Source organism: Variovorax sp. YR566 (genome assembly GCF_051992195.1).
In the GTDB taxonomy this organism is placed as follows: Bacteria; Pseudomonadota; Gammaproteobacteria; order Burkholderiales; family Burkholderiaceae_C; genus Variovorax.
The window spans coordinates 6,588,978-6,643,503 of record NZ_CP197092.1 but is presented as its reverse complement, the minus strand read 5'-3'; the positions used below and the strand labels follow the sequence as shown (position 1 = coordinate 6,643,503).

Below are 54,526 nucleotides of genomic sequence, written 5' to 3'. Positions count from 1 at the left end.
CGAGGGCTTCAACCACAACCTGCCGCTGCCGCGCGGCACGGACTTCGCGGCCTGGCGCGCGGCGCTGAAGACCGCGCTCGAGCGCATCGCGGCGGTGAAGGCCGGCGCGCTCGTGGTCTCGCTCGGCGTCGATACCTTCGAGGGCGATCCGATCTCGGGCTTCAAGCTCAAGAGCGACGACTACCTGCGCATGGGCGAAGACCTGGCGCGCGCGGGACTGCCGACGGTGTTCGTGTTCGAGGGCGGCTATGCGGTGGCCGAAGTGGGGGTGAATGCGGTGAACGTGCTCGAAGGTTTCGGGCAGGCGTAGCCAGCACGTGCCGCGCTGACGCGCAGGCGACTCGGATGCCGCGAATGGCCCTGTTTTCCCCGGGAAATCAGGGGAGCCCCGATTGCCTTCCCCAACGGGGCGGGGCCCAATCGGCGCTTTCAAAGTCAGGATCCAGTCAGCCATGCTCCGCCGCACCACATTTCTCCGCGCCGCCGCCGCGCTTGCCGCTTGCGGCCTCGTTTCCCCGATGGCGGCGTTCGCGCAGGGCTTTCCCGCCAAGCCCATCAAGCTGGTGATCGCCTTCCCGGCCGGCGGCCCGACCGACATCACCATGCGCCAGCTTGCGGAGAACGCGAGCAAGATCCTCGGCCAGCCGGTGATCATCGACAACAAGCCCGGCGCGGGCGGCACGCTGCCCGCGCAGGCGCTGCAGACCTCGCAGCCCGACGGCTACACCATCGCGCAGATCCCGCTCGGCGTGTTCCGCCTGGGCTACACCACCAAGATCAACTGGGACCCGCTGAAGGACATCACGTACGTCATCAACGTCACGGGCTACGCCTTCGGCATCGTCGTGCCGGCCAACAGCCCCTTCAAGACCTGGGCCGACTTCGTTGCCTACGCCAAGGCCAACCCCGGCAAGCTCACCTACGGCTCCACCGGCACGCTGACCAGCCCGCACCTGACGACCGAGATCGTCGCGCAGAAGGCTGGCATCGAGCTGCAGCACGTGCCCTACAAGGGCAGCGCCGACCTGATGCTCGCGGTGGTCAGCGGCCAGCTGATGGCCGCCGCCGACAGCACCGGCTTCGCGCCGCAGGTCGAGGCCGGCAAGCTGCGCGTGCTGAACACCTGGGGCGAGAAGCGCCTGGCCAAGTTCCCCGACGCGCCCACGCTGAAGGAGCTGGGCTACGACGTGGTGCAGAACTCGCCCTTCGGCATCGGCGCGCCCAAGGGCACGCCGCCCGAGGTGGTGAAGAAGCTGCACGACGCGTTCAAGCAGGCGATGGAAGAGCCGAGCTACGTGACCGCGCTCGGGCGCTACGACATGCTGCCGAACTACATGAGCTCGGCGACGTACACCAAGTTTGCGCAGGAGACGGTGGTGCGGGAGAAGGTGATCATCGACAAGCTGGGGTTGGCGAAGGAAGTCAAGACGAACTGAGCACGAACAGCTCGTCCACCAGCCGCGCCGCCAACTCCGGCTTCACCGGGTCCGCTCCAAACACAAGGCGAAACACGATCGGCGCAATCAGGTGATCGATCACCTGCTGCGGCTCCGGCGCGCGCTCTCCGCGGGCGCGTGCCTGCTCGACCAGCGTCAGCGCCTCCTTGCGGCGGTTGCGCAGGCAGTCGGTGTCCGAATCCCCGTTGGCCAGCGCGGCCGCGGCTTTCAGCAGCGAGGTGTTGCACGGCTTGGCCAGGTGCTCGATGAGTTCGCGCGCCCAGGCTTCGAGGTCGGCCCGTAGCGCGCCGGTGTCTGGCAGCGGGCGGTTCGGGTCCAGCCGGTGGGTGGCCGTCTCCGCCAATAACCCCTGCAGATCGCCCCAGCGGCGGTAGATGCTGGAGGCGCTGACGCCCGCGCGCTCGGCCACTGCCGGCACCGTCACACGCTCCCGCCCTTGTTCGGCCACGAGTTCTTCGAGGGCGGTGCGCACCAGCGCCTGCACCTGCGCGCTGCGGCCACCGGGACGTTTGTGGGGAAGGGCGATGTCGTTCATGGCTGGACTTTAACGCAAAGATATTTGCTTTAGTTGATTCCCAGGTCTAGAATCACAAAAGCAAAAAAAGTTGCGTTAAGGATTCGCCATGCCATCCACCTGCCCCGACCTTGCGGTCAGCACCTCCGACCTCGCCGCCCGCGCCAAGCCCTGGCGCCTGCCGGCACGCGCGGCTTTTCCGTTGCTGGCCGCCGTGCTGTTCGCCTTCTTCTTCGCGGCGGCTGCACCGTCGCCGCTGTTCGTGGTGTTCCAGCACGCCTGGCACTTCTCGTCATCGCTGCTCACGGTGGCTTTTGCGATCTATGCGATTGCGTTGCTGATCTCGCTGCTGGTGGCGGGTTCGCTGTCTGACCACATCGGCCGGCGGCCCGTGGTGCTGGCGGCGCTGGTGCTGCAGGCGGTGGCAATGGGGCTCTTCCTGCTGGCGCACGGCATCGGCGGGCTGATCGTCGCTCGTGTGGTGCAGGGCGTGGCCACGGGCATCGCTAGCGGCGCGCTGAGCGCGGCGGTGGTCGAGGCTGCGCCGGCTTCGCGCAAGCGGCTGGGGGCGCTGATCACGAGCGTGTCTCCGCTGGCCGGCCTGGCGTTGGGCGCGTTGCTGACGGGTGTGGCGGTGAAGTTCTCGGTTCAGCCGGTGATGCTGGTTTTCGGCGTGCTGGCCGCGGTGTTCGCGCTGGGTGCGGCGGTGGTGCTGTGGATGCCCGAAACCGTCACGCCGCGCGCCGGTGCGCTGGCCTCGCTGGTGCCGCGCGTGTCGATTCCTGTGCGCGCACGGGCCGAGTTCGTGCGCGGGCTGCCGGTGTTCGTCGTGGTGTGGGCGCTCGGCGGGTTGTATCTGTCGCTCGCGCCGTCGTTGATGCTGCATGTTTTCGGCATCGACAACGGCGTGGTCAACGGACTCACGGTGGCGGTGCTCTCCGGTATGGGCGCGATCGCGCCTACGTTGCTCGGCCGCTTCGCTGCACCTCGTCCAGCCATCCTCGGCATGGCCAGCATCGCGGTCGGGCTGGGGCTGCTGCTCGCTTCGCTTGCCACTCGTTCGCTCGCGCTGTTCTTCGTTGGCACCGCGGTGGCCGGCATCGGCTTCGGCGGCGCGTTCTCGGCGCTGGTGCAAACGCTGGCGCCACTGGCGCAATCGCACGAGCGCGGCGAACTGTTCGCGGCGATCTTCGTCGTGAGCTATCTCGCGTTCAGCCTGCCCGCGATGCTGGCGGGCTTCCTGGTGGCGCCGCTGGGGTTGCTGAACACGACGGAAGGCTATGCGGCGGTGCTGCTGTTGATCGCTGCATTCGGCGTCTGGAACCAGTGGTCGGTGTTGCGCCGTGGCGCGCATTGACGCGCATGGGCGCGCAGCGCACACATGTCAAGTGCGGTACCCCTTCGTCAATCAAGCGTTAACCCTATGTAATTCATTCGTCTTCTAGCGAAGAAACACTCGGATGCAGTCCTGTGGCGCCAAAGCCCGGACTTCTTAACTGTCGCGCCCGATACGGAGCGACGAATTCCCCATCCTGGAGTGATACGAATGAAAAAATCCTTGCTTGTTCTGGCCGCCCTTGCGGCTTGTGGTGCCGCGTCGGCGCAATCGACCGTAACGCTGTTCGGCGTGGTCGACGCCGCCTACCGCAACGTATCGAACAAGAGCGAGTCGACGAACCCCTTCGGCCCCTTCTACAGCGTGAAGGCCAGCCGCACCGAACTGGCCAATTCGGGCCTGAACTCCAGCCGCCTCGGCTTCCGCGGCGTGGAAGATCTGGGCGGCGGCCTGTCGGCCAGCTTCTGGCTCGAGTCCCCGATCACCAACGACGACGGCGCCACTGGCCTCAGCAACTTCAGCCGCCGCTCGACGGTGAGCCTTGCCGGCAGCTTCGGCGAGATCCGCCTCGGCCGTGACAAGACCGCCACCGTGCTGAACGAAGAGCAGTTCGATCCGTTCGCCGACACCGGCATCGGCGGCTCGCTGATCATCGACGCCAACGAAACCAGCGTGTCGGGCACCGGCTACGGCAGCAACAGCACGTACAAGCGCGCCGGCAACATGGTGCAGTACTTCCTGCCGCGCAACCTGGGTGGCTTCTACGGCAACGTGGGCTACAGCCTGCATGAACTCACCCGCACTTCGCCGGACTCCGTGGCCGGCGCCGACAAGACCAACACCGGCCGCCACATTGGCGGGCGCGTCGGCTATGCAGCCGGCCCGCTCGACGTGGCCGCCAGCTATGCGCAGAACGACACGAGCTTCACGACCGGCACTGGCGCCGCGGCCGTGGCACGCCCGGGCAAGATCAAGACCTTCAACCTCGGCGCAACCTACGACTTCGGCGTGGCCAAGCTGTTCGGCGAGTACTCGCGTTCGAAGGACCAGCGCGACCCGCTGAATGTCTTCACCCGTGTGCCGGACGTGGACCTGACCGGCTACCTGATCGGCGTGACCGTGCCGATCGGCCCGGGCCAGATCCGTGCTTCGTACTCGCAGGTCAAGTACGACTTCAACCGCGTGCCGGTTCTCGGCGTCGTGAACGCCCCCGATCCGAAGTCCAACAAGCTCGCGCTGGGCTACGTGCACAACCTGTCGAAGCGCACCGCGCTCTACGGCACGATCGCGCGCGTCAGCAACAAGAACGGCGCGGGCAACACGGTCGGCGCCGGCCCGTCGTATGTCGTCGCGTTCAACCGGGCCGCGCTGCAGCCCAAGTCGTCGATGGGCTACGAGTTCGGCATTCGCCACGCGTTCTGAGCCGGGTAGTCAGTCCTCTCGAGTTTTCTCCAAGGGTCTTCAGACCGATCCTTTTAGCCCGCCTCGTGCGGGCTTTTTTTATTTCCTTGTTGCATTCGTGCCGACAGCACGGCGCGCGCCGCCTCGGCAAAACCCGCGCCGCGCTCGCCCTGCGTCACATAGCGCGGCAGGTGCTCCAGCTGCGGTACGAAGCGCGCGACGTTCGCCACGCCGATGCTGTGCGCGAAGGTGCGAAACATCAGCTGGTCGTTGGTGGAGTCGCCCACGTAGGCCCAGCGGTCCATTTCGTCGTCGAGCGTGCGGCCCCACAGTTCGCGCACGATCCAGCGCGCGCCTTCGAGCTTGTCGTTGTCGCCGTACCAGCCGTTGACGTGGATGCTGCTCACGGTTGCGTGCATGCCCTCGCCGCGCATCAGCGCCACCACCTGCGCGATGGTGGCGTCGCCGAGTTGCACGAACTCGCTGTGGTCGATGGCGATGTCGGTCTCGCGCCCCGGCGAATCGGTGGCGCGCCCGACGCCCGGAAATTCGCGCTCGATGCGCGCCAGCACGGTCTGCATGCGCGCGAAGTTGGCGGCGCGGGTGGTCGCATCCTGCTGGTAGCGTTTCCAGACCCGGCCGCCGGCCGCGGGCAGCAGCGCCACTGCGCCGTTCTCCGCCACGATGGCATCGACGGGCCAGGCATTGACGAAGGGCAGGCTCCAGCCCACCGGCCGGCCGGTGATCGCCACCACCGACAGCCCCGCGGCCTTGAGATCGCCCAGCGCCTGCAGCGCATCGGGCGTGATCGCGCCGTCGTGGGTCAGCGTGTCGTCGATGTCGGTGAAGACGCCGACGAGCGCGCTGCGTGCCGTCGCCTCCCAGCGGGTCAGCGGCAACAGGTGGTGGGGCGAGGCGGGCAGCGAGGGCATGGCGAGGAATGTTGGGGGGAGTCGGTGATCGTACTTGTGCCTTCTTCGTGTAGCATCCCGCCCCCGCCGCGCCATCGAGGCCGGCGCGGCGCCCTTCATGCCTCACATCCTCGTCGACCACCTCCGCAAGACCTACCGAATCTCCGAGCGCGACCCTGGCGTGATGGGCGCGCTGCGCGGGCTCGTGCAGCGCCGCCATCGCACGGTGGAGGCGCTGTCGGGCGTCTCGTTCTCGCTCGAGCGCGGCGAGTTGCTCGGCTTCATCGGGCCGAACGGCGCGGGCAAGTCGACCACGATCAAGATCCTCTCGGGCATCCTGCGGCCCGACGGCGGGCGCGTGGAAATCGACGGGCGCGACCCGTTTGCAGACCGCGAGCGCCACGTGGCGCGCATCGGAGTGGTCTTCGGCCAGCGCACGCAGTTGTGGTGGGACCTGCCCGTGGGCGACGGCTTCGACCTGCTGCGCGACATCTACCGCGTGGACCCGGTGCGTTATCGCCGCACGCGCGACGAGCTGGTCGCGCTGCTGCATCTGGAGCGTGTGCTCGACCAGCCGGTGCGCCAGCTCTCGCTGGGCCAGCGCATGCGCGCAGAAATTGCTGCGGCGCTGTTGCACGAACCCGACATTCTTTTTCTCGACGAGCCGACCATCGGTCTCGACGCGCCGTCGAAACTCGCCGTGCGCGACTTCGTGCGCCGCGCCAACCGCGAGCGCGGTACCACCGTGCTGCTGACCACGCACGACATGCATGACATCGAGGCGCTGGCCCGGCGCGTGATCGTCATCGGCCATGGCCGCGTGCTGGCCGACAGCCCGGTGGAGGCGCTGCGCGCGCAGGTGATGGCCGAGCGCCGGCTGGTGGTCGACTTTGCGCAGGACGCCGAGCTGCCCGTGGAAGTGGCCGGCGCACGCGTGCATTCGCGCGACGGACAGACACTGGTGCTCGACTTCGACCCGGCGCAGACCGCCGCGCCCGCGCTGATCGCGCGCATCGCCGCTGCGCATGCGGTGGAAGACATCCGCCTCGAAGGGCTGGCGATCGAAGCCGTTATCGCGCGCTTCTATGCCATGCATGGAGCGGCCGAGGCATGACGGCGACCAGCCCGCGCGATCTTGCGAGGCCCTACTTCGCGGCCTTCGCGTCGCGCTTCCTGCAGATGCTGCAGTACCGCACCGCCGCGCTCGCCGGCTTCGCCACGCAGTGCTGGTGGGGCGGCATCAAGGTGATGGTGTTCGCGGCCTTCTACGGCCACGCGGCCACCACGGGTGCGAGCAACTCGATGTCGCTCGCGCAGGCCATCACATACACGTGGCTCGCGCAGGGGCTGCTCGTGCTGCTGCCCTGGCTGGGCGATCCGGAAGTGGGGCAGGCGGTGCGGACCGGCGCCGTCGCCTACGACCGGCTGCGGCCCGTCGATGCCTATGCGCTGTGGTTCGCGCGCAGCGCCGGCTGGATCGCCGCGCGCGTGCTGCCGCGTGTGGCGCTGATGGCTGCGTTCGCGATGGTCGTGCTGCCGCTGGCCGGCCTCGGCGAGTGGGCATGGCAACTGCCGGCGGGCGTGGCGGCGGGGCTCGCATTCATGCTGTCGGCCGTGCTCGCACTGCTGCTTTCGACGTCGATGGTGATGCTTCTGAATGTGGCCGCCACCGCCGCGCTCAACGAACGCGGCATCAGCGCGGTGGCCACGCCGGTGGTCATCGTGCTCTCGGGCAACCTGTTGCCGCTAGCGATGCTGCCCGATGGCTGGCAGACCGCGCTGCTGATCCAGCCGCTGGCCGGTTTGATGGACATTCCGGCTCGCCTGTACTTCGGGCAGCTGCAGGGGTGGCAGGCCGTCGGCGGCTTGGGGCTGCAGGCTTTCTGGATCGCGGTGCTCGTGGCCTTCGGCCATTTCGCCATGGGCCGCACCATGCGCGGCCTGCAGGTGCAGGGCGGGTGAACGCGATGGGATCGCTTCCGCTTTTCTTCCGCTTGGTCGGCGCGTCCCTCGGCGGACAGGCGCGCTATCCGGCCTCGGCGCTGATGCTGACCGTCGGCCAGTTCCTCGGTTCCGGCATCGAGGTGATCGCCGTCTGGGCGCTGTTCCATCGCTTCGGCGACGTGCAGGGCTGGCACATCGGCGAGGTGGCGCTGTTCTACGGGCTGGTGAACTGCATGTTCGCGCTGGCCGATGCGCTGGGCCGCGGCTTCGACGTGCTCGGCACGGAGTTCCTGCGCACAGGCGCCTTCGACCGCCTGCTGTTGCGCCCGCGTTCGCTCGCGCTGCAACTGATGGGCAATGACTTCCGCATCAGCCGCGCAGGGCGCTTGCTGCAGGGTGTGGCGGTGATCGTGTTCGCCACGCATCAGGCGGCCATCGCATGGACTCCGGCCACGGTGGCGATCGCCCTGTTCGCCGTTGCCGGCGGCGTCGCGCTGTTCCTCGGCATCCTGGTGCTGCAGGGCACGCTGTCGTTCTGGACCGTCGAGAGCCTGGAGATCGCCAATGTGCTGACTTATGGCGGCGTGCAGGCGGCGCAGTATCCGTTGGCGCTGTATGCGCAGTGGTTCCGCCGCGTGCTGACCTTCATCGTGCCGCTGGCCTGCGTGGCTTATTACCCGGTGCTGGCAATTCTGGGCAAGGCCGATCCGCTGGGGTCGCCCGGGTGGGTGGGCATGGTGTCGCCGCTCGCGGGATTCGTGTTTCTCGCGGCGGCGTTCGGGGCTTGGCGCTTCGGGTTGCGCCACTACGCTTCGACCGGCAGCTAGCGCGCCATCAACCGGCGCTCTGCAGCGCCAACCCCGCATGCTCCCGCAGCGGATGAAAGTGGATCTTCGGAAATCGCTCCTGCGCCAGCCGCACGTCGTACGGCGAGGTGCACAGGAAGGCCAGCGTATCGGCCGCGTCCTTGGCCATGCGCACCGGGTATGCGTTGACGAACTCGCGCAGCTCGGCCGGCGTGTCAGCCGTGATCCAGCGCGCACCGGTGTACTGGCAACCTTCGAGCCGCACGTCGGCGTCGTACTCGGCCTTCAGGCGGTGCTGCACCACTTCGAACTGCAGTTGGCCGACCGCGCCCAGCAGCATCGGGCCGCCGACCTCGGGGCGGAACACCTGGATCGCACCTTCCTCGCCGAGCTGTGCCAGGCCCTGCTGCAGCTGCTTGGTGCGCAGCGGGTTCTTCAGGATCACGGTCATGAACAGCTCGGGCGCGAAGAACGGCAGCCCGGTGAACTGCAGGCTCGCGCCGTCGGTGATGGTGTCGCCCAGCTGCACGCCGCCGTGGGTGGTAAAGCCCACGATGTCGCCCGCGTAGGCCTCTTCCACCGCCTCGCGGCGCTGGCTCATGAAGGTCACCACGCTGGTGGGGCGCAGTTCCTTCGAGGTGCGCTGCACCTTGAGCTTCATGCCCGGCGTGTACTTGCCCGAGGCCATGCGCACGAAGGCGATGCGGTCGCGGTGGTTTGCGTCCATGTTGGCCTGCACCTTGAAGACCACGCCCGCGAAGTCCTTGTCCTCGGGCTGGATCTCCTTCACCACCGGCTGGCGGTTGACCATGGTGGTGCTGGTGCGCGACTGCGGCGATGGCGCAAGGTCGACCAGCGCGTCGAGCACTTCCATCACGCCGAAGTTGTTCACGCCGGAGCCGAAGAACACGGGTGTCTGCTTGCCGGCCAGGAAGGCTTCGCGGTCCCAGGTGGGCGATGCGCCGGTGGCCAGCTCCATGCTGTCCATGGCGGTCTCGAAGTCGGCGCCGAAGCGCTTGGTGAGCGTGTCGCGCTCGCTCAGCGGGATGGTCTCGAAGTCCTGCGGCAGACGTTCGCTGCCCGACTCGAACACCGTCATCGCCTGCGTGCGCAGGTTCATGATCCCGCGGAAGGTCTTGCCCTGGCCTACGGGCCAGGTCATGGGCACGCAGGGCATGCCGAGCTCGCGCTCCACCTCGTCGAGGATGTCCAGCGGCTCGCGCACTTCGCGGTCCATCTTGTTGACGAAAGTGATGATGGGCGTGTCGCGCTGGCGGCAGACTTCGATCAGCCGCCGCGTCTGCGCTTCCACGCCGTTGGCCGCGTCGATCACCATCAGCGCCGAGTCGACGGCGGTGAGCACGCGGTAGGTGTCTTCCGAGAAGTCCTTGTGGCCGGGCGTGTCGAGCAGGTTGATGACGTGGTCGCGATACAGCATCTGCATGACCGACGAGGCCACCGAGATGCCGCGCTGCTTTTCGATTTCCATCCAGTCGGAGGTGGCATGGCGCGAGGCCTTGCGCGCCTTCACCGAGCCGGCGATCTGGATCGCGCCGGAGAAAAGCAGCAGCTTTTCGGTCAGCGTGGTCTTGCCGGCGTCAGGGTGGGAAATGATCGCGAAGGTGCGGCGGCGGCGGGTTTCGGCAACAAAAGACAAGGTGGGCAATCTGCGGGGGAATGCCGCGATTTTAGAAGGGCGGCGGTTTGCGCCCCGTCCGGCCCTGGCAAAGCACCCCCGCAGACGCCTGCTTCTTTCAGGCTCCGAGCGCTTCGTTCATCCCATACGCCCGCATCTGCGCCTCGAACCGCGCCACGTCGTGGCTCAGCACCACGAGGTCGTGCGTCACGCCCTGCCAGTCCTTCACGTGCTTGCTCAGCAGCGCCTCGGGGCGAAAGCCCAGGGCCTGGAAGACGGCGATGGCGCTGCGCTGGTCGACGGTCATGCGGGCGACGAGCTTTTCCGCTCCGCGCTCGATGGCCAGCGAGCAGGCCTCGCGCGCGAGCCGCTGGCCCAGGCCGCTGCCGCGCTGCTCGGGCGCGGCCAGCACGCGCAGCTCGGCGACGTGACTGGACCACGAGTGCGGATCGCGGATCACCGCCGCGCAGCCAAGTACCGCGGCTTCGCGCACCGCGAGCACGCTGTCGATGTCGCCGCGCTCGATGGCACGCACCCAGGCGTTCATCACCTTGGGCTGGGTGATGTCGCGCGGCAAAAAGAGCAGGTCGTGCGCGGGCAGTGCCTGCGCGAAGGCCAGCACGGCCGCAGCGTCGTCCGCGGTCATCAGGCGCAGGACGATGTTGCCTTCGCTGCTCGTCACGGTGCGCGGATAGGTCCGCGAAAAGGAATCGGAAACGGCGGTGATGGTCATGTCGATCGCACTCCAAGCCATTCGTCGAGTTTGGGCCACAGCCTGCGCACTGCGTTGGGGCCGGCGGCAAGGCTGACGTGGCCGCCCTTGAGCACCACTTCTTCCTTGTCGGCCGAGCCGATGCCGGCAATCAGCGGCTGCCCCGCTTCATACGGAACGATGTGGTCGTGCTGCGCGAGCGCGTGCAGCACCGGCACCTTGATGTTCTTCAGCAGCACCTTGCGCCCGCCGAGCGTCAGTTCGCCCTTGTGCAGCTTGTTGCCCCACATGAGTTCCTTAACGGTCTGGCGGAAATACTCGCCGGCCAGCGGCAGCATCTCGGTGCCCCAGCGATCGAACATGCGGTACGACTTGACGAACTCGTCGTTGTCCATGTTGTCCCACAGCTGCACCACGCCAGCGCTGCGGCCCGCCGGGCGCAGCATGTCGAAGGAGGCGAACAGCATCTCGGGCGGCACGTTGCCCACGGTGTCGACCAGCCGGTCGACGTCGAAGTAGCGCTTGTCCGACCACGCATGGAACATCTTCATGTGGCTGAAGTCGATCGGCGTGGTGAAGAGCGCAAGGTTCTTCATCGGCCCGCCGGGGTGCAGCGCCGCATAGAGCGTGGAGAGCACGCCGCCCATGCAGTAACCGATGAGTGTGACGTCTTCCTCGCCCGAGCGTTCCTGCACGCGCCGCAGCGAATCGGGGATGAAGTCGAGCACGTAGTCTTCGATGCGCAGGCGCTTCTCGTCGGGGCGCGGCGCGTTCCAGTCCATCATGTAGACGTCGTAGCCCTGCAGCAGCAGGTGCTCGACCATGCTCTGGCCCGGAGCGAGGTCGAGGATGTAGCCGCGGTTGGTGGTTGCCATGACGATCAGCACCGGCACGCGGTAGATCTCGTCGACCATCGGGCGGTAGTGGTACAGGCTCAGCGTGCCGCGCCGGTGGATCTCGTCCTTCGGCGTCTGGCCGACGGTGGGCGTGGCCGAGGTGAGGAAGTCCAGGCCCTTGATGTTGCGCTGGATCGCGCGCTCGATCTCAGCGCCGATGTCGGGCAGGGCGAAGGCATCGAGGGCGGTGGTCATGCCGGGCGCTTTCCTGCTGGCTTGCGCGTGCTGCGGGCCGGCTTCGCTGTTGCGGCCGGCGGCGGGCTCGGCGGCTGGCGCGTGCGGCGCGGCTTCGGTGCAGCAGCTTGCGCGGTTGGCGCGGGGCCGGAGCCGCCTTCCACCGCACGGGCGATGCGCGCAAGGTGGTCGTCGATGCGCTGCAGTTGCTCGCCCAGCACCTGGAGGTCGGCGCGCGTGGGCAGGTTCAGCAGCGTCAGGTAGCGCGCCATCAGGTCGCCCAGCGCCTTCTGCGCGGTGAGCGAGGCGTTCATGCCGCCGTGCATGCCCTGGCGGAAAGGGTCGGAGGCCATGGCCTCGTTGGCGAATTCGTTGGTGCTCTTTTCCCACTGGGCGGTGAGCTCGCGCCACATCGCCATCGGGTCGAGCGGGGAGAACTGGTTCATGGCAGGTGCTCCCTTGTCTGTCGTTGTTGTCTCAGGTGCTCGGGTGCCGCGCCGTGTGCGCCGTGTGCGCGGCAATGGCGTCGACGATCTGCGGCCACATCGGAATGGGCAGCGCGTGGCCCATGCGCGGAATGCGCAGCAGCTGCGCGCCCGGGATGGCATCGGCCACGTCGACCCCGCAGGCCACCGGCACCAGCGGGTCGGCGTCGCCGTGGATCACCAGCGTTGGCACGCGCACGTCGCGCAGTGCGGGCTTGCGGTTGCCCGAGGCCAGGATGGCCGCGAGCTGCCGCGCCACGCCGGCCGGGTTGAGGCCGCGCAGGAACACGAGCTGGGCCTTTTCGGCGTCGCGCGCCTCGTCGAGCGGAAAGTCAGACGGGCCGCGCAGCACGCGCCACACCCTGGCGTAGTGCGGCAGGTAGGCCTCGAAGGTCGTCGGCGAAGGCGTGAACAGCACGGCCATCGCCTCGGGCGTGGGCGGCGGCAGGCCCGGAGCGCCGGTGGTCGACATGATGCTGGTGAACGACAGCATGCGGTGCGGGTGGTGGATGCACAGCTCCTGCCCGATGGCGCCGCCCATCGAGGCGCCCACGATGTGGGCACGCGCGATGCCCAGCGCGTCGAGCAGCCCGACGCAGTCGGCGGCCATGTCGCGCAGGTTGTAGGGCGTTCGCAGCGGCTGGCCCGCCATCGCCTGCGCCATCAGCGCCTGGATGTCGGGCACGCCGAGGTGCGAGAGATGCGTCGAATGGCCGATGTCGCGGTTGTCGAAGCGGATCACGCGGTGCCCGCCGGCTTCGGCGAGCCGGGCGCAGAACGCGTCGTCCCACGCCACCATCTGCGCGCCGAGGCCCATGACCAGCAGCAGCGGCGGTGCACCGGCGTCGCCGAAGCTGTCCCAGGCGAGCTCGATGCCGTTGGCGCGCGTGCGCTGCTCGACGCGGGGCGGGACTGCGGTCATGGGTGAACCCCCGGCTTATTCTTGTTACTTGCGCTGCAGCAGCTTGGTCACTTCGTCCACGTTGGCCTGGATGCGCTGGCGCACCACGTCGAAGGCGTCAGCCTGCGACTTGGCGGCGAGGTTGGCCAGCTCCTTGATGTCGTCGATGGCGCGCTGGAAAGACTGGCGGCCGAGTTCGTCGAGCTTGGCCAGGTTTTCCTTCGGGTCCTTGCCCGGCATTGCCTTGGCGGCGGTCTGCCATTCGGCAATCGCGCTCTTGATCATCTCGGTCTGCCGCTGCACGACGGTCTGCAGGCCCTGGTAGGACTTCTCGTTGGCCTGCATCAGCGCCGCCAGGTCCTTGCGGCCGCTCTCCAGCAGCTTGCCGGCACCGCCGGTCAGGTTGAGGTTCTGCAGCTTGTCGGCCATGCCCTTCAGCGGATTGAGCATGTCCGCGGCGGTCGGCATCGCCGTCTTCGCGCTGGCGGTGCTGCTGCTGGCGGTGGTCTTCTTGGCGGCGGCTTTCTTGGCAGTGGCCATGGTGCGGAATCTCCTGTGACGGTGAACGGTTGGATGGCAGGGACCAGCCTGGCGGCAAAAGTCCCTCGCCACGATACGCCGCACAGATGCACCGGAGGTTGCCGCAGCGACAAAAATGCCTGCGGGATTTCCCTTGGGTGCCGGGCTTCTTCTTACATCGGCGGCGCGAAGCCGTTGCGGCCGGCCGTGACGCGCAATGCCGTGGGCGTGCCGTTCTTCTCCTGCGCATTGACCAGCACGTGGGCGCCGGGCACCAGCAGCGCGTCGGTGCCGGGGCGGAAGGTGACCACGGGCACATCGGGCGGCACGATGACGGTCTTCTCGCCACCCTTGTAGGTCAGCCGCAGCTGCTGGCCGCCGCGCACCGACTTCGGCGCCGCGGCCAGGTCGGCGACCGTGGCGTTGGTCATGGTGCTCTGGGGCAGCAGGTCCCATGGGCGGTGGCCTTCGCCCGTTCCGCGCGCAGCCTCGGGGAACACCACCACTTCGAGCGCCTTCTGCGTACCGTCGGCCTGCGGCATGGCGGCGGTGCCGATGAAGCTGCCGCGCTTGATGTCGGACAGCTTGATGCGGTAGACCTCGGACACGGCCATCTCGGCCGGGCGTGCGAGCGAGACGACCTCGCCGCCGCGGTCCTGCACGACGAGGGTGTTGGCATCGACGCGCACGATGGTGCCGCGGATGCGTACGGTGTCGGAGCTTTGCGCCGATGCGGTGACCGGCAGCACGGCGGCGGTCAGGCAAAGGGCGGTGGCGGTGGTGGCGAGCAGGGCTTTGGACGCGTTGGACAGGGAAATCGGCATGGTGGCTTTCGGGGGCGATGGGAGTCCGGCCAATGTACGTCGCGGCGGCGAATCGTGCAGACCGCCGACTTAGGCCTGAATGAGCAAGAAAAAAGGCCGCACACCGCGCGATGCGGTGTGCGGCCTTTTTTACGAAGAGCCTGGAGCGTCAGTCGATCAGGCCGATTTCAAGCGCGCCGGCCGTGGCCGGGTTGCGCGAGCCGACCATCGCGAAGAGCTTGCTGCTCTGGCTTGCGAAGTGGAACGCGGTGCCGCCGAACGTTGCCGCGCGCATGTTGAGCGGGCCGATCGTGCCCATCGAACCCAGCGTCGCACTGAGCGTGGCCGTGGTGCCGTCGGGTAGCACCTGCGCGCGGGCGTAGTTGACGGCGTCGATGGACGTGCCGCCCCAGCTGCCGTTGGTGGCGCCACCGCGTGCGGCGATGGTGGGCCATGTCGCGCGCTCCGGCAGGCCGATGCGGAACTGCGAGATCGTGGGCGTCGAGGAGCTGACGCCGGCCCCGAGGTAGACGTTCTCGCCGCCGATACGTGCGATCCCGAAGTTGCCGTTGTCGGAGGGATTGGTCACGCTCACGATGTGCCAGGTGTCGACGGTCGGACCGGCCGACACGGTGTAGGTCCGCAGGGAGGCTGCAGGGCAGTTGTCGATGCGGTAGATCCCGTTGTCATTGCACAGGTAGAGCGTGGCGCCTCCGTTGGCGATCTGGATCTGCGTGATCGACGAATCGCCGGTGGTGGCCGTCAGGTTGATGCCCAGACGGTTGTAGACGCCGTCGAGAGCTGCCTGCGTCTTCACCAGCGCACGCGATGCTACGAACGGCCGCACGCCGTAGCTCACCGGCGTGACCTGCGCGACAGCGAACGGGAAAGATCCGACCACCGTGTCCGTCGCAAGGCGGAAGCGCGCCGTGTTCGCCGGGCTCGTGATGCGGCTGCTGTCGAAGATGAAGCTGCCGGCTTCTGCCGCGTCTTCGGCGAAGCTGCCGGAGGCGATGGCGCCGGTCTCGTCGGTCATCTCGTAGCGCTTGCTGTCGAGGTTAAGCGCCAGCGTCTGCCGCGTGCCGTTGGTGGCGTAGACCTTGTAGCGGCCATTGCGTGCGTCGGGCGCGGTGCCGGTGTCGATCAGGTTGATCTGGATGTAGCCCTGCGTGTTGGGGTTGCGCGAACCGACGACCACCGAGAGCAGGCCGTTCTGCATCGCGAAGTAGCTGTTCGCGCCGCCGCTGTTGACGGTGCGGATGCCTTCGGGCGGCAGCGGAAAGGTGCCGCCTATCGGCATCGTCAGGGTGCCGTAGGTGCCGTCCGTGCTGGTGGCTGTGCGCACCGAGTTGGCGGTGTCGATCAGGTTGCTGCCCCAACTGCCCGTGGTCGATGCGCCGATGCCGCGGGTGGTGGGCCAGTTCGAAGAGTCGGGCAGACCGATCCTCAAGAGCTGGGTGGCCGGCGCAGTCGGGCTGGTGCCCGCCGCCAGATAGACGTTCTGGCCGCCGATGCGCGCCATCCGGAACCTCACTGTGTCAGCGGCATCGGCAATGTTGGTCGCAACCCACGCGCTGTCGATGTCTGCGGCGATTGTGTAGGTTCGCTTCGACGTGGCGGGACACAAGGCGATTCGGTAGACCACGTTGTCGAGACAGATCTCGAGCGTCGTGCCGGTGCCGGAGACGCGCATGGACAGGATTTGCGAGTCCGAAGCGCCGGCGCCGTTGCGTGTTATGCCGAGGCGGTTGTAGTCGCTGTCGAGCAGTGCGGCGTCACTCACGAAATCGCGCGCGGCGATGAAGGGCTGCGCGGCGTACGCAGCGGGGCTCGAGTACGCGGTCTGGAACGGGAAGGCACCGACGATGGCGTCTGTCGTCACCCTGAAGCGCGAGGTGTTGGCCGCAGTCGTGATCCGACTGCTGGCAAAGACGTAGGTCCCCGGCTCGGTGAAGTCTTCGCTGAAAGTGCCGGACTCGGCCAGGCCGAGGTTGTCCGTCATCGTGTAGCTGCCGGCGTCGAAATCGACCGCCAGTTGCTGTTGCGTGCCATTGGCCGCGTAGACGCGATAGCTGCCGTTGCGCGCGTCCGCGCCCAGGGTCTTGCCGGCCGCGACCTCCGGCTTGCCGCTGCCGCCCGACGACAGCGAAAGGCCACCGGAGCCGCCGCCTCCTCCCCCGCAAGCCGCCAGCAAGGCGACCATGCACCAACTCGCAAGATTCCTCGTCATCCTCATTTTTGTGCCCTTTTGTTTTCAGATAGGCTCGACAACAGGCCGGTTGGCTGCTGAACCAAACCTGAGGAAATCGTAACCAGAGGTCAATGTCACTCCGAGGGTGACAAATGTCAGCCAAGCCTCGAGCATTGGCGCAGGCTCTTGCCCCGTCTACAATCCGCCGTTCCGAGGAGCGTTGCAGCGCCGTCAGGCGTGAGGCTCGGACCACACATCGCAACCACGCTCACCCGCTGTTCTTGCGGTGAGTCCGTTCCCCGTACGCAGCGGCATCTTTCAAACCAGTTTTGTTGGAGTTCCCATGAGCGCTGTTCTCAAGCCCACCCCCGTTTCGACCGCCGACCAGGCGATCGCCGACCTGTCCCTCGCCGCCTGGGGCCGCAAGGAAATCAAGATCGCGGAAACCGAGATGCCCGGCCTGATGGCCATCCGCGAAGAGTTCTCGAAGGCGCAGCCGCTGAAGGGCGCGCGCATCACGGGCTCGCTGCACATGACCATTCAAACGGCCGTGCTGATCGAGACGCTGCAGGCGCTAGGCGCGACCGTGCGCTGGGCCTCGTGCAACATCTTCTCGACGCAGGACCACGCCGCCGCCGCCATCGCCGCGGCAGGTACGCCGGTGTTCGCCATCAAGGGTGAGTCGCTGAAGGATTACTGGGACTACACCCACGCCATCTTCGACTTCGGCCCCAAGGACTCGAAGGGCGAAGGCCCGAACATGATCCTGGACGACGGCGGCGACGCCACGCTGCTGATGCACCTGGGCCAGCGCGCCGAGAAGGACCTGGGCGTGCTCGCCAACCCGGGCAGCGAGGAAGAGCGCATTCTCTTCGCCGCCATCAAGGCCAAGCTGGCCGTCGATTCGACCTGGTACACCCGCAAGTCGGCCGAGATCATCGGCGTGACCGAGGAAACCACCACCGGCGTGCACCGCCTGAACGAGATGAGCGCCAAGGGCACGCTGCTGTTCCGCGCCATCAACGTGAACGACTCGGTCACCAAGAGCAAGTTCGACAACCTGTACGGCTGCCGCGAGTCGCTGGTGGACGGCATCAAGCGCGCGACCGACGTGATGATCGCCGGCAAGGTGGCCTGCGTGGCCGGCTACGGCGACGTGGGCAAGGGCTCGGCTCAGGCGCTGCGCGCACTGTCGGCGCAAGTGTGGGTCACCGAGATCGACCCGATCAACGCCCTGCAGGCCGCGATGGAAGGCTACAAGGTCGTGACGATGGAATATGCCGCCGACAAGGCCGACATCTTCGTGACGACCACCGGCAACAAGGACGTCATCACGCACGACACGATGGCCAAGATGAAGGACCAGGCCATCGTCTGCAACATCGGCCACTTCGACAACGAGATCGACGTTGCGTCGATCGAGAAGTACGAGTGGGAAGAAATCAAGCCGCAGGTCGACCACATCAAGTTCCCGGACGGCAAGAAGATCATCCTGCTGGCCAAGGGCCGCCTCGTGAACCTGGGCTGCGGCACGGGCCACCCGAGCTTCGTGATGTCGTCGTCGTTCGCGAACCAGACCATCGCCCAGATCGAGCTGTTCACCAAGCCCGACGCCTACCAGGCCGGCAAGGTCTACGTGCTGCCCAAGCACCTCGACGAGAAGGTCGCGCGCCTGCACCTGAAGAAGGTCGGTGCCATGCTCACCGAGCTGACCGACGCGCAGGCCGCCTACATCGGCGTGAGCAAGAACGGCCCGTACAAGCCGGACACGTACCGCTACTGATCGACAACGGATGCGCGCTGATCAACTGTTGGTGGAGCGCGGCCTGGCCGCGTCGCGTTCGCAAGCGGTGCGGCTCATTGCCGGCGGCCTGCGCTGGCGCGACGCGGGCACGAGCGACGCGTGGCGCTCGGTCGTCAAGAACAAGGACGACGTGCCCGAGTCGGCCGAGCTCGAGCTGGCCGATGCGGCCGAGGCGCGCTATGTGTCGCGCGGCGGACTCAAGCTCGAAGGCGCGCTGGCCGAGAGCGGCATCGACCCTTCCGGCAAGCTGTGCCTCGACGTGGGCCAGTCGACCGGCGGTTTTACCGATTGCCTGCTGCAGCGCGGTGCCGCGAAGGTGGTTGGCGTCGATGTCGGCCATGGGCAGCTGCATGCGCGGCTGCGCGAGGACGAACGCGTGGTCGCCATCGAAGGCGTCAATGCGCGTGCGTTGTCGCCCGATGACCTGGAAGAAGAAGGCGAGTCGCGTTTCGACCTGATCGTTGGCGACCTGTCGTTCATCTCGCTCACGCTGGTGCTGCCGGCGGTGGTCGAATTTCTGGCGGACGACGGGCGTCTGTTGATGCTGGTCAAGCCGCAGTTCGAACTGCAGCCCGGCCAGGTCGGCAAGGGCGGCATCGTGCGCGACGAGTCGATGTATGCGGTGGTCGAGAAGCGCCTGCACGATGCCTGCGAGGCGCTGGGCCTGCGGGTGCTGCAGTGGTTCGACAGCCCGATCGCCGGAGGCGACGGCAACCGCGAGTTTTTCATCCACGCCGTTCGTGCCGTCCAGGACGCGAACGACGGTTCCTAAGGAGACGCAGGTGCGCCTTCCGCTGAGTTTCGAATTCTTCCCGACCAAGACGCCCGAAGGCGCGGTCAAGCTGCGCGCCGTGCGCCAGCAGCTGTATGTGCGCAAGCCGCAGTTCTGCTCGGTCACGTACGGCGCGGGCGGCTCCACGCACCAGGGCACTTTCGGTGCGGTGCAGGAGATCCTGTCCGAAGGCGTGGACGCCGCGAGCCACTTCTCGTGCATTGGCGCCACGCGCGCCACGGTGCGCGAGCAGCTCGCCGAGCTGAAGGCCATGGGCGTCAAGCGCCTCGTGGCCCTGCGCGGCGACCTGCCGAGCGGCTATGGCATCGGCGGCGAATTCCTGTATGCGAGCGACCTCGTCGCCTTCATCCGCGAAGAGACCGGCCGCGACTTTCACATCGAGGTGGCCTGCTACCCCGAGATCCATCCGCAGGCCCGTTCGCCCGAGGCTGATCTGCAGGCCTTTGCCGCCAAAGTGAAGGCGGGCGCCGATTCGGCAATCACGCAGTACTTCTTCAGCCCCGAGGCCTACTTCCGCTTCGTCGACGACGCGCGCAAGCTGGGGCTCGACACGCCGATCGTGCCGGGCATCATGCCGATCACGAGCTCGACGCAGCTCATGCGTTTCTCGGACGCCTGCGGCGCCGAGATTCCGCGCTGGATCCGCCTGCGTCTGCAAAGCTTCGGCGACGACACGGCATCGATCAAGGCCTTCGGCCTCGACGTGGTGACCGACCTGTGCGCGCGCCTGCGCGACGGTGGCGCCCCGGCGCTGCACTTCTACACGATGAACCAGTCGGCGGCCACGCTGGCTGTACTGGAGCGCCTCGATTGAGAGGGCGCGCGGGGCTTCGTGCAGTCCTGGTCGCTGCGACCTGCGTTCTCGCCGGTTGCGCCATGCCGCCGGCCACGGACGCCGAAGGCGGAACGGGGAAGCTGCTGCCCTTGCCCCGCGCCATCGCGGTGCCGCCGGGCGCGGCGCCGCGTTCGAGCGTGCCGTCGGTGCGCTATGACCTGGCGGTGTCCGGAATGGGCGAACAGACGCCGGACGACGGCGTGCCCGGCGACGACGGGCCGCGCGAAATCTTCGAGCGCGGCGGTGCCTCGTGGTACGGCATCCAGTTCCACCAGCGCAAGACCGCCAGCGGCGAGCGCTTCGACATGACCGCCCTGACGGCGGCCCACAAGACCCTGCCTTTCAACACGCGCGTGTGCGTGCGCAGCCTCGTCAACGGCAGCGAGGTGCTGGTGCGCATCAACGACCGCGGGCCCTATGCAGCGGGCCGGGTGATCGACCTGAGCCGCGCGGCGGCCGACCGCATCGGCCTGACGGGCCTGGGCATCAAGCAGGTGGCGCTGTCGATCGTCGACCGTGAAGGGATGCGCTGCGGTGGTTTGCCGGTGGAGGCAGGCGATGCGTCGGCGCCAGTGGCGGCTGCGGCCGTGCAGCAGCGAGCCAAGTCGCCGGTGCCCGCGCGGCGCAAGGTGATCGTGCCGCCTCGTCGCCGTAAATAAGAAACGAAAAGGCGGGGGCTCAGCCGCCCGAATCGAGCGAGAAGGCGGCGTGCCGGTCTTGCGCCAGGCGCTCCACCAACTGCGGCAACGCGTCCGCCAGCAGCGGCTTCAGCGTGTACGGCGGATTGATCAGGAACATGCCGCTGGCCGGCAGCCCCGGCCGGTGGGTTTCGCCCGACGCGTCCGTCGTGATCTTGCTGGACTTGACCGTCAGCGTGGCGTGCAGCCACGACTTGCCGGCCTTGGTCGCCATCGTCTTGAGCCGGCGCGGCAGGTCGTGCGCCTCGGGGCGCGGAATGATCGGATACCAGATCGCGTAGGTGCCGGTGGCAAAGCGCTTGAGCGCCTCGGCCGCGAAATCGAGCACCCGGCCGTAGTCGGTTTTCATCTCGTAGCTGGGGTCCATCAGCACCAGCGCGCGGCGCGACGGCGGCGGCAGGAACTTGGTGGCGCTGCCGAAGCCGTCTTCGCGCAACACCGCGATCTGGCGGCCGGCCTCGAGCTGGGCGATGTTGGCGTCCAGCGTGCGGGCGTCGGTCGGGTGCAGTTCGAACAGCTTGAGCTTGTCGTGGTCGCGCAGCAGGTGTTGCACGATGAACGGCGAGCCGGGGTAGACGCGCGCGCCGCCCTTGGGGTTGAAGTCGTGGATCACGCTGAGGTAGCGGGCGATAGCGTCGGCCAGCGGGGCCTCGGCTTCGGGCGCTACCTTTTTGCTAGCGGACTTGGCCGCGGGGGCGGGTGTGGTGGGCTCTTTCTTGTCCGAAAGAAGGCGCAGGATGCCGTCGGCCGCTTCGCCGCTGGTGCCGGCATAGTCGCCGTCGAGCCGATACAGGCCGGCGCCGGCGTGGGTGTCGACGACCGTCAGGGCTGCCTCTTTTTCAAGCAGATGGTCGAGCGTGGCAATCAGCACCGTGTGCTTGAGCACGTCGGCGTGGTTGCCGGCATGGAAGGCGTGGCGGTAACTGAACATAGGGGGAGGATGGTAACGGTGTTGGGCCGCACATATGCGAATTTGCCAGCACAGGGCCATTCTTTATATAATCGCGGGCTTCGCAGCGTTTTTGTGGCCCCGCGGCGAAGACTACCTTCCCACCTAAGAGATTCCCGTCAGAGGAACGCCGACCGTGGAAAAGGGCCCGACAAACCCTCTTTTCAAGAGAAAAACTCATGACCAAAACGTTCAGCGCCAAGCCCGCTGACGTGACGCACGAGTGGTTTGTGATTGACGCGACCGACAAGGTCCTCGGACGAGTAGCCAGCGAAGTTGCTCTCCGTTTGCGCGGCAAACACAAGGCCATTTACACGCCTCACGTCGATACCGGTGACTTCATCGTCATCATCAACGCCGCGCAACTGCGCGTCACCGGCGCCAAGTCGATCGACAAGGTGTACTACCGTCACTCGGGCTACCCGGGCGGTATCACGGCGACGAACTTCCGCGACATGCAATCCAAGCACCCGGGCCGCGCCCTGGAAAAGGCTGTCAAGGGCATGCTGCCCAAGGGCCCGCTCGGTTACGCGATGATCAAGAAACTCAAGGTGTACGGTGGTGCTGAACACCCGCATACCGCCCAACAGCCCAAAGTGCTGGAACTGTAAGGAGCCTTGAGAATGATTGGTGAATGGAACAATGGCACCGGCCGTCGCAAATCGAGCGTCGCCCGCGTGTTTCTGAAAAAAGGCACCGGCAAGATCACGGTCAACGGCAAGGACATCCAAGAGTTCTTCGGCCGCGAAACCTCGATCATGATTGCCAAGCAGCCCCTCGCGCTGACCAACAACCTCGAAGCTTTCGACGTGATGGTGAACGTGAACGGCGGCGGCGAATCGGGTCAAGCCGGCGCCACGCGCCACGGCATCACCCGTGCGCTGATCGACTACGACGCGTCGCTCAAGCCCGTCCTGAGCCAAGCCGGCTTCGTGACGCGCGATGCACGTGAAGTCGAGCGTAAGAAGGTCGGTCTGCACTCCGCCCGTCGTCGCAAGCAGTTCAGCAAGCGCTGATCCACTGTTCGCTGCGAACAAAAAGCCGCCTTCGGGCGGCTTTTTCATTGGAAGCCCTCTTGGCGCCAGGGCCTCCAACCCCACTTGCATTGGGGTGCACGCCACACCCAGCCTGCCGAGAATGCGGCATTGCAGTAGCATTCGTTCCATTGGCCGCATGTCCGGCCCCCTAGGAGTTATCACCCCATGAGCGCCGTTGCCGAAAACATCCAGACCCAGATGCCCGAGCCGATCGTCTTCACAGACAGCGCGGCCGCCAAGGTGGCCGACCTGATCGCCGAGGAAGGCAATCCCGACCTGAAGCTGCGCGTGTTCGTGCAGGGTGGCGGCTGCTCCGGTTTCCAGTACGGTTTCACTTTCGATGAAATCACCAATGAAGACGACACCACCATGACCAAGAACGGTGTGTCGCTGCTGATCGACGCCATGAGCTACCAGTACCTGGTCGGCGCCGAGATCGACTACAAGGAAGACCTGCAAGGCGCCCAGTTCGTGATCAAGAACCCGAACGCCACCAGCACCTGCGGCTGCGGATCGAGCTTCTCGGCCTGATGCCTGAATGCTGCTGACCCAGCTTCCCCAATAAGCCGCCTCCGGGCGGCTTTTTCGTTCCTGTTTCTCTTTCGCTGCCTATGACCACCGAGGCTGAAGCTGCCGTCAATCCCGTCCGCAAGAGCCTGCTGTGGCTCGTCGCCGTCGGCTTCTTCATGCAGACGCTCGACGCCACCATCATCAACACCGCACTGCCGGCGATGGCCGCGAGCCTCGGCGAGAGCCCGCTGCGCATGCAGTCGGTGGTGGTGGCGTACGCGCTCACCATGGCGATGCTGATCCCCGCTTCGGGCTGGATTGCCGACCGCTTCGGCACGCGGCGCATCTTTTTCTCGGCCATCGTGCTGTTCGCCGCCGGATCGGTGCTGTGCGCGCTCTCGCACGGACTGGGCCAGTTGGTGGCCGCCCGGGTGGTTCAGGGCCTGGGCGGCGCGTTGCTGCTGCCTGTGGGGCGCCTGGCGCTGCTGCGCACGGTGCCGCGTGGGGAATTCCTGCAGGCGATGAGCTTTGTCGCCATTCCGGGCCTCATAGGGCCCTTGCTGGGCCCCACGCTGGGCGGCTGGCTGGTGCAGTACGCCTCGTGGCACTGGATCTTCCTGATCAACGTGCCCGTGGGGCTGCTGGGCTGCATCGCCACGCTCAAGTACATGCCCGACCTGCGCGGCGTGGTGCAGAAGCGTTTCGACAGCGTGGGCTACGCGATGCTGGCCTTCGGCATGGTGGCGATTTCGCTCTCGCTCGACGGCGTGGGCTTGCGCCAGGGCGGCGTGATGGTCGTGCTGATCTTCGGCTTCGCGAGCATCGTCGCCTACTGGCTGCGCGCTTCGCGTACGCCCGAGCCTCTGTTTGCGCCCTCGCTGTTTCATGTGCCGACGCTCAGCATCGGCCTGATCGGCAACCTGTTCTCGCGGCTGGGCAGCAGCTGCATGCCTTTCCTGGTGCCGCTGCTGCTTCAGGTGTCGATGGGCTATTCACCGGTGCGCGCCGGGCTGATGATGCTGCCGATCGCGTTGGCCGGCATGGCCATGAAGCGCTTCGCCACGCCGCTGATCACGCGCCACGGCTACCGCAAGGTGCTGGTGGTCAACACCATCCTCGTGGGCTGCACCATGGCCAGCTTCGGGCTGACGGCGCCGGGCCAGCCGATGGCGCTGCACGTGCTGCAGCTGCTGGCTTTCGGCGCGGTCAATTCGCTGCAGTTCACCGCGATGAACACGATCACGCTGAAGGACCTGGACGGCAGCATGGCCAGCAGCGGCAACAGCCTGCTGTCGATGGTGCAGATGCTGGCAATGAGCCTGGGCGTGGCCGCCGCGGGTGCCGTGCTGGCGGGCTACAACGGCATCTTCGGCACCGAAACACCTGCGCACACGCTGGATGCCTTTCAGGCCACCTTTGCAAGTATGGGGCTGATCACGGTGGCTTCAGCGATGATCTTCTGGCATCTTCCCTCGGAAGTGCGAGCGCCGCACCCCGCCCAGCCGGAGGTTTCCGGCCAGGGCTGAGGGCGAATCAGGCGGGGTAGATCGCGCCGAGCACCCGTGCCCCGCGCGCGCCAGTCACGCTGGCCAGATTGCCTGCCTCGCGCCGGACGGTGGCCCGGGCAAGCCATGCAAACGCCGCCGCCTCGACCTGCTGGGGCGGCAGGCCGTGATCGGTCGAGGCCGCCACATGGATGCCAGGCAGCAGGGCGCGCAGGCGGTCTAGCAGATGGTCGTTCAGCGCGCCACCGCCGCAGACGATCAGCAGCTTGCTATCTTTTCCATAGCTCTTCACGTCTGCCGCACAAACCTGTGCGGTCAATTCGGCCAGCGTCGCCTGCACATCGGCAGGCGCCATCGTCGTGGTGCCGAGTTGCGCGGCGAGCCAGGTCGGGTTGAACAGGTCGCGTCCGGTGCTTTTCGGTGGCGTCTTGGCGAAGTACGGGTCGGCCAGCAGCTGCGAGAGCGGGGCGGGCAGCACCTGCCCGCTGGCAGCCCATTGGCCGCCACGGTCGAAGGGCTGGCCCTGGTTGGTCTGGCACCAGTGGTCCATCAGCGCATTGCCGGGGCCGCAGTCGAAGCCGAGCACGCTGGCGCCGCCCACCGTATTCGTCGCCGGTAGCAGGCTCAGGTTGGAAATGCCGCCGATGTTCAGCACGGCGACCGTTTCGTCGGCCCGAGCGAACAGCGCGCGGTGAAAGGCCGGCACCAGCGGCGCACCCTGGCCGCCGGCCGCGAGGTCGCGGCTGCGGAAGTCGCCGACCACGTCGATGCCGGTCAGTTCGGCCAGCAGCGAGGGGTTGTTGACTTGCAGGGTGTAGCCGACCTCGTCGAACTCGAGCGGCCGGTGGCGCACCGTCTGGCCGTGAGCGCCGACGGCGGTGACGGCCTTGGCGTCGGTGCCGCTGTCCGCCAGCAACTGGGCGACGACACCGGCATACGCACGTGCCAGCCCGTTGCCGGCAAGTGCCGCGCGATGCAGTTCGTTGTCGCCGGGAGTGTTGAGCGCGAGCAGTTCGGCGCGCAAGGTCACAGGGAACTGCGCCGTGGCGTAGGCCTGCACCGCGATGCGACCACCGGAAAAGTCGGCGAGCACGCCATCGACGCCATCGAGCGAGGTGCCCGACATCAGGCCGATGAAAAGTTCGGCGGCCATCTTTGGATCAGGGCTGGAGAGGCCGGCCGCGCGACGGAATCAGTCGGCGCTGGCCTGGATGACCGAGAAAGCAGCCGCCAGCTCGGTGCGCGCACCCACGGCGACACGCTCGAAGGCCGGGCGCATGGCGGCGGTGATCGGCGCGCCGCCTTCCTGTGCGATGGAAGCCGGGTCTTGATAGACGCCGCCCACGCGGAATTCGAAGTGCAGGTGCGGGCCGGTGGCCCAGCCGGTGGAGCCCACCGCGCCGACCGTCTGGCCCTGGCTCACCGCCTGGCCGGCCTTGACGTCGATGCGGCTCAGGTGCGCGTACGCCGTCTGCTGGTTGTTGCGGTGATTGATGATGACGATATTGCCGTAGCCGTTCTGCGTGCCCGCGAAATCGACCGTGCCGTCGCCGACCGAACGCACCGAGGTGCCGGTGGGTGCCGCGTAGTCGATGCCGTTGTGCTGGCGCCAGCTGTTCAGGATCGGGTGCATGCGCATCGCGAAGCCGCTGGACACGCGCGAGAACTCGACCGGTGTTGCCAGGTAGGCCTTGCGCAGGCTGTCGCCGTTCGGGCGGTAGTAGCTGCCCTTCTGGCCCGCGCCCGGAGGCTGGAACCAGACGGCCTGGTGGATCTTGCCGTTGTTCTCGAACTCGGCCGACAGCACGCGGCCGCTGCGCAGCGCCTGTCCGTCGGCTTCGAAGGTTTCGTACACCACGGCGAAGCGGTCGCCCTTGCGCAGGGCGCGCACGTCGACGTCGCCCGCGAAGATGTCGGCCAGCTGGCTTGCCACCGCGTCGGGAATGCGCGAGTCGTCGGTGGCGGCGAACAGCGAGGTGCGGATGGTGCCGCTTGCCAGGCGCGTGCCCGGCGTGAGCATGTCGCGCTCGGTCACGCCGGCAAAGCCGGTGGGCGTGCGTTCGATGACGAAGCGCTTGAAGCCGCCGTCGCCATCGGGAATCCAGCGGGCGCTGAGCTTCTTGAGCTGGTTTTCCTGCGTGGCCTCGGCCGTCACGGTGCGGCCGGCGCGCGAGAACAGCGCGTTGCGGGCTTCCACGCTGCTGCGCACGAAGGCGGTGGCGGCCGGGTCGGAAATGCCCAGGCGCTTCATCAGGGCCTCGGCCGTGTCGCTCGAACGGGTGACGTCGGTGCGGAACAGGGTGAAGCTGAAGTTTTCGAGCGATTCGCTCTGGTCGGCGAACGACATTGGCGCCGTCGCTTCGAGAATCTGGTGGACCGGGAGGTCGGATGCGTCAGGACCGAGCGATGCCACCGCGAGGGTGCCGGCGCTCAGCAGCGCGGCAGCAATGACCGCGGTGATCTGCTTGGGGTACGTCCGGAATGTATAGGCCACGCGAGAAGCAAGTAGCTCCTCGGCGGCAAGAATGCCGTTGATCAAACTGTGAATTCCAGCTCAGGTTCTGCAAATCCGTGCTGCAAGGCCCAGTACGTTCAGGGCGGCAGCAGACGGTGCGGAAAAAGCGCCGCTTAGAATTCGGCGCTTGAAAAGTCGGGCTGAGTATAGCTTCGGCACCCCCAAAGTCAGCTAAAAAAGCCCGTAAAGGCCGAATCTGTTACATCCATGAGCCTCTCAAATAGTGTAGGACGCGCGCTAGAAATATCCCTCCGCGGCGCTGACGAGCTGCTGCCGCAGGACGAGTGGGTGCGCAAGCTCCAGCGCTCCGAAGCCACCGGGACCCCCCTGCGCATCAAATTCGGTCTGGACCCGACGGCACCGGATATTCATCTGGGTCACACGGTGGTTTTCAACAAGATGCGCCAGTTGCAAGACCTGGGCCACACGGTGATCCCGCTGATCGGCGACTTCACCACCACCATCGGCGACCCGTCCGGGCGCAACAGCACCCGGCCGCCGCTGACCCGCGAGCAGATCGAGGCCAATGCGGCGACCTACTTCGACCAGCTGCGCCTGGTGCTGAACGTCGATATTGCCGAAGTCCGCTACAACTCCGAGTGGAGCGACCCCCTGGGCGCGCGCGGCATGATCCAGCTCGCCGCCAAGTACACGGTGGCCCGGATGATGGAGCGCGACGACTTCAACAAGCGCTTCAAGGGCGGCCAGTCGATCTCGGTGCACGAATTCCTCTACCCGCTGATGCAGGGCTACGACTCGGTCGCGCTCAAGAGCGACCTCGAGCTGGGCGGCACCGACCAGAAATTCAACCTGCTCGTCGGTCGCCATCTCCAGCAGGAATACGGTCAAGAACCGCAGTGCATACTCACTATGCCGCTGCTGGAAGGGCTCGACGGCGTCGAAAAGATGTCGAAGAGCAAGAACAACTACATCGGTATCAGCGAAGACGCCAACACCATGTTCGCCAAGGTGCTGTCGATTTCCGACGACCTGATGTGGCGCTGGTACACGCTGCTGAGCTTCCAGTCGCTGGAGCAGATCGCGGCGCTGAAGGCCGAGATCGAGGGCGGCCGCAATCCGAAGGACGCCAAGGTCGCGCTGGCCAAGGAAATCACCACGCGCTTCCACAGTGCGGCGGCGGCGGACGCGGCCGAGCAGGATTTCATCAACCGCAGCAAGGGTGGCGTGCCGGACGAGATTCCGGAGGTGTCGCTGTCGGGTGCTCCGCTGGGCATCGCCCAACTGCTCAAGCAGGCGAACCTGGCGCCTTCGACCTCGGAAGGCAATCGCCTGATCGACGGTGGCGGCGTGCGTATCGACTCAGCCGTGGTTAGCGACAAGGCGCTGAAGCTGCCCGCAGGCAGCTACGTGGTGCAGGTCGGCAAGCGCAAGTTCGCCCGCGTGACCCTGAGCTGAGGGGCTTTCAGCGAACCTCGATGGTGACGCGCCGGTTCCGCGGCTCGTCCACCTCGTCGGCGGTCGGGACGGCCAGGTCGCGCTCGCCGCGGCCCACGGCCTCGATGCGGTTGGCCGGGAACTGGCGCTCCACGAAGAGCTGAACCACTTCCTGCGCCCGACGACGCGACAACTGGTCGTTCTGCTCGCCGCTGCCCTTGGTGTCGGTGTGGCCCGTGACCACGATGTCGCCGCCGCTGCGCGCCAACGCCGCAGCCAGCGCCTCGGTCATGATCTGCTGCGAAGCCGGCGTCAACGTGGTGCCGCCGAGCTCGAAATACACCGTGTAGCGCTGCGGCGGAGGCGGGCGCATGTCGAACAGCGGCTTGTTCTCTGCCTGCACCTTGGCCGGATCGGCCTGGTCGACCACCGGAGCGCCCTTTGCGCCCACTGCGGCCGTGGCGCGCTGGTAAGGCGTGGAAAGCACTTCTTCTCCGTCCTTGGCGCGTACCACCACTGCCGATGGCTTGCCGTCCGCCTGCGGCAGCAGCACCACCCGCGTGCCGGGCGTCGAGCATGCGGCCAGCAGCAGGGCGGCCAGCGCGGCCGGAAGAAGGAATGCGAGGCGGGACTGTTGGGGCTTGGGAGTCTTCATCATGGCTGGCCGTCGGCTTGCACGATGAAGTCGGTGCCGCGAATGCCGATGGTGGCCGTCTGCGTCTCGACCCGCACTGCGTCGGGATTGGTCTTGCCGATCAGGCCGGTGATCATGCGCATGGAGCCTCGCAGCAGCGAGACCAGCATGCCGCCTTCGTGCGTCGTGCCGTCGAAGTGGAATTCCTTCAGGTCGAGCCGCGACGAGGGGCCGACCACCAGTGTCGTGTCGTCGCGCAGCACCACGGAGGCCGAGGAGTCGGGGCCGGTCACGATGCGGTCCACGGCGCCCAGCGCGTCGCCGGGGCTGGCCGCGCGGGTGGCGCCGGCGCCGTTGAGCAGTTGCACGTTGCCGCGCACGAACTTCACGAAGCCCGCCTGGGGATCCGCCTTGGCGGCGGGGGCGGCTGTAGCAGGCGCCGGTGCGGACGCGGCTGCGGCAGGTGGCGCCGCCACGGGAGCGGCCGATGGCGTCTGGGCTTGTGCCAGCGCGGCCGAGGCCACAATGGCGAGGCCGCCCAAGGCGATCACGAGGTTTTTCATCATCTGGGCTCTCTGCGAAGGACAGTTTCGCGTTGGTCGCAAATTATTAATGCGAAGGCGTTACATGTAGACACGGAGCCGATAATTCAGGCAGTTCTTGCGGCCTTTTACCGCTTTTTGCGTTGCCTTCTGCCCAATTCCCATGGTTTTTGCATGACGTTGACCCCCAAGACGCTGCTGCGTGTGTCCGTTGCCGTGGCCTTGATCACGATTGTGCTCAAGGGCCTGGCTGGCTACCTGACGAATTCGATGGGCCTGATCTCGGACGCGATGGAGTCCTTCGTGAACCTGGCGAGCGCCATGTTCGCGCTGGCCATGGTGACCATCGCCGAGCGGCCCGCCGACGACGACCATCCCTACGGCCACCACAAGGCCGAGTACTTTTCCTCGGGCTTCGAAGGCATCCTGATCGTTGGTGCGGCCATTGCGATCCTCTGGGTGTCCATCCAGCGCCTGCTGTCGCCGCAGCCGCTGGAGCAGCTGGGCTGGGGCCTGGCGCTGTCGGTGCTCAGCTCGGGCTTCAACGCAGGGCTGGCTTTCATGCTCTTCCGCGCGGCACGCACGCACCGTTCGATCGCGCTGGAGGCCGACGGCCGCCACCTGATGACCGACGTCTGGACCTCCGCCGCCGTGGTGGTCGGCATCGTCGGCGTGCAGCTCAGCGGCTGGCTCTGGCTCGACCCGTTGCTGGCCATTGGCGTAGCGCTCAACATCGTGCGCGAGGGCGTCAAGCTGGTGTGGCGCTCGTCGCAGGGCCTGATGGACGAAGCCCTCGACCCCGAAACCCTCGCCACCGTGCGCGCCACCCTCGACGCCTTCGCCGCCCGCATGCCCGAAGGCACGCGGCTGCGCTTCGACGACATGGTGACCCGCAGCGCCGGCCAGCGCCGCTTTGCCGACCTGCACATGCACGTGCCCGGCGACTGGACCCTGCAGCATGCCGCCAACATGCGCGACCAGCTGGAGCAGGCCCTGATGGACGCCGTGCCCGGCCTGCGCGTGACGATCCAGCTCCTGCCCCTGACCATGGAAGCCCGCGCCACCCAGGCCGGCGAACATCACGCCTTATGAAAGCTGTTCTCCAACGCGTGGCAAATGCGCGCGTCGACACTGCCGGCCGCACCGTCGGCGCCATCGACGCGGGCCTGCTCGTGCTGCTGTGCGCAGAGCGCGGCGACGTCGACGTGCTCGCCGACCGCATGCTCGCCAAGATCCTCAAGCTGCGCATCTTCTCGGACGAGGCCGGCAAGATGAACCGCAGCGTGCAGGACATCGGCGGCGGCCTGCTGGTGGTGAGCCAGTTCACGCTGGCGGCCGACGTGAGCGGCGGCAATCGCCCCAGCTTCACCCAGGCCGCGCCGCCCGATGAAGGGCGCCGGCTCTACGGGTACTTCGTGGCGCAGGCGCGCGCCGCGCACCCGGTGGTGGCCACCGGCGAGTTCGGCGCCGACATGCAGGTGCACCTGCTGAACGACGGGCCCGTCACCATCCCGCTGCAGATGACGGCGTAGCGGCGGCGGCCGCTTATTTATTTGCCGTACGGGCTGCGAATGCCCAGGCCCGCAAGAATCTCGATTTCGTACGCTTCCATCTCGTCAGCGTCGGCCTCGCTGGTCTCGTGGTCCCAGCCCTGCGCATGCAGCGTGCCGTGCACCAGCAGGTGCGCGTAGTGGTCGGCCAGCGTCTTGCGGTTTTCCTTCGCCTCGCGCGCCACCACCGGAGCGCACAGCACCAGGTCGGCCATCACCAGCGGGCTTTGCGCGTAGTCGAAGGTCAGCACGTTGGTTGCGTAGTCCTTGCCGCGAAACTCGCGGTTCAGGCGCTGGCCCTCATCGGCATCGACGATGCGCACTGTGATCTCGCCGTCGATGTCCAGCGCATGGCGGATCCAGCGCGTCACGCTGTGGCGCGGCAGCGCGGCGCGATGGCGCTCCACGCCCTTGAAGCGGCCGAATTGCAGCGAGAGCGAAAGTGCGGGAAGTGCGGATGCGGCCATCTCAGTGGGCTCCCGCGCGCTTGCGCTGGCCATCGTAGGCATCGACGATCTTCGCCACAAGCGGGTGGCGCACCACGTCCACGCTCGTGAAGTGCGTCATGGCAATGCCGTTCACGCGCTTGAGCACGCGTTCGGCGTCGATCAGCCCGCTCAACTGCTGCTTGGGCAGATCGATCTGGCTCACGTCGCCCGTCACCACCGCGCGCGCGCCGAAGCCGATGCGTGTGAGGAACATCTTCATCTGCTCGGGCGTGGTGTTCTGTGCCTCGTCGAGGATCACGAAGGCGTTGTTCAGCGTGCGCCCGCGCATGAAGGCCAGCGGCGCGATCTCGAGCGCATTTCGCTCGAAGGCCTTCTGCACCTTCTCGTAGCCCATCAGGTCGTAGAGCGCGTCGTACAGCGGGCGCAGGTACGGGTCGACCTTCTGCGTCAGGTCGCCCGGCAGAAAGCCCAGCCGCTCGCCTGCTTCCACCGCGGGCCGCGTCAGCACGATGCGCTGCACCGCGGCGCGCTCCAGCGCATCGACCGCGCAGGCCACTGCGAGATACGTCTTGCCGGTGCCGGCCGGGCCGATGCCGAAGGTGATGTCGTGCTTGGCGATGTTGTCGAGGTACAGCGCCTGCGTGGGTGTGCGCGCGCGCAGGTCGGTGCGGCGGGTGACGAGCATCGCTATGTCGTCGTCACCATCGAGCATTCCGCCGTCGCCGGCCAGCGTGAACTGCACCACCGCCGCGTCGATGGGCCGCTGGGCAATTTCGTACAGCGCCTGCAGCACGTCCATTGCGCGCTGCGCGGAGGCCTTGGGGCCGTCGACCTTGAACTGTTCGTGACGGTGCGCGATCTTCACGCCCAACGCCTCTTCGATGCGGCGCAGGTGGGTGTCCAGAGGTCCGCACAGGTGGCCGAGGCGCGAATTGTTCAGTGGGGTAAAGGTGTGTCGCAGAATCACGCCGGACATTTCAAGGAAAAAGGGCACCCATGATAGGCAAACTGACCGGCACGCTGGCCGAACGCAACCCACCGCAGGTAGTTGTGGACTGCAACGGAGTCGGCTATGAGGTCGACGTGCCGATGAGCACGTTCTACAACCTGCCGAACCTCGGCGCGAAAGTCTCGCTGCTCACGCACTTCGTCGTGCGCGAGGACGCGCAGATTCTCTACGGCTTCGGCACTGCGGAGGAAAGGGCAGCCTTTCGCCAGCTCATCAAGATCACCGGCGTGGGGCCGCGCACCGCGCTGGGCCTGCTTTCGGGCATGAGCGTGGGTGAGCTTTCGCAGGCGATCACAACGCAGGAACTCGGCCGGCTCGTGAAGATTCCGGGCATCGGCAAGAAGACGGCCGAGCGGCTGTTGCTTGAACTCAAGGGCAAGCTCGGCGCTGACATCGGCCTGCCGGCGCATGCGGCGTCCGATGCGCAGGCGGACATTCTCCAGGCGCTGATCGCGCTGGGGTACAGCGACAAGGAGGCCGCGCTTGCGCTCAAGGCGCTGCCAAAGGATGCGACGGTGAGCGAGGGCATCAAGATGGCGCTGAAGTCACTGGCTAAGTGAGCTTGGTTCGGGGCGCGATCACGCCGACGGCGTGATCGTTCAGCGCAGCGCTTAAACCTCCGGCACAACGGCAGCGCACATGTGCGAATGGCACCGGGTGCTCCCCGCAGCGAAATAAAGGAGGAGGCCGTAGGCCGGGGGACATTCGCGGAGGGGAGTACCCGGTGTCATTCGCACGCACCCCGGAACGAAACTCTCGCCGCTCAGGGATAGATCTTCTCGCCCTTCTCCAGCATCTCCACGAACTGCGCGATGCGCCGCGCCCGGGTCTCGGGCTTCTTCGCCCCCTGAGTACGAAACAGCACGGAATAGCGGTTGCGCGCATCCAGCGTGGCGAAGAACTTCGCAGCTTTCTTGTTCGCGTCCAGCGCGGCCTGAAGATCGGGCGGCACCGTCGCCACGCTCGCGGCTTCGTAGGCCGCGTCCCAGCGCCCGTCGGCTTTCGCGCGCTCGATCTCGACCAGTCCGGCCGGCTGCATGCGGCCTTCGTCTATGAGCTTGAGCACCTTGGTGCGGTTGATCTGCGACCAGATGCTGCGCTTGGTGCGCGGCGTGAAGCGTTGCAGGAAATACTGCGCATCGTCGCTCTTGCGCTGGCCATCGATCCAGCCGTAGCACAGCGCTTCCTCGAGCGCGGCGGGGTGGTCGATGGAGGCGATGCCGCTGTCCTTCTTCGCGATGCGAAGCCATACGCCGGCGGCGGTCGCGTGGTGGCGCTTGAGCCAGCGTGTCCACGACGCGGCATTGGTGCACTCGATTGGCGTGTCGTGCGGAACGCGCTCTGCCGTCTTCGTGGTCATGGCACCCACCAGTAGCGCAGCGCGTGGAAGTAGATGGGCGCTGCAAAGATCACCGAGTCGAGCCGATCGAGCATGCCGCCATGGCCTTCGATCATCGAACCCCAGTCCTTCACGCCGCGGTCGCGCTTGATGGCCGACATCACCAATCCGCCGAAGAAGCCCATCAGGCAGATCGTGAGCGCCATCAGCGCCGCCTGCCACGGGTTGAACGGCGTGGCCCAGTACAGCGCCGCGCCCAGCGCGGTGGCGCTCGCTACGCCGCCGATCAGGCCTTCCCAGGTCTTGGAGGGCGACAGTTCGGGCGCCACCTTGCGCTTGCCGAAGAGCTTGCCCCACACGTACTGCAGCACGTCGCTGCCTTGCACCACGATCACCAGGAACGCGATCAGCAGCAGGTTGCGGCCTTCGAAGCCGGGAATCTGCAGCGTGAGCAGCGCCGGCACGTGGCTGATGCAGAACACGCACACCATCAGCCCCCACTGGATCTTCGAGGTGCGCTCAAGGAAGCGGCGCGTGTCGCCGCCGACCGCCGCCAGGATGGGCAGCAGCAGGAAGGCATAGACCGGGATGTAGATCGCGTAGAGCCCGTACCAGTCGATCCAGATCAGGAAATACTGCCCTGGCAGCGCGAGGTAGAAGGCCAGCGCGATCGGCGCGTGGTCGCCGCGCCGCGTGTAGGCCAGGCTGATGAACTCGCGCAGCGCATAGAACGAGATCAGATAGAACAGCACGATCACGCCGCCCTTGCCGAAGGCAAAGGCAATGCCGATCACCGCCACCATCACCCACCACGCATTGACGCGCGAGTTGAGGTTGTCGATTACCGAATGAGGCTGGCCGTGCGCCACGCGCCACTTGAGCAGCGCGCCGATGGCCGAGGCCAGTATCAGCACGCCGGCCACGCCGCCGAAAAGTTTGAGCGTGGTCCACGCGAAGGGAGAGAGTTCGATCACGAGGCGCTCCCTCCGTTGCTTTGTTCGTTTTGTTGTTCGATGCGGTCGTATTCGGGGCGCAGGTCGAGCATCGCCGTGCGCGCGCGAGCGATGAAGGTGTTCTTGTCTTCACCCTCGGCCAGCTTGATCGGCGCGCCGTAGCGCACCGTGCACGCGAGCGGAATAGGCACCAGCGTGCCCTTGGGCAGCACGCGCTTCAGGTTCTCGATCCACACGGGCACCAGCCGCACGTTGGGGCAGGCGCGCGCCAGGTGGAAGAGCCCGCTTTTCAGCGGCAGCAGGATCTCGTCGCCCGTGTTGCGCGTGCCCTCGGGGAACATGATGAGCGAGTCGCCGGCGTCCAGCGCCTCCTTCATCTGCTCGACAGGGTTCTCGCCCTGGCCCGATCCGTCGCGGCGGATCATCAGCGCATTGAACACGTCGGCGCCGATGAACTGGCGCGTCTTCGAGGCCATCCAGTAGTCCTGCCCGGCCACCGGCCGCGTGAGCGCGCGCAGGTCGGGCGGCAGCGTGGCCCACAGCAGCACGAAGTCGCCGTGGCTCGTGTGGTTGGCGAAGTACAGCGTCTGCTCGGCCTTAGGCGTGGTGCCCGACCAGATGGCGCGCACCCCGGTCAGCAGCCCGGCCGCGCCGATGATCAGCTTGCCCGCCACGATGGCGAGCCCGCGCCGCAGCACGGTGCTTTCGGGCTTGTCGTTGTTCTTGTTGTTTTCTTCGGTCAAGAGAGGTCCTGTGTCATCAAGGCAAGGAGGAACAAGGCGCTCTGGCAGGCCACGACGATGGCATGGCGCTGCATGAGCTGTCGGGTGCCCTGCACGCGGTCGTCGAGCGGGCGCGTGGTGTTGTGTTGCGACGGCGGTGGCTCGCGCAGTCCGAGCGTGGAGAGCGCTTTGTCGAGCGCTTCGAGCGAAGCGACGGTGTTGCGCGCGAGGCCGTCGAACAGCGCTTCGTCGAAGCGCAGCCGGAACGCGAAGTAGCGCTCCAGCGCGCCGAGGATCACGACGGCGCCGAAGCCCATGGTGGCCGTGGTCGAGAGCGAGCGCAGCGTCAGCGCAAGCACCAGTGCCGAGATGCAGGTGAGCGCGAAGCCCCAGAGGCCCAGCAGCGCGATGGCGCGCAGAAGGCCCGCCAGCGCGGCGCAGGTGGTTCGGTCGTTGTCATCGGTCATGGGGCGGTACCTCAGGCAAAGGTTTGAACGGCTCCAGGGACACCCGCCAGGCACCCCGCAGCACGATCTGCGGCCGTGCGCGGCGCACCGTGTCCTCGGCCTGGGCGACGCTGCCGGCCGGGCCGTAGCGGCCCAGCCAGGCGATCACCGCCGCAGCGCTGCGCGAGAAGCCGAGCGCGCAGCAGACCCACACTGTGGCACCGTCCGCGTTCCGGCGCTGGCCTTCGATGACGGCTGCCGCGCGCTGCAGGCGCACGGTTGGCGGCACCGTCAGGTCGAGCAGCGGTACGCAGCGCGCATGCGGGACGCCCGCGGGCATCTGCAGCTCGGCGCACAGGCTCACCAGCCGGGGCTGCCCGGCGGCCAGCCATTCGGCGTGCGTCGGCCGTCGGCCCAGCCGCAGGCCCGGCACCACTTCGACCGAAGCCGGCAGCTTGCGCGTCCAGAGCCAGGCGTTGATGGCGGCGGCGAGCCGGTAGGGCGCCAGCATCCACCGCGCCGCCCAGCCCATGCGACCGTGGCCGTCCATCTGGAAGCCGCGTGCGCCGAAGCCGATGTAGTTCAACGCCACCAGCGCCAGCGACGCGGCCGGCCATGCGAGCCACAGCGCGACGCCACCGCCGTACAGCGCGGCCGCCAGGAACAGCGCCGCGCCCACTGCGTAGAAACCCGCGAGCTTCCAGCGCTGCGAGTCGCGCGTGATGCGCCACGCACACGGCATCGACACCACGCGCTCCAGCGGCCACAGCCACACGCAGAACAGGCCGAGCAGCGCGCCGGTCGGAATGTCGATGAAGTGGTGCTGCCACGTCGTGAGCACCGACGCGCAGATGGCGAAGGCCCACACATGCAGCACCAGCCGCGCCCAGAGGGGCCGAATGAACTGCCGGTACCAGTCCCACAGGATCACGGCCAGCGCGATGTGCAGCGAAGGCGCCTGGTTGAACGGCTGGTCGAACCCGCGCAGCGCGTTGAACAGAAAGGCCGGCGCCCCGTCGACTGGCGGCTGCCCGAAGCTGAAGTGCAGCGGCCAGAGGATGAAGCAGCTGCAGGCGACGAGCGTGGCCGTGACCAGCCGCAGCGCGTGCCGGTCGAGCGTGTGCCGGCTGCGCGCCAGGAACAGCGACAGCGCATAGAAGACGTTGATCGTCCAGTAAGGAAAGATCGTCCACGGCCAGAACGGCACTTGCCGCTCCCACTCGAAAGCCATCGACGGCACGTTCGCCCGCGTGGTCGCCCACCAGTTGGCGAAACCATAGGTCGCATAGAACAGCGGCCCCAGAAACACCAGCCATGCGGCGGCGCGCTTCCAGGGCCGTTGCGCCAGCCAGGCGGTCATTGAGTGACGCGCACTGCCAGCGACACCGTGAAGATGCCCCACTCGTCGACCCGCTGGTCGATCTTGCGGAAGCCCGCTTCTTCCACCAGCTGGTCCATTTCGTACTGGGTGCGGCGGCGCATCACCCAGGCCTCGCCCTGGCGATGGCTGGTGAGGGCGCGCGCGATCATCTCGAGCTGCGGGTGCCACGGCTGACCGGTGTAGACGAGGTAGCCGCGGTCTTCCACCGCGTCGCCCACGCCCGCGAGCGAGCGGCGCACCATCTCGTTGTCGGGGAACAGCTCGTACAGGCCCGACACCACGGCCAGCGTGGGCCGCGGCAATACGCTCGCGAGGCTCATGCGGTCGAAGGCGTCGGCCTGCACGAACTGCGCGACGTCCTCCAGGCCCTTCTCGGCGATGAGCGCACGGCCGTCGCGCACGTTGATGTCGCTGTAGTCGCGCAGCAGGATGGAGCTGGCCTTGACAGGGCTGGCCAGCACCGCGTCGAGCACGTAGCGGCCGTGGCCGGCGGCGATGTCCATCACGCGCACCTCGCGGTGCATGTCGGCCAGGCGCTCCATTGCAATGCGTAGCAACTCCTCGACGTGGATCTTGCGCTGGCGGATGCCGCGCCAGCCGATGGAGTCCAGGTACGTCTTGTCGATGGAGCGGCCGATGGCGGAGCTGCCCTGCGGATGGTTGCGGTACACGTAGTCGAGCGTGCTGCCCGAGTCGAAGCCGGTGGCATGGCCGAGCTTGATGCCTTCAGACATCGTGCCGCCCAGCTTCAGGCTCGCGCGGGTCATGGCCCAGTAGGCGCCGCGCGGCGACAGGGGCGACAGCGGCTCGGCCAGCGCACGCGACTCGTCGGCCGTATCGCCGCTCAGGTGCGCCTCGCGGCGGTCCACCGGCACGGCCGGCTCGTCGAAGCGCTGCAGGATGAATTCGCGGATCTGCGCCACGGCCGGCGCCCGGTCTTTCTCGCCCAGGGTGTCGTGGAAGAAGCCGGGCAGCTCGGTCTTGGTCTTCACCGCGCTGCCCAGCCGCTCGAAGAACTGGTGCTGCGGCTTGTGGTGCACCACCCAGTCGGCGCCTGAAATGAGCAGCTGCACCGGCAGCGTGATCGCATTGGCGTCGGCGACCACGCGGTCGGCGGCTTCGTACAGGCCCAGCAGGATGTTGACCGCGATGGGCCGAGAGATCAGCGGATCGCTCTCGTAGCTGGCGATGCGTTCGGGGTCGTGCGTGAGGAACTTCGCCTTCACGTAGCTGTTGACGAAGAACAGGCCGCGCAGCTTGTGCATCAGCCCTAGCCCGGCGCGCGCGAACGGCACGTAGAGCTTGACCTTGAAGGCCGGCGAGGCGAGCGTGAGCCCGCGCACCTTGGGCGCGTAGTCGTGCGCCCAGGTGGCGATAAGCACCGCGCCCACGCTCTGCGCGACCACGTGGATGTCCTGCTCGGACACGCCGTGTGCCGTGCCGATGTGCTGCACGAAGGTCTGCACGTCGCGCACCGAGGTGCCGAAGCTCGGGCTGTAGCCGCGCTGCCCGGGCGAGCGGCCGTGGCCGCGGGCGTCCCAGGCGAAGAAGTCGAAGTCGGGCAGGTTCAGCTCGTCGACCAGGTGCGCCATGCGCGCGCCGTGTTCATGGCCGCGATGGAACAGCACGATGGCGCCGCGCCGCGTGGCGCCGGTGGCTGGCCAGTGGCGGTAGAAAAGCGATTCGCCGTCGTGCGTCTGGAAATGAAGCTCGTTCGGAGCGCGTGGAGTGGTGTCGTTCATTGAATCCCTGTGAAATCTTGTAGGAGCTTGTTCAGTGGCGGCCTGCGGCGTCGGCCTCGGCCAGCGCGCGGCGGATGCGGTTGACGGTGGTCCAGGCCACCAGCACAGCAAGCAGCGGCATCAGCCAGGCCGTCCAGCCCGGCAGCGGCAAGCCCAGCGCCACGTAGAGGCCGAGTGCGCCGAACACGAAGGCCCGGTCGCTCTTGCCCAGCGGACCGTCGTAGCGGCGCGAGGCGCCCACCGTGGGGCCCAGCGCGCCGGCGAATTCGCTCAGCCCGGCCAGCACGATCACCGTGCCGACCCAGAAGCCGCTGAAAGGCAGCACCAGTGCAAAGGGCAGGTACAGCGCCGCGTCGGAGACCACGTCGGTCAGTTCGTTGAGGAAAGCGCCCAGCTTGCTCTGCTGGTTGTGCTCGCGCGCCAGCATGCCGTCGATGGCGTTGAAAGCCATGCGAAGGAACATCCAAAGTGGAATGAGCCCGAAGGCCGCCAGCGAGGGCGCCGCGAAGAAGAGCCAGAGCCCGAGCGCGACCGAAACGACGCATGCCGCCATCGTGACCTGGTTGGCGGTGACGCCCATCGCATGCAGGCGGACCACCAGCGGCCGCAGCAGGGCCTGGAAACGCGGCTTCAGTTCGTAGATCGACACGTGCTGGCTTCCCCTCGTTTGTTATGTGCCGAAGCATTCTGCCAGTCTGGCCCAAGGACTAAACTTGCCGACGCAGACCCTTACCCAATGACCATCCAGACAGACGACTTCGCGCCCGCCCCCCAACGCGTGGTGTCCGCAGCCCCCGCATCGCCCAACGAAGAGGCGATCGAGCGGGCCCTGCGCCCCAAGCTGCTCGACGAGTACGTCGGCCAGGCCAAGGTGCGCGAGCAGCTCGAAATCTTCATCGGCGCCGCGCGCAAGCGCAAAGAGGCGCTCGACCACGTGTTGCTGTTCGGCCCCCCGGGCCTGGGCAAGACCACGCTGTCGCACATCATCGCGGCCGAACTGGGCGTCAACCTGCGCCAGACCTCCGGCCCCGTGCTCGAAAAGCCCAAGGACCTGGCGGCGCTGCTGACCAACCTGGAGCCGAACGACGTGCTCTTCATCGACGAGATCCACCGGCTGAGCCCCGTCGTCGAAGAAATCCTGTACCCCGCGCTGGAGGACTACCAGATCGACATCATGATCGGCGAGGGCCCCGCGGCGCGCAGCATCAAGCTCGACCTGCAGCCCTTCACCCTGGTGGGCGCCACCACCCGCGCCGGCATGCTGACCAACCCGCTGCGCGACCGCTTCGGCATCGTCGCGCGGCTGGAGTTCTACACGCCCGAAGAGCTGGCGCTGATCGTGACCCGCAGCGCCCGCCTGCTCAAGGTGGAGACCGACGAAACCGGCGGCTTCGAGATCGCCCGCCGTTCGCGCGGCACGCCCCGCATTGCCAACCGCCTGCTGCGCCGCGTGCGCGACTACGCCGAGGTCAAGGGCAATGGCCGCATCACCGAAGAAATCGCGCACAAGGCGCTGGCCATGCTCGACGTCGACCCGCAGGGCTTCGACCTGATGGACCGCAAGCTGCTCGAAGCCGTCATTCACCGTTTCGACGGCGGCCCGGTGGGGCTGGACAACGTGGCGGCCAGCATCGGCGAGGAGCGCGACACCATCGAGGATGTGATCGAGCCCTATCTCATCCAGCAGGGCTACCTGCAGCGCACGCCGCGCGGGCGCATCGCCACGCTGGCGGCGTACCGGCACCTGGGCGTGACGCCGCCTTCGAGCCGTTCCGACGGACAAGACCTCTTTGGAGCCTGAAGACACATGCACACTCATGACCTGAGTGCCTGGCAGCACGACCACCATTTCGGCGCCGACACCGCCTCCGCCGAGCGCAGCACGCGCCTCGTGATGTGGATCACCGCCGCGATGATGGTCGTCGAGATCGGCGCCGGCTGGTGGTTCAACTCGATGGCGCTGCTGGCCGACGGCTGGCACATGAGCTCGCACGCGCTGGCCATCGGCCTGAGCGCCTTTGCCTATGCGGCCGCGCGGCGCTACGCGCGCGACCCGCGCTTTGCCTTCGGCACCTGGAAGATCGAAGTGCTCGGCGGCTTTGCCAGCGCGCTGGTGCTGCTGGGCATCGCGGCGCTGATGGTGGTGGGCTCGCTCGAGCGGCTGTGGTCGCCTTCGGCCATTCACTACCCCGAAGCCATCTCGGTCGCGGTGCTGGGGCTGGTGGTCAACCTGGTCTGCGCGCGGTTGCTGGGCGGGGCGCATCACCATCATCACGGGCATGACCACGGCCACGCCCGTGGGCACGACGATCACCACGCGCATGGCGACCACCATGGCCACGACCTGAACCTGCGTTCCGCCTACATGCACGTCGTGGCCGATGCTGCCACCTCGGTGCTGGCCATTGCGGCGCTGCTGGGCGGCTGGTTCTACGGCTGGGCCTGGCTCGATCCGGCGATGGGCATCGTCGGCGCGGTGCTGGTGGCGGTCTGGGCCAAGGGGCTGCTGAAGGAAACCGGCAAGGTGCTGCTCGACCGCGAGATGGACCACCCGGTGACGCAAGAGATCCGCGAAGGCGTCGAGACGACGCTGGCCGATTCGGAAACGCGCGTGGCCGATCTGCACGTGTGGCGCGTGGGGCGCGATGCGTATGCCTGTGCGCTCACGGTGGTGACGCATTCCATGACGCTGACGGCCGACGAGGTGCGGGCGTGCTTCTCGATGCACGAGGAAATTCGCCACTCCACGGTGGAGATCCAGCGCTGCGTCGACTAGCTCCTTGTTCTTCCTGCAGGCCGCGTGTGCCGCACGATCAGAATCTGCGCCGCGTAGTAGGTAGCCAGCACCCACAGCGACGCCAGCGGCAGCGGTGACACGAAGCGGTTCGTTGCCAGCAGCGAGTCGCTCAGCATGAAGAAGCATGCGCCCACCGCAACCCACAGCGCGGCAGGGTCCGCGCTTCGTAGCACGGCGGCCCGCCCGATGGCCTGTGCCGCCATGCAGGCGATCACGATCACATAGACGCCGACCGGCACCCGCAGGGCGACGGGCAGCCCACCTTGCCAGAGAAACGCGTACATCCCCGCGCCGATCAGCAGCGTCGCCGCGAGCACGCCGCGGCGCGGAAACAGGCCGACCCCGATGCGGAACAGCGCGATGTAGGCCAGGTGCGCCAGCAGGAAACACACGAGCCCGGGTACGAAAAGCTTGGCCGGCCCCATCAGCAGCACGTCGCCGGCCAGCGATGCCACCAGGCCCGTCAGCAGCAGCCCGTCGAAGGTCGTTACGGCACCAGCCGCCATCGCCCGCCGCGCGGCGAAGAAGATCGCGATCGACAAAGCCAGCGGCTTGAAGACGAGGTGCAGCCAGCCGATGCCCAGCGCCGCGCTCGCCGTGGCCAGGGCCGCTGCCTCGATCAGCAGCACCTCGGTCATCGACAACCGCCCCTGCAGCACACCGCCGATGGCCCACAGGCTCGCCGTCAGCGCGGCCAGCCAGACGGCGGCCTGCGGCAGCGGCATGGTGTCGGAGAACCACAGGAAGAATATGGCCCCCGCCAGCATCAGCATGAACTGCACGCCCGCGAACCACTGCACGGCCCGGCTCACCACCGGTTCGTAGCGCGTCACCTTTGAAATGTCGAAGGCCGGCTTCGGAAATCGCGTCGCCACGTCCGTCGGCCGCCAGCCTGGCGGCTTGAACCACACGCGCAGCTTGTCGGCCCAGCTGCGCGTATGCCATGAATCCTTCGCCAGCGCCCAGTACACCTCGGCGTTGGCCCACAGCGGGTCCCAGCTGCGCAGCTCGCCGCGCGTGCCGTAGACGCAGCGTTCGTCTTCCTCGCGGAAGCTGCCGAACATCCGGTCCCATACGATCAGGATGCCGCCGTAGTTGCGGTCGAGGTACTTGTCGTTCACCGCGTGGTGCACGCGGTGGTTCGAGGGCGAGCAGAACCAGCGGTCGAACCAGCCCAGCTTGCCCACCTGCTCGGTGTGCACCCAGAACTGATAGAGCAGGTCGACCAGAGCCACCACGCCGAACACCAGCGGTGGCACGCCCGCCACCGCCATCGGCAGATAGAACACCCAGCTCAGCAGTGCGCCGCTCGATGTCTGCCGCAACGCGGTCGACAGGTTGTAGTGCTGGCTCTGGTGATGCACCACGTGCGCCGCCCACAGGATGGCCGACTCGTGGCCCATTCGGTGCAGCCAGTAGTAGCAGAAGTCGTAGAACACCAGCGCCAGCAGCCAGCCGTACCACGTCGTCCAGAAGTCGCGCGCTGCCTCTTGCGGAAACAGCGCCACTGCCGAATACACGGCCGTGTAGATGCCGATGCGCAGCAGCCCCGTGAGCACCGCGCTGATCTGGCTCAGCATGCCCAGGCCGATGCTGTTCACCGCGTCGGCGAGGCGGTAGGTGTCATGCCCTGTGCCGCGTCGCGCGCGCACGCGCCCGACCGCGAATTCGATTGCGATCAGCAGGAAGAAAACGGGAGTTGCGAGAACGATGATCTGGCCGGGGCGCATCGCGCGATTGTGGCGTTGCCGTCGGGCGACAAGTCACCGGGATGTCACGGAGGCGCCATCGTATGGTCACGTGGCGGTGGGAGCCTACCCGTCCATGCAACGCGACGACGCCTTCCTTCGTGCATGGCACGACACCGCGACCCGGGCCCTCGACCCCGAGGACGACGATCGCGTACGTCCGCCCCTGCAATTCCGCACCCTCTGGATTTCCGACCTGCACCTGGGCACGCCCGGCTGCCAGGCTCGTGCGCTGCTCGATTTTCTCAAGCACACCGAGTGCGAGACCCTGTTCCTGGTCGGCGACATCATCGACGGCTGGCAGCTCAAGCGCCACTGGTACTGGCCGCAGGCGCACAACGACGTGATCCAGAAGCTGCTGCGCAAGGCGCGCAAGGGCACGCGCGTGATCTTCATTCCGGGCAACCACGACGAGTTCGCCCGCAAGTACCTGCATCACAACTTCGGCGGCATCGACGTGGCCGAAGAATGGATCCACGAGACGGCCGATGGCCGCAAGCTCTGGATCATCCACGGCGACCTGTTCGACGGCGTCATCCAGTGCGCCAAGTGGCTCGCCTACGTGGGCGATTCGCTCTACGAGTTCACGCTCAAGCTCAACCGCCATCTGAACTCGCTGCGTGCGCGCATGGGGCTGCCGTACTGGTCGCTGTCGAAGTACCTCAAGGGCAAGGTCAAGCGCGCGGTGAGCTACGTGGGCGACTTCGAAGTGGCCGTGGCCCGCGAAGCCCGCAAGCGCGGCGCACAGGGCGTGGTCTGCGGGCACATACACCATGCCGAGATGCGCGATATCGACGGCATCCTTTATTGCAACGATGGCGACTGGGTCGAGAGCCTGACGGCACTGGCCGAGCATGCCGACGGCACGCTGGAAATCATCGACTGGGCGCAGCACATGCCCGTGCCGACGAAGGCGACGCCGCAGCGCGAAGCCGTCGCGGCCTGAGCCCGTCCGGGCAGGCCGGTCAGCCCTTGCGGCCGGGGTCGTTCGTCGTATGGCCGAGTTGCTCGCGCCAGGCGTCGTAATGCCGAAGCATGCTCTTGCTCATTTCGCCCATCCATAGCCACCAGGCCAGTGCGAAATTCTCGGGGCCATCGGGCTCCGGTGAAGTCTGGAAAAGGCTGGCGGGCGGTTCCGGCAGTTCGTAGTCGCACAGCCGCTCGACGCTGCTGTGCGGGAAGCCGGGAATGACAGTGCTCACTGCTGTGCTCCTTCGAGGGCGGCGCGTTCTCGGGCGCCCGGAACAACTCCCGCACGCATTGGAGCAGGAACCGGGACGCCGACGTATCGGATTATCCCGAATGAAAACAAAAGACTACGGAAGACGGTGGCTTTCGAGGCGCCATGCCGCGCGTGGCCGCGTTCGTCCGATCCGACGATGCCGCCGGGCCTCCGGGGGCCTCACACTCGGCCGGTGTTATTTCGACGGCAGGAGACGACAAACACCATGGCCTGGGCACTCACGGCGGCGGAGACCGCATTCCGCGACGAGGTTCGAGACTTCCTGGCGCGTGAGCTGACGCCCGAACTGCGTGCCGCGGGCCGGCGCTGCTCCGGCATCTTCACCGACTACGAATACGGCAACCGCTGGCACCGCGTGCTGGCAAAGCGCGGCTGGAGCGTGCCGCAGTGGCCGGTCGAGCACGGCGGCACCGGCTGGACGCCGATGCAGCACTACCTCTTCGCGGCCGAGCTTGCCGCCGCCGACGCGCCACCGCGCGCACCCATGGGGCCGGGCATGGTCGCGCCGGTGATCATCGCCTTCGGCACCGAGGCGCAGAAGCGCGCGTGGCTGCCCGGCATCCGATCGGGCGAGGACTACTGGTGCCAGGGCTACTCGGAGCCGCAGTCGGGCTCCGACCTGGCCTCGCTTCAGTGCAAGGCGGTGCGCGACGGCGACCACTACGTCATCAACGGCACCAAGATCTGGACCACCCACGCGCAGTACGCCAACCGCATGTTCTGCCTTGTGCGCACCACCTCGGGCGGCAAACCGCAGCAGGGCATCAGCTTCCTGTGCTTCGACATTCCGGCGCCGGGCATCACCATCCGGCCGATCATCAGCATCTCGGGCGACCACGAGCTCAACCAGGTGTTCTTCGACGACGTGCGCGTGCCGGCCGACGGGCTCATCGGCGAGGAGAACCAGGGCTGGGCCATCGCCAAGTACCTGCTGCAGCACGAGCGCGGCGGCGCATGGGCGCCCATGCTGCGCGCGCGCCTGCGCCGGCTGACCGCCGCGGCGGATGCCGCCTTTGCAACTGCAGGCGGCGACGCACACGAAGCCGACGACATGGCCCTGCGCCTGGCCGAAGCCGAGTGCGCCATCGACGCCCTCGAGGCCACCGAGCTGCAATCGCTGCGCGCGCAGGCCCGCGGCGAGCAGCCGGGCATCCGCCCGTCGATGGGCAAGGTGCTGGGCTCCGAGCTGCGGCAGCGGTTGACCGAGCTCGGCGTGGAAATCGCCGCCCACTACGCCGCCGCCGACCTGCCGCTGGACGACGGCCTGCAAGGCGAGCTGCCGATTCCCGAAGACGCCGTGTTCTCTATGTCGGCCTACCTCAACGACCGCGCGGCTTCCATCTACGCGGGTTCCAACGAGGTGCAACGCAACATCGTCGCGGCCCACTTGCTGGCGAACTGAGGTCCTTCCATGAGCACCCTCACCGAGCAGGACGAAACCCTCGCGATGCTGCGCGACAGCCTCGCGCGCTACCTCGACGACAACCACGGCTTCGAGCAGCGCCTGTACGCGCTGCGCAAGGCCGACGATGCGCCTCCGCCGTTCTGGCAGGGCCTGGCCAGCGAGCTCGACCTGCTGGGCGCGGCGCTGCCCGAGTCGCAGGGCGGCCTCGGCGGCGGCATGGCCGCCCACCTCGCGATGATGGAAACGCTGGGCGGTGCGCTCGCTGCCGAGCCGTACCTGTCGACGATGGTGATCGGCGCGGGCCTGCTGCAGCGCCACCCCGGCGCGCAGGCCGATGCGCTGCTCAAGCGCATCGTCGCCGGGCAGGCCGTGCTCGCCTTCGCGCACGGCGAGCCGCAGAGCCGGCACGACCGCGCCGATGTGCAGACCGAACTCGCGCGCGAAGGCAACGGCTTTCGCCTGAACGGCCGCAAGGCCGTGGTGCACGCCGCGCCATGGGCCAGCCACTTCATCGTGAGCGCGCGCAGCGGCGCCGGTCTCTCGCTGCTCGTCGTGCCCAGGGAAACAGCCGGCGTGCGCCTGCGCGCCTACCCAACCCGCGACGGCGGCCGCGCCGCCGACATCGCCTTCGACGACGTGCGCCTGCCCGCTGAAGCGCTGCTCGGAGCCGAGGGCAGCGCGCTGCCGCAGATCGAGCGAGCGCTCGACGAAGCCACGCTCGCGGTCTGCGCCGAGTCCATCGGCATCATGCGCCGCCTGATGCGCGACACGCTCGACTACGTACGCCAGCGCAAGCAGTTCGGCGTGCCGATCTCCAGCTTCCAGGTGCTGCAGCACCGCCTGGCCGATATGCACATGGCGCTGGAGCAGGCAGCCGCGCTCACTGCGAGCGTCGGCGAGCACGTCGACACAGCCGACCACAACGAGCGCGCCCGTGCCGTGTCTTCCGCCAAGGTCGCAGCCGCCAAGGCCTGCAAAGCCGTGGGGCAGGGCGCGGTGCAGCTGCACGGCGGCATGGGCATGACGGAGGAACTGGCGGTCGGCCACTACGTGCGCCGCGCCACGCTCATCGAAGGCCAGTTCGGCCCGCCCGCGTGGCATTTGCGCCGCGTGGCGAAGCTGCGCCCGGCCGCAACGTAGACATCGGGGGCCCGCATTCGTCGCTTTGGACGATGCAGCCCCGCCGCCCCCGAGCCAAGATGCCTCCACACACAGGAGACAGACCATGGCAGGTCCATTGCAAGGCCTTCGGGTGATCGAGATGGCGGGCATCGGCCCCGGGCCCTTCTGCGCGATGCTGTTCGCCGACATGGGCGCGGAGGTGGTCCGCATCGAGCGCCCCGGCACGCGCACCGCGCCGCACGACATCCTCGCGCGCGGGCGCAGCACGCTGCAGGTCGACCTGCGCGCGGAAGGCGCGGCGCAATCCGTGCTCGACGCCATCGAAAAGGCCGACGTGCTCATCGAGGGCTTTCGCCCCGGCGTGATGGAGCGCCTGGGCCTCAGCCCCGCCGAATGCCATGCGCGCAACCCGCGCCTGGTCTATGGCCGCATGACAGGCTGGGGCCAGCACGGCCCGCTCGCGCACGCGGCAGGCCATGACATCAACTACATCGCCATCAGCGGTGCGCTGCACGCCATCGGCCGCGCGGGCGAGCCGCCGGTGCCGCCGCTGAACTACGTGGGCGACTTCGGCGGCGGCGCGATGCTGCTGGCCTTCGGCATCCTCGCCGCACTGCACGAGACGAAGAACTCCGGCCAGGGCCAGGTGGTCGATGCCGCCATGACCGACGGCGCGGCGCTGTTGTCGGCCATGATGTACGGCTTCAAGTCGGCCGGCCAATGGAGCAACCAGCGCGGCGAGAACATGCTCGACGGCGGCGCGCACTTCTACGACGCCTACGCGTGCGCCGACGGCAAGTACGTGGCCGTGGGCGCCATCGAGCCGCAGTTCTACGCGCTCATGCGCGAGCGCTGCGGCATCGCCGACGACCCCGCCTTCGACGCGCAGATGGACGCCGACCGCTGGCCGCTGCTCAAGCTGCGCATGGCCGACGTGTTCCGCACCCGCACGCGCGACGAGTGGTGCGTGCTGCTCGAAGGCAGCGACGCCTGCTTTGCGCCCGTGCTCGACTGGGACGAGGCCCCGGAGCATCCGCACAACGTGGCGCGCGGCACCTTCGCCAACGTGGGCGGCGTGGTGCAGCCCGCGCCCGCGCCCCGCTTCAGCCGCACCGCGCCCGTGGTGCCGCCGGCCACGGCGCGCGACGACGGCCCCACCATGCTGCGCCGCTGGGGAGTGGCAGCGGATGCCCTCGCGCCCCTGTGCGGCGCCTGAAAGAGCCCCGCATGTTCCTCACCCAACCCCTGCTCAAAGGCCGCCGCGAAAACGCCCGGGCCACCGCCGTGGTCTGCGGCAACACGCGCCTGGACTTCGGCACCTTCACCGACCGCGTCGCGCGCCTGGGCGCCGTGCTGAAGCAGCTCGGCATGGCGCGTGGCGACCGCGTCGGCATGATGAGCCTCAACTCGCACCGCTTCGTCGAATACTTCTTCGGCACCTGGTGGGGCGGCGGCGTCATCAACCCGGTCAACATCCGCTGGAATCCGAAGGAGGTCGCGTACTCGCTCGACGACTGCGACACCCGCATCCTGCTGGTCGACGACCTCTTCGCGCCCATGGTGCCCGCGCTGCGCCAGCTGTCGAAGTCGCTGCGCACCGTGGTGTATTGCGGCGACGGTGCCGTGCCCGAGGGCATGGCCGGCTACGAGGCGCTGCTGGCGCAAGCGCAGCCCATCGACGACGCACCGCACAGCGGCGACGAGCTCGCGGCCATCATGTACACGGGCGGCACCACTGGCCAGCCCAAGGGCGTGATGCTCACGCACGGCAGCCTGTGCATCAATGCGCTGGGCACGGTGGCGGCATTGCCGCGCGACACGCACGACGCGGCCGCCATCGTCGCGGCGCCCATGTTCCACGTGGCCGGCTGCGGCGTGGCGTTGCAGAGCCTGCTGCGGCAGATGCCGGTGCACGTGGTGCCGATGTTCGACGAACTGGCCGTGCTGCAGACCCTGCAGTCGGCGCGCATCACAGAGATGTTCCTGGTGCCGACCATGATCAAGCGCGTGATCGAGCATCCACGCTTCGCCGAGTTCGACCTAACGAGCCTGCGCCTGCTGTCGTACGGCGCGGCGCCCATCGACGCGGCATTGCTCGACCAGGCCATGCGCGCCTTTCCGGGCACCGCGTTCGCGCAGGTGTACGGCATGACCGAGCTGTCGCCCGTCGTCACCGCGCTGCCGCCGCACTGCCACCTGCCCGGGACCGACCGCGAGCGCCTGCTGCGCTCGGCGGGCACGCCGATCTCCATTGCCGAAGTGCGCATCGTCGACGGCGAAGACAACGAGCTGCCCCACGGCCAGGTCGGCGAGATCGTCGCGCGCGGCCCCATGGTCATGAAGGGCTACTGGAACAAGCCCGAGCAGACCGAGGCCGCGCTGCGCGGCGGCTGGATGCACACCGGCGACGGCGGCTACATGGACGAGCAGGGCTTCGTGTACGTGGTCGACCGCATGAAGGACATGATCGTGAGCGGCGGCGAGAACGTGTATTCGGCCGAGGTCGAGAACGCCATCGCGCAGATGCCGCAAGTGCTGATGTCCGCCGTGATCGGCGTGCCCGACGACAAGTGGGGCGAGCGCGTGCATGCGGTGATCGTGCGGCGCGAAGGCATGGCGCTGGAGGCCGAGGCCGTCATCGCCCACTGCCGCGAGCAGATCGCCGGCTACAAGTGCCCGCGCAGCGTGGAGTTCCGCGACGCGCTGCCGCTCTCGGCGGCCGGCAAGCTGCAGAAGTTCCAGCTGCGCGAACCCTTCTGGGCCGGCAGGGAGCGCCGCGTCGGCTGAGCCCCGCCAAGACCGCAAGACAACAAACCAAGGAAGACAACATGTCCATCGATTTCCGCCGCTCCTGGAGCGACGAAGACCTGGAGCTGTACCGCGACAACGTGGTGCGCTTCGTCGAGACCGAAGTGCTCCCGCACGACGAGGAAGCTCGCAAGCGCGGCCACGTGGGGCACGAGGTGTGGCGCAAGGCCGGCGCCCTGGGCCTGCTGTGCGCCGACATTCCCGAGGAGTACGGCGGCGCGGGCGGTGACTTCCGCCATGAGGCCGTGGTCTACGAGGAGATGTCGCGCCGCGCGCTCACCGGTATGGCCACATCGGTGCACGCTATCGTGGCGCACTACTTCCTCAACCACGGCACCGAGGCGCAGAAGCTCCACTACCTGCCGCGCATGGCGCGCGGCGAGCTGGTGGGCGCCATCGCCATGACCGAACCCGGCGCGGGCTCCGACCTGCAGGGCGTGCGCACCCGCGCCGAGAAGACGAAGGATGGGAAGGACGGCGGCTACCTCATCAATGGCTCCAAGACCTTCATCACCAACGGCTTTCTCGCCGGCGTGGTGCTGGTGGTGGCCAAGACCGACCCAACGCAGGGCGCGAAGGGCACGTCGATCCTCATTGTCGAGACCGAGGGCTGCAAGGGCTTTCGAGTGGGCCGCGTGCTCGACAAGATCGGCATGAAGGCGCAGGACACCTCCGAGCTTTTCTTCGACGACGTGCGCGTGTCCGCCGATGCTCTGCTGGGCGGCGTGGAAGGGCAGGGCTTTTTCCAGCTCATGAGTGACCTGCCTTACGAGCGCACCATCATCGGCCTGAGCGCGCTGGCCACCATGGAAGGCGCCTACCAGGCCACGCTCGACTACGTGCGCGACCGCAAGGCCTTCGGCAAGCCGATCGTCGAGTTCCAGAACACCAGGTTCAAGCTGGCCGAGATCGCCACGCAGATCAAGGTGGGCCGCGCCTTCATCGACCGCTGCGTGGAAGATCTCGTGGCCGGCAAGCTCGACACCGCCACCGCCTCGATGGCCAAGCTCTGGGGCTCGGAGGCGCAGGGCCGCGTGATCGACGAGTGCCTGCAGCTCTTCGGCGGCTACGGCTTCATGAACGAGTACATGGTGGCGCGCATGTATGCCGACGCCCGGGTGCAGCGCATCTACGGCGGCACCAACGAGATCATGAAGGAAGTGATCGCCAGGGCGCTGTGAGCAGCAGCGCGCCTAGGACAGCCGCCGGATCTCCGCCCGTGCAATCTCGCGGTGGGGGTACGACGGCGAGAGGCCGATGAACTGCGTGTATTTCTCGCGCGCCGCGTCGGTGTGGCCCGCGTCTTCCAGCTCCAGCGCCTCCAGCGTGAACTGGGTGAAGAGCCGGTTGGCATCGTTCTCGCGCGCCGACGCGGCCAGCGACTTGGGCTGCAGTTCGGGTTGCGCGGCGTAGATCTGCCGCTGCACTTCGATCACTTCGATCAGCGCGCGGCCGATGCGCTGGATGTTCTCGTCCACGGGGTCGAGGCCGGTGGCCCGCACATCCGCTGCGGCCTGGTCCAGCAGATGCGAGGCCACGCGCAGCAACTGGTGGAGCTGTTTGTGCGTCGTCATGGGCGGGCCGCTCCGCGCACGCAGCAGCTTTCGGGCTTCGCCGCTTCGGCGAAGCCGGTTTCGTGCAGGGCCCTCATCCGTTGTTCCGCTTGGCGCCGGATGCCGCCGTCCGTGCGCGCGGCTTGCGCTGCGAGGCTGGCTGGGCCGCGGCTTCTTCCTCGGCACGCAGCTTCTCGGCGAGCTGGCTTGTCCGCTCGGCGATGGCCAGGCTCTTGGCCATTTCGGCGCCGTGCACCTTCACCGAGAACGCCTTGCTCACGCTGCCCTTGCCCGTGGTGTAGGTAATGGCCAGCCAGTAGCCGGGATGGCTGGGATTGGGCGTCTTGAAGTGCACGCCGCTCACGCCGCTGGTGTTGTTGCGCCGGGTGATCTCGGATTTGGAGCGCTTGGCCGTGCGCGGCCCGGGCGGATGGGCCGACAGCCCCATGCGGATCGCCTCTTCGGCCGGATGAATGCGCGCCAGCCCCGTCATGCGCTTGAGCTGCTGCGCGCGCTCCTGGATCGCCAGCGCCTGCGCGTCGTCGCCCAGGTCCGCGACGGAGAAGTCGGTGCGAAGAATTTCGTCCGGCGCGATGTAGGTCTTGGCCATCCACGCCCGCACACGGCCGCCCGGCGCGAGATGGTGGAACACGCCCGTCACGCCGGTGCTGTTGTTGGTGCGGTGTTTTTCGGCCCGCTCGCGGCGCGCCTGCGGCGGCACGCTGCGCACGATGAAGTCGCGCCAGTCCTGCGCGTGGAGCAGGGCCTGTTCCGCTCCGCCGTAGCTGGCCTTGCCGAACAGCCTGTGATGGCGAACGCCATTGCGAACTATGGAAACCTCGAAACCCCAGGACCTGGAGTAGATGCCGTACATGGCTGCCGGGTTGGGGATACCTTTGGGCATTCTCGACGTGATGCTGCTGCTTTTGCACTCAGTTTTGCTGAGTCTGATGGGCTCCCCGATTCGCTCGTCGCTCATCGGCGCGCGCATTTCGCAGCTATTTTGGCCCAAGCGCCATGACGATTCCGCGGAAGCGGTCATGCCCGGGACAACGCGGGGCACAGCGCCGGGGATGAGGCGTGCGTTTTCGCCGGCCCTTTCACTGCTGCGGCCTCGCCTCGGCGGTGGCCAGGCCGTGCTGCCGAGCGCCTTGCTGGGCGCCCTGCCGGAAGGGAATGGTGAGCGGGTCGTTGGCGGGGGCGGTGTTCGACATCAGCTTCTGCTCGAGCTGGCGCTCGCGCTCCTCGATGGCCAGCAGCTTGGCCTTCTCTGGCCCGTGCTCCTTGATGGAGAAGGCCTTGCTCACGCTGCCCTTGCCCGCGGTGTAGGTGATGGCGAGCCAGTAGCCCGGGTGGCCCGGGTTGGGCGCCTTGAAATGCACGCCGCTCACGCCGCTGGAATTGGTGCTGCGCCTGATCTCGGACTTCGAGCGCTTGGGCGCCAGCAGTTCGGAGTGGGTGGCCGGCGGGCTCTTGCGGATCGTTTCCTCGGCCGGATGCAGCTTCGCCAGCCCGGCCATGCGCTCCAGCTGCCGCTCACGCTCCTCGATGGCCAGCGCCTGCGCGGCCTCGCCCACCAGGTTCACGGGAAAGTCGGTGCGCAGGATCTCGTCCTGCCCGATATAGGTCTTGGCGACCCAGGCGCGCACCCTGCCGCCCGAGGCGACCTGGCAGAAGACGCCGGACACGCCGGTGGTGTTGTTGATCCGCAGCTTCTCGGCCCGGGTGCGCCGCGGCACCGGCGGCACGCTGCGCACCACGCCGTCGCGCCAGTTCTGTGCCTGCAGCAGCGCCTGCTCCTCGCCGCCGTAGCTGGCGCGGCCGAACTGCTTGTAGTAGCGCGTGCCGTTGCGCACGATCGACACCTCGAAGCCCCAGGCACGAGGGTAGATGCCATACATGGCGGCGGGGTTGGGAATACCTTTGGGCATGGTGGCTTCGGCTTGCGTCGCTCTCTGTTGCTTGCGGTACCGCAGCGTTCGGAAGGCGCGGTTCCTGAGAGGGATGCTAGGGATTGCGAGGCGGCCGGGGTATCACCGGAATCCGTAGTAATCGTGACAGCCGAAGTCACTGCTGAAGCACTAAGTTCTATATTGAGACCGGGCAGGCTGCTACCTGATCACCCCGAGCCTGCGTGCAATGGCCACAGCCTGCGTCCGGCTCTTCGCGTCCAGCTTCATGTTGATGTTGCGCAGGTGCGTGCGCACCGTGCTGTCCGACACGAACAGCTTCTCCGCCATTGCGTTGTTCGAGTAGCCCTCGGCCAGCAACTGCAGCACGCGGATTTCCTTGCGCGTCAGCGGCTCCTTCATGGCGTTGTCGCCGGTCGACGCTTCCGCTTCGCCTGTTGCCGCCG

At 67.4% G+C, this 54,526-nt stretch carries 57 protein-coding genes and 1 riboswitch (2 of these 58 only partly in view); of the genes, 27 read left to right on the top strand and 30 right to left on the bottom strand.

The annotated features are described in order from the left end of the window. Together ACTG4X_RS31140 and ACTG4X_RS31135 are read left to right on the top strand one after the other, a co-directional pair. Positions 1–310, top strand: the final stretch of a protein-coding gene (locus ACTG4X_RS31140; protein ID WP_440532789.1) for a histone deacetylase family protein. Its footprint begins 731 nt before the window's first position; only the last 310 of its 1,041 coding nucleotides appear in the window; the start codon falls outside the window, past its left edge; it ends in the stop codon at positions 308–310. A 142-nt stretch (positions 311–452) separates the two neighbouring features. After that, entirely contained in the window at positions 453–1,436 is a 984-nt protein-coding gene (locus tag ACTG4X_RS31135; RefSeq protein WP_440532788.1) for a tripartite tricarboxylate transporter substrate binding protein, read from the top strand. Here the strand turns inward: ACTG4X_RS31135 and ACTG4X_RS31130 are convergent. Next, positions 1,423–1,992, bottom strand: coding sequence for a TetR/AcrR family transcriptional regulator (locus tag ACTG4X_RS31130; RefSeq protein ID WP_307615940.1), 570 nt, complete (start codon positions 1,990–1,992; stop codon positions 1,423–1,425). The two genes, ACTG4X_RS31135 and ACTG4X_RS31130, sit on opposite strands and share 14 nt — an antisense overlap. An 88-nt stretch (positions 1,993–2,080) precedes the next feature. Here ACTG4X_RS31130 and ACTG4X_RS31125 point away from each other — a divergent pair, with 88 nt between their 5' ends. Beyond that, entirely contained in the window at positions 2,081–3,328 is a 1,248-nt protein-coding gene (locus tag ACTG4X_RS31125; RefSeq protein WP_440532787.1) for an MFS transporter, read from the top strand. Between the two features lie 189 nt (positions 3,329–3,517). Further along, positions 3,518–4,729 (top strand): porin, encoded by a 1,212-nt coding sequence (locus ACTG4X_RS31120; protein ID WP_440532786.1) that lies wholly within the window; start codon positions 3,518–3,520, stop codon positions 4,727–4,729. 53 nt (positions 4,730–4,782) lie between these two features. Here ACTG4X_RS31120 and ACTG4X_RS31115 read toward each other — a convergent pair whose 3' ends face one another. Then, a complete protein-coding gene (locus ACTG4X_RS31115; RefSeq protein WP_440532785.1) occupies positions 4,783–5,640 on the bottom strand; it encodes an HAD-IIB family hydrolase in 858 nt (285 codons plus the stop codon). Between the two features lie 97 nt (positions 5,641–5,737). On the opposite strand from ACTG4X_RS31115, the gene ACTG4X_RS31110 reads away from it, so the two are divergent. Genes ACTG4X_RS31110 through ACTG4X_RS31100 form a run of 3 tightly spaced genes read left to right on the top strand, consistent with a single transcriptional unit; the run spans position 5,738 to position 8,390 of the window. Further along, on the top strand, positions 5,738–6,733 hold the full coding sequence (locus tag ACTG4X_RS31110) for an ABC transporter ATP-binding protein (RefSeq protein WP_093056714.1): 996 nt from the start codon (positions 5,738–5,740) through the stop codon (positions 6,731–6,733). Continuing rightward, on the top strand, positions 6,730–7,581 hold the full coding sequence (locus ACTG4X_RS31105; protein WP_093078386.1) for an ABC transporter permease: 852 nt from the start codon (positions 6,730–6,732) through the stop codon (positions 7,579–7,581). Before ACTG4X_RS31110 ends, ACTG4X_RS31105 begins: the two co-directional genes overlap by 4 nt. 5 nt (positions 7,582–7,586) lie before the next feature. Continuing rightward, entirely contained in the window at positions 7,587–8,390 is an 804-nt protein-coding gene (locus tag ACTG4X_RS31100; RefSeq protein ID WP_440532784.1) for an ABC transporter permease, read from the top strand. A gap of 7 nt (positions 8,391–8,397) precedes the next feature. Here ACTG4X_RS31100 and ACTG4X_RS31095 read toward each other — a convergent pair whose 3' ends face one another. The 8 genes from ACTG4X_RS31095 to ACTG4X_RS31060 form a co-directional block, all read right to left on the bottom strand. Continuing rightward, on the bottom strand, positions 8,398–10,026 hold the full coding sequence (locus ACTG4X_RS31095) for a peptide chain release factor 3 (RefSeq protein ID WP_093056711.1): 1,629 nt from the start codon (positions 10,024–10,026) through the stop codon (positions 8,398–8,400). 97 nt (positions 10,027–10,123) lie between these two features. After that, entirely contained in the window at positions 10,124–10,738 is a 615-nt protein-coding gene (locus ACTG4X_RS31090; protein ID WP_093056710.1) for a GNAT family N-acetyltransferase, read from the bottom strand. Then, on the bottom strand, positions 10,735–11,808 hold the full coding sequence (locus tag ACTG4X_RS31085; RefSeq protein WP_426390514.1) for an alpha/beta fold hydrolase: 1,074 nt from the start codon (positions 11,806–11,808) through the stop codon (positions 10,735–10,737). The genes ACTG4X_RS31090 and ACTG4X_RS31085 overlap by 4 nt, the downstream gene beginning before the upstream one ends. After that, entirely contained in the window at positions 11,805–12,233 is a 429-nt protein-coding gene (locus tag ACTG4X_RS31080; RefSeq protein WP_440532783.1) for a hypothetical protein, read from the bottom strand. The genes ACTG4X_RS31085 and ACTG4X_RS31080 overlap by 4 nt, the downstream gene beginning before the upstream one ends. 31 nt (positions 12,234–12,264) lie before the next feature. Next, entirely contained in the window at positions 12,265–13,194 is a 930-nt protein-coding gene (locus ACTG4X_RS31075; protein ID WP_440532782.1) for an alpha/beta fold hydrolase, read from the bottom strand. A 24-nt stretch (positions 13,195–13,218) separates the two neighbouring features. Next, positions 13,219–13,713, bottom strand: coding sequence for a TIGR01841 family phasin (gene phaP / locus ACTG4X_RS31070; RefSeq protein ID WP_093056706.1), 495 nt, complete (start codon positions 13,711–13,713; stop codon positions 13,219–13,221). A gap of 152 nt (positions 13,714–13,865) precedes the next feature. Beyond that, positions 13,866–14,516, bottom strand: coding sequence for a hypothetical protein (locus ACTG4X_RS31065; protein WP_440532781.1), 651 nt, complete (start codon positions 14,514–14,516; stop codon positions 13,866–13,868). Between the two features lie 148 nt (positions 14,517–14,664). Further along, positions 14,665–16,698 carry a hypothetical protein gene (locus ACTG4X_RS31060; RefSeq protein ID WP_440532780.1) on the bottom strand — a complete coding sequence of 678 codons (2,034 nt, stop codon included), beginning with the start codon at positions 16,696–16,698 and terminating at the stop codon, positions 14,665–14,667. Between the two features lie 194 nt (positions 16,699–16,892). Beyond that, positions 16,893–16,963: riboswitch (S-adenosyl-L-homocysteine riboswitch) on the top strand. A 66-nt stretch (positions 16,964–17,029) separates the two neighbouring features. Here ACTG4X_RS31060 and ahcY point away from each other — a divergent pair. The 4 genes from ahcY to ACTG4X_RS31040 all read left to right on the top strand — a co-directional run bounded on the left by ahcY (position 17,030) and on the right by ACTG4X_RS31040 (position 20,777). Next, positions 17,030–18,469 (top strand): adenosylhomocysteinase, encoded by a 1,440-nt coding sequence (ahcY, locus tag ACTG4X_RS31055; RefSeq protein WP_093078405.1) that lies wholly within the window; start codon positions 17,030–17,032, stop codon positions 18,467–18,469. A gap of 10 nt (positions 18,470–18,479) precedes the next feature. Then, positions 18,480–19,262: a TlyA family RNA methyltransferase gene (locus ACTG4X_RS31050; protein WP_093177323.1), complete on the top strand. Its 783-nt coding sequence runs from the start codon at positions 18,480–18,482 to the stop codon at positions 19,260–19,262. Between the two features lie 10 nt (positions 19,263–19,272). Next, positions 19,273–20,097 carry a methylenetetrahydrofolate reductase [NAD(P)H] gene (gene metF, locus ACTG4X_RS31045; RefSeq protein WP_093056701.1) on the top strand — a complete coding sequence of 275 codons (825 nt, stop codon included), beginning with the start codon at positions 19,273–19,275 and terminating at the stop codon, positions 20,095–20,097. A 62-nt stretch (positions 20,098–20,159) separates the two neighbouring features. Next, positions 20,160–20,777, top strand: coding sequence for a septal ring lytic transglycosylase RlpA family protein (locus ACTG4X_RS31040; RefSeq protein ID WP_093078408.1), 618 nt, complete (start codon positions 20,160–20,162; stop codon positions 20,775–20,777). Positions 20,778–20,796: 19 nt separating this feature from the next. On the opposite strand, the gene ACTG4X_RS31035 is transcribed toward ACTG4X_RS31040, so the two are convergent. Continuing rightward, the gene (locus ACTG4X_RS31035) at positions 20,797–21,747 is read right to left on the bottom strand and encodes a 23S rRNA (adenine(2030)-N(6))-methyltransferase RlmJ (protein WP_435459073.1); all 951 of its coding nucleotides are present in this window, start codon (positions 21,745–21,747) and stop codon (positions 20,797–20,799) included. Between the two features lie 197 nt (positions 21,748–21,944). On the opposite strand from ACTG4X_RS31035, the gene rplM reads away from it, so the two are divergent. The 4 genes from rplM to mdtD all read left to right on the top strand — a co-directional run bounded on the left by rplM (position 21,945) and on the right by mdtD (position 24,838). Further along, positions 21,945–22,376 (top strand): 50S ribosomal protein L13, encoded by a 432-nt coding sequence (gene rplM, locus ACTG4X_RS31030; protein ID WP_028259766.1) that lies wholly within the window; start codon positions 21,945–21,947, stop codon positions 22,374–22,376. A 12-nt stretch (positions 22,377–22,388) separates the two neighbouring features. Further along, entirely contained in the window at positions 22,389–22,781 is a 393-nt protein-coding gene (rpsI, locus tag ACTG4X_RS31025) for a 30S ribosomal protein S9 (protein WP_093056698.1), read from the top strand. 186 nt (positions 22,782–22,967) lie between these two features. Continuing rightward, positions 22,968–23,333 carry an iron-sulfur cluster insertion protein ErpA gene (gene erpA / locus ACTG4X_RS31020; RefSeq protein WP_007827949.1) on the top strand — a complete coding sequence of 122 codons (366 nt, stop codon included), beginning with the start codon at positions 22,968–22,970 and terminating at the stop codon, positions 23,331–23,333. Between the two features lie 80 nt (positions 23,334–23,413). Continuing rightward, positions 23,414–24,838 carry a multidrug transporter subunit MdtD gene (gene mdtD / locus ACTG4X_RS31015; RefSeq protein ID WP_440532779.1) on the top strand — a complete coding sequence of 475 codons (1,425 nt, stop codon included), beginning with the start codon at positions 23,414–23,416 and terminating at the stop codon, positions 24,836–24,838. 7 nt (positions 24,839–24,845) lie between these two features. On the opposite strand, the gene ACTG4X_RS31010 is transcribed toward mdtD, so the two are convergent. Then, a complete protein-coding gene (locus tag ACTG4X_RS31010) occupies positions 24,846–25,970 on the bottom strand; it encodes an anhydro-N-acetylmuramic acid kinase (RefSeq protein ID WP_440532778.1) in 1,125 nt (374 codons plus the stop codon). 39 nt (positions 25,971–26,009) lie between these two features. Continuing rightward, positions 26,010–27,356, bottom strand: coding sequence for a M23 family metallopeptidase (locus ACTG4X_RS31005; protein WP_307615911.1), 1,347 nt, complete (start codon positions 27,354–27,356; stop codon positions 26,010–26,012). Positions 27,357–27,539: 183 nt separating this feature from the next. On the opposite strand from ACTG4X_RS31005, the gene tyrS reads away from it, so the two are divergent. Then, a complete protein-coding gene (gene tyrS, locus ACTG4X_RS31000) occupies positions 27,540–28,748 on the top strand; it encodes a tyrosine--tRNA ligase (RefSeq protein ID WP_093056694.1) in 1,209 nt (402 codons plus the stop codon). Between the two features lie 7 nt (positions 28,749–28,755). Here tyrS and ACTG4X_RS30995 read toward each other — a convergent pair whose 3' ends face one another. Further along, the gene (locus ACTG4X_RS30995) at positions 28,756–29,385 is read right to left on the bottom strand and encodes an OmpA family protein (RefSeq protein WP_256216853.1); all 630 of its coding nucleotides are present in this window, start codon (positions 29,383–29,385) and stop codon (positions 28,756–28,758) included. Then, the gene (locus ACTG4X_RS30990) at positions 29,382–29,927 is read right to left on the bottom strand and encodes a FecR family protein (protein WP_093078414.1); all 546 of its coding nucleotides are present in this window, start codon (positions 29,925–29,927) and stop codon (positions 29,382–29,384) included. Before ACTG4X_RS30990 ends, ACTG4X_RS30995 begins: the two co-directional genes overlap by 4 nt. Before the next feature lie 150 nt (positions 29,928–30,077). Here ACTG4X_RS30990 and ACTG4X_RS30985 point away from each other — a divergent pair, with 150 nt between their 5' ends. Next, complete coding sequence (locus tag ACTG4X_RS30985) at positions 30,078–30,995, top strand: cation diffusion facilitator family transporter (protein WP_440532777.1); 918 nt, start codon at positions 30,078–30,080, stop codon at positions 30,993–30,995. Beyond that, entirely contained in the window at positions 30,992–31,435 is a 444-nt protein-coding gene (gene dtd, locus ACTG4X_RS30980; protein ID WP_440532776.1) for a D-aminoacyl-tRNA deacylase, read from the top strand. The genes ACTG4X_RS30985 and dtd overlap by 4 nt, the downstream gene beginning before the upstream one ends. Positions 31,436–31,452: 17 nt before the next feature. On the opposite strand, the gene ybeY is transcribed toward dtd, so the two are convergent. Together ybeY and ACTG4X_RS30970 are read right to left on the bottom strand one after the other, a co-directional pair. After that, the gene (gene ybeY, locus ACTG4X_RS30975) at positions 31,453–31,920 is read right to left on the bottom strand and encodes an rRNA maturation RNase YbeY (RefSeq protein ID WP_093056690.1); all 468 of its coding nucleotides are present in this window, start codon (positions 31,918–31,920) and stop codon (positions 31,453–31,455) included. A gap of 1 nt (position 31,921) precedes the next feature. Next, on the bottom strand, positions 31,922–32,878 hold the full coding sequence (locus ACTG4X_RS30970) for a PhoH family protein (protein WP_440532775.1): 957 nt from the start codon (positions 32,876–32,878) through the stop codon (positions 31,922–31,924). Between the two features lie 20 nt (positions 32,879–32,898). Between ACTG4X_RS30970 and ruvA the strand changes: the two genes are divergently transcribed. Continuing rightward, positions 32,899–33,471: a Holliday junction branch migration protein RuvA gene (gene ruvA, locus ACTG4X_RS30965; RefSeq protein ID WP_093056689.1), complete on the top strand. Its 573-nt coding sequence runs from the start codon at positions 32,899–32,901 to the stop codon at positions 33,469–33,471. 203 nt (positions 33,472–33,674) lie between these two features. Here the strand turns inward: ruvA and ACTG4X_RS30960 are convergent, their stop codons facing one another. From ACTG4X_RS30960 to ACTG4X_RS30930, 7 genes are read right to left on the bottom strand one after another with little or no spacing between them, the layout of a single operon-like run. Then, on the bottom strand, positions 33,675–34,271 hold the full coding sequence (locus tag ACTG4X_RS30960) for a YdeI/OmpD-associated family protein (RefSeq protein ID WP_440532774.1): 597 nt from the start codon (positions 34,269–34,271) through the stop codon (positions 33,675–33,677). After that, positions 34,268–35,224, bottom strand: coding sequence for a phosphatidate cytidylyltransferase (locus ACTG4X_RS30955; RefSeq protein WP_093056687.1), 957 nt, complete (start codon positions 35,222–35,224; stop codon positions 34,268–34,270). Before ACTG4X_RS30955 ends, ACTG4X_RS30960 begins: the two co-directional genes overlap by 4 nt. After that, complete coding sequence (locus ACTG4X_RS30950) at positions 35,221–35,946, bottom strand: lysophospholipid acyltransferase family protein (RefSeq protein WP_371127381.1); 726 nt, start codon at positions 35,944–35,946, stop codon at positions 35,221–35,223. Before ACTG4X_RS30950 ends, ACTG4X_RS30955 begins: the two co-directional genes overlap by 4 nt. Then, positions 35,943–36,392: a hypothetical protein gene (locus ACTG4X_RS30945; protein WP_093056686.1), complete on the bottom strand. Its 450-nt coding sequence runs from the start codon at positions 36,390–36,392 to the stop codon at positions 35,943–35,945. Before ACTG4X_RS30945 ends, ACTG4X_RS30950 begins: the two co-directional genes overlap by 4 nt. Next, positions 36,382–37,731 carry a phosphatase PAP2/dual specificity phosphatase family protein gene (locus ACTG4X_RS30940; RefSeq protein WP_440532773.1) on the bottom strand — a complete coding sequence of 450 codons (1,350 nt, stop codon included), beginning with the start codon at positions 37,729–37,731 and terminating at the stop codon, positions 36,382–36,384. The genes ACTG4X_RS30945 and ACTG4X_RS30940 overlap by 11 nt, the downstream gene beginning before the upstream one ends. Next, complete coding sequence (locus ACTG4X_RS30935) at positions 37,728–39,494, bottom strand: bifunctional alpha/beta hydrolase/class I SAM-dependent methyltransferase (protein WP_440532772.1); 1,767 nt, start codon at positions 39,492–39,494, stop codon at positions 37,728–37,730. Before ACTG4X_RS30935 ends, ACTG4X_RS30940 begins: the two co-directional genes overlap by 4 nt. A 31-nt stretch (positions 39,495–39,525) precedes the next feature. After that, entirely contained in the window at positions 39,526–40,143 is a 618-nt protein-coding gene (locus ACTG4X_RS30930) for a CDP-alcohol phosphatidyltransferase family protein (RefSeq protein WP_093056683.1), read from the bottom strand. Between the two features lie 87 nt (positions 40,144–40,230). Between ACTG4X_RS30930 and ruvB the strand changes: the two genes are divergently transcribed. Continuing rightward, entirely contained in the window at positions 40,231–41,295 is a 1,065-nt protein-coding gene (gene ruvB, locus ACTG4X_RS30925; protein ID WP_093056682.1) for a Holliday junction branch migration DNA helicase RuvB, read from the top strand. Positions 41,296–41,301: 6 nt separating this feature from the next. Then, complete coding sequence (gene dmeF, locus ACTG4X_RS30920) at positions 41,302–42,270, top strand: CDF family Co(II)/Ni(II) efflux transporter DmeF (RefSeq protein ID WP_440532771.1); 969 nt, start codon at positions 41,302–41,304, stop codon at positions 42,268–42,270. Here dmeF and ACTG4X_RS30915 read toward each other — a convergent pair. Then, positions 42,267–44,021, bottom strand: coding sequence for a lysoplasmalogenase family protein (locus ACTG4X_RS30915; RefSeq protein ID WP_440532770.1), 1,755 nt, complete (start codon positions 44,019–44,021; stop codon positions 42,267–42,269). The two genes, dmeF and ACTG4X_RS30915, sit on opposite strands and share 4 nt — an antisense overlap. 94 nt (positions 44,022–44,115) lie before the next feature. On the opposite strand from ACTG4X_RS30915, the gene ACTG4X_RS30910 reads away from it, so the two are divergent. After that, on the top strand, positions 44,116–44,985 hold the full coding sequence (locus tag ACTG4X_RS30910; RefSeq protein WP_093056679.1) for a UDP-2,3-diacylglucosamine diphosphatase: 870 nt from the start codon (positions 44,116–44,118) through the stop codon (positions 44,983–44,985). A gap of 19 nt (positions 44,986–45,004) precedes the next feature. On the opposite strand, the gene ACTG4X_RS30905 is transcribed toward ACTG4X_RS30910, so the two are convergent. Continuing rightward, on the bottom strand, positions 45,005–45,241 hold the full coding sequence (locus ACTG4X_RS30905; RefSeq protein ID WP_440532769.1) for a hypothetical protein: 237 nt from the start codon (positions 45,239–45,241) through the stop codon (positions 45,005–45,007). A 246-nt stretch (positions 45,242–45,487) separates the two neighbouring features. Between ACTG4X_RS30905 and ACTG4X_RS30900 the strand changes: the two genes are divergently transcribed. From ACTG4X_RS30900 to ACTG4X_RS30880, 5 genes are all read left to right on the top strand, one after another. Next, positions 45,488–46,684: an acyl-CoA dehydrogenase family protein gene (locus ACTG4X_RS30900; protein WP_440532768.1), complete on the top strand. Its 1,197-nt coding sequence runs from the start codon at positions 45,488–45,490 to the stop codon at positions 46,682–46,684. A 9-nt stretch (positions 46,685–46,693) separates the two neighbouring features. Continuing rightward, a complete protein-coding gene (locus ACTG4X_RS30895; protein ID WP_440532767.1) occupies positions 46,694–47,827 on the top strand; it encodes an acyl-CoA dehydrogenase family protein in 1,134 nt (377 codons plus the stop codon). Between the two features lie 85 nt (positions 47,828–47,912). Further along, positions 47,913–49,025: a CaiB/BaiF CoA transferase family protein gene (locus ACTG4X_RS30890; protein WP_440532766.1), complete on the top strand. Its 1,113-nt coding sequence runs from the start codon at positions 47,913–47,915 to the stop codon at positions 49,023–49,025. Positions 49,026–49,036: 11 nt separating this feature from the next. Then, entirely contained in the window at positions 49,037–50,596 is a 1,560-nt protein-coding gene (locus ACTG4X_RS30885) for a long-chain-fatty-acid--CoA ligase (RefSeq protein ID WP_440532765.1), read from the top strand. A 41-nt stretch (positions 50,597–50,637) separates the two neighbouring features. Further along, positions 50,638–51,798, top strand: coding sequence for an acyl-CoA dehydrogenase family protein (locus ACTG4X_RS30880; RefSeq protein WP_093056674.1), 1,161 nt, complete (start codon positions 50,638–50,640; stop codon positions 51,796–51,798). Between the two features lie 12 nt (positions 51,799–51,810). Here ACTG4X_RS30880 and ACTG4X_RS30875 read toward each other — a convergent pair whose 3' ends face one another. The 4 genes from ACTG4X_RS30875 to ACTG4X_RS30860 all read right to left on the bottom strand — a co-directional run. After that, a complete protein-coding gene (locus ACTG4X_RS30875) occupies positions 51,811–52,191 on the bottom strand; it encodes a hypothetical protein (RefSeq protein WP_093056673.1) in 381 nt (126 codons plus the stop codon). A gap of 73 nt (positions 52,192–52,264) precedes the next feature. Continuing rightward, positions 52,265–53,074 carry an AP2 domain-containing protein gene (locus ACTG4X_RS30870; protein ID WP_440532764.1) on the bottom strand — a complete coding sequence of 270 codons (810 nt, stop codon included), beginning with the start codon at positions 53,072–53,074 and terminating at the stop codon, positions 52,265–52,267. 196 nt (positions 53,075–53,270) lie between these two features. Then, positions 53,271–54,101 carry an AP2 domain-containing protein gene (locus ACTG4X_RS30865; RefSeq protein ID WP_093177351.1) on the bottom strand — a complete coding sequence of 277 codons (831 nt, stop codon included), beginning with the start codon at positions 54,099–54,101 and terminating at the stop codon, positions 53,271–53,273. A 180-nt stretch (positions 54,102–54,281) separates the two neighbouring features. Continuing rightward, positions 54,282–54,526: the end of a LuxR C-terminal-related transcriptional regulator gene (locus ACTG4X_RS30860; RefSeq protein ID WP_440532763.1), read on the bottom strand. Its footprint extends 2,434 nt past the window's final position; 245 of the gene's 2,679 nt are visible here — the last part of the coding sequence; its start codon lies beyond the right edge, outside the window — the gene reads right to left on this strand; it ends in the stop codon at positions 54,282–54,284.

Coding starts and splice junctions, on each gene's coding strand:
- ACTG4X_RS31010 (WP_440532778.1), bottom strand. CDS start 25,970: ATGGCCGCCGAACTTTTCATCGGCCTGATGTCGGGCACCTCGCTCGAT.
- mdtD (WP_440532779.1), top strand. CDS start 23,414: ATGACCACCGAGGCTGAAGCTGCCGTCAATCCCGTCCGCAAGAGCCTG.
- ACTG4X_RS30870 (WP_440532764.1), bottom strand. CDS start 53,074: ATGCCCAAAGGTATCCCCAACCCGGCAGCCATGTACGGCATCTACTCC.
- ahcY (WP_093078405.1), top strand. CDS start 17,030: ATGAGCGCTGTTCTCAAGCCCACCCCCGTTTCGACCGCCGACCAGGCG.
- ACTG4X_RS31060 (WP_440532780.1), bottom strand. CDS start 16,698: ATGGTCGCCTTGCTGGCGGCTTGCGGGGGAGGAGGCGGCGGCTCCGGT.
- ACTG4X_RS30880 (WP_093056674.1), top strand. CDS start 50,638: ATGTCCATCGATTTCCGCCGCTCCTGGAGCGACGAAGACCTGGAGCTG.
- ACTG4X_RS30985 (WP_440532777.1), top strand. CDS start 30,078: ATGACGTTGACCCCCAAGACGCTGCTGCGTGTGTCCGTTGCCGTGGCC.
- ACTG4X_RS30970 (WP_440532775.1), bottom strand. CDS start 32,878: ATGTCCGGCGTGATTCTGCGACACACCTTTACCCCACTGAACAATTCG.
- ACTG4X_RS30895 (WP_440532767.1), top strand. CDS start 46,694: ATGAGCACCCTCACCGAGCAGGACGAAACCCTCGCGATGCTGCGCGAC.
- ACTG4X_RS31040 (WP_093078408.1), top strand. CDS start 20,160: ATGCCGCCGGCCACGGACGCCGAAGGCGGAACGGGGAAGCTGCTGCCC.
- ACTG4X_RS31065 (WP_440532781.1), bottom strand. CDS start 14,516: ATGCCGATTTCCCTGTCCAACGCGTCCAAAGCCCTGCTCGCCACCACC.
- ACTG4X_RS31120 (WP_440532786.1), top strand. CDS start 3,518: ATGAAAAAATCCTTGCTTGTTCTGGCCGCCCTTGCGGCTTGTGGTGCC.
- ACTG4X_RS30885 (WP_440532765.1), top strand. CDS start 49,037: ATGTTCCTCACCCAACCCCTGCTCAAAGGCCGCCGCGAAAACGCCCGG.
- ACTG4X_RS31110 (WP_093056714.1), top strand. CDS start 5,738: ATGCCTCACATCCTCGTCGACCACCTCCGCAAGACCTACCGAATCTCC.
- ACTG4X_RS31125 (WP_440532787.1), top strand. CDS start 2,081: ATGCCATCCACCTGCCCCGACCTTGCGGTCAGCACCTCCGACCTCGCC.
- ACTG4X_RS31080 (WP_440532783.1), bottom strand. CDS start 12,233: ATGAACCAGTTCTCCCCGCTCGACCCGATGGCGATGTGGCGCGAGCTC.
- rpsI (WP_093056698.1), top strand. CDS start 22,389: ATGATTGGTGAATGGAACAATGGCACCGGCCGTCGCAAATCGAGCGTC.
- ACTG4X_RS31115 (WP_440532785.1), bottom strand. CDS start 5,640: ATGCCCTCGCTGCCCGCCTCGCCCCACCACCTGTTGCCGCTGACCCGC.
- ACTG4X_RS30865 (WP_093177351.1), bottom strand. CDS start 54,101: ATGCCCAAAGGTATTCCCAACCCCGCCGCCATGTATGGCATCTACCCT.
- ruvA (WP_093056689.1), top strand. CDS start 32,899: ATGATAGGCAAACTGACCGGCACGCTGGCCGAACGCAACCCACCGCAG.
- ACTG4X_RS30935 (WP_440532772.1), bottom strand. CDS start 39,494: ATGAACGACACCACTCCACGCGCTCCGAACGAGCTTCATTTCCAGACG.
- ACTG4X_RS30940 (WP_440532773.1), bottom strand. CDS start 37,731: ATGACCGCCTGGCTGGCGCAACGGCCCTGGAAGCGCGCCGCCGCATGG.
- dmeF (WP_440532771.1), top strand. CDS start 41,302: ATGCACACTCATGACCTGAGTGCCTGGCAGCACGACCACCATTTCGGC.
- ACTG4X_RS31100 (WP_440532784.1), top strand. CDS start 7,587: ATGGGATCGCTTCCGCTTTTCTTCCGCTTGGTCGGCGCGTCCCTCGGC.
- ACTG4X_RS30945 (WP_093056686.1), bottom strand. CDS start 36,392: ATGACCGATGACAACGACCGAACCACCTGCGCCGCGCTGGCGGGCCTT.
- ACTG4X_RS30960 (WP_440532774.1), bottom strand. CDS start 34,271: ATGACCACGAAGACGGCAGAGCGCGTTCCGCACGACACGCCAATCGAG.
- ACTG4X_RS30990 (WP_093078414.1), bottom strand. CDS start 29,927: ATGATGAAAAACCTCGTGATCGCCTTGGGCGGCCTCGCCATTGTGGCC.
- ybeY (WP_093056690.1), bottom strand. CDS start 31,920: ATGGCCGCATCCGCACTTCCCGCACTTTCGCTCTCGCTGCAATTCGGC.
- ACTG4X_RS30915 (WP_440532770.1), bottom strand. CDS start 44,021: ATGCGCCCCGGCCAGATCATCGTTCTCGCAACTCCCGTTTTCTTCCTG.
- rplM (WP_028259766.1), top strand. CDS start 21,945: ATGACCAAAACGTTCAGCGCCAAGCCCGCTGACGTGACGCACGAGTGG.
- ACTG4X_RS30995 (WP_256216853.1), bottom strand. CDS start 29,385: ATGATGAAGACTCCCAAGCCCCAACAGTCCCGCCTCGCATTCCTTCTT.
- ruvB (WP_093056682.1), top strand. CDS start 40,231: ATGACCATCCAGACAGACGACTTCGCGCCCGCCCCCCAACGCGTGGTG.
- ACTG4X_RS31090 (WP_093056710.1), bottom strand. CDS start 10,738: ATGACCATCACCGCCGTTTCCGATTCCTTTTCGCGGACCTATCCGCGC.
- dtd (WP_440532776.1), top strand. CDS start 30,992: ATGAAAGCTGTTCTCCAACGCGTGGCAAATGCGCGCGTCGACACTGCC.
- ACTG4X_RS30910 (WP_093056679.1), top strand. CDS start 44,116: ATGCAACGCGACGACGCCTTCCTTCGTGCATGGCACGACACCGCGACC.
- ACTG4X_RS31035 (WP_435459073.1), bottom strand. CDS start 21,747: ATGTTCAGTTACCGCCACGCCTTCCATGCCGGCAACCACGCCGACGTG.
- ACTG4X_RS30875 (WP_093056673.1), bottom strand. CDS start 52,191: ATGACGACGCACAAACAGCTCCACCAGTTGCTGCGCGTGGCCTCGCAT.
- ACTG4X_RS31105 (WP_093078386.1), top strand. CDS start 6,730: ATGACGGCGACCAGCCCGCGCGATCTTGCGAGGCCCTACTTCGCGGCC.
- ACTG4X_RS31075 (WP_440532782.1), bottom strand. CDS start 13,194: ATGACCGCAGTCCCGCCCCGCGTCGAGCAGCGCACGCGCGCCAACGGC.
- ACTG4X_RS31085 (WP_426390514.1), bottom strand. CDS start 11,808: ATGACCACCGCCCTCGATGCCTTCGCCCTGCCCGACATCGGCGCTGAG.
- ACTG4X_RS30890 (WP_440532766.1), top strand. CDS start 47,913: ATGGCAGGTCCATTGCAAGGCCTTCGGGTGATCGAGATGGCGGGCATC.
- ACTG4X_RS31050 (WP_093177323.1), top strand. CDS start 18,480: ATGCGCGCTGATCAACTGTTGGTGGAGCGCGGCCTGGCCGCGTCGCGT.
- ACTG4X_RS31135 (WP_440532788.1), top strand. CDS start 453: ATGCTCCGCCGCACCACATTTCTCCGCGCCGCCGCCGCGCTTGCCGCT.
- tyrS (WP_093056694.1), top strand. CDS start 27,540: ATGAGCCTCTCAAATAGTGTAGGACGCGCGCTAGAAATATCCCTCCGC.
- ACTG4X_RS30900 (WP_440532768.1), top strand. CDS start 45,488: ATGGCCTGGGCACTCACGGCGGCGGAGACCGCATTCCGCGACGAGGTT.
- phaP (WP_093056706.1), bottom strand. CDS start 13,713: ATGGCCACTGCCAAGAAAGCCGCCGCCAAGAAGACCACCGCCAGCAGC.
- erpA (WP_007827949.1), top strand. CDS start 22,968: ATGAGCGCCGTTGCCGAAAACATCCAGACCCAGATGCCCGAGCCGATC.
- ACTG4X_RS31130 (WP_307615940.1), bottom strand. CDS start 1,992: ATGAACGACATCGCCCTTCCCCACAAACGTCCCGGTGGCCGCAGCGCG.